This is a genomic window from Nocardia niwae NBRC 108934 = DSM 45340 (genome assembly GCF_001613465.1).
Taxonomy (GTDB): Bacteria; Actinomycetota; Actinomycetes; order Mycobacteriales; family Mycobacteriaceae; genus Nocardia; species Nocardia niwae.
Window position 1 is genome coordinate 1 of sequence record NZ_BDCK01000028.1, and the last position, 57671, is coordinate 57671.

The 57671-nt window shown below is 68.2% G+C and carries 33 protein-coding genes and 3 tRNA genes (1 of these 36 running past the window's edge); 18 read left to right on the forward strand and 18 right to left on the reverse strand.

The window, feature by feature from the left end; all coding sequences use genetic code 11:
- The 6 genes from NNI01S_RS19965 to NNI01S_RS19985 form a co-directional block, all read right to left on the reverse strand.
- Window positions 1-2409, reverse strand: a 2409-nt coding sequence (locus NNI01S_RS19965; RefSeq protein ID WP_174554446.1) for an NAD-glutamate dehydrogenase domain-containing protein, incomplete at its 3' end; no start/stop codon positions are given.
- A gap of 190 nt (window positions 2410-2599) precedes the next feature.
- Entirely contained in the window at window positions 2600-2722 is a 123-nt protein-coding gene (locus NNI01S_RS36365; protein WP_281180662.1) for a hypothetical protein, read from the reverse strand.
- A 319-nt stretch (window positions 2723-3041) separates the two neighbouring features.
- Window positions 3042-4718 (reverse strand): energy-dependent translational throttle protein EttA, encoded by a 1677-nt coding sequence (ettA, locus tag NNI01S_RS19970; protein WP_063021641.1) that lies wholly within the window; start codon window positions 4716-4718, stop codon window positions 3042-3044.
- Between the two features lie 80 nt (window positions 4719-4798).
- The gene (locus tag NNI01S_RS19975) at window positions 4799-5296 is read right to left on the reverse strand and encodes a single-stranded DNA-binding protein (protein ID WP_084489043.1); all 498 of its coding nucleotides are present in this window, start codon (window positions 5294-5296) and stop codon (window positions 4799-4801) included.
- Window positions 5297-5457: 161 nt separating this feature from the next.
- Window positions 5458-6408 carry a serine/threonine dehydratase gene (locus NNI01S_RS19980; protein WP_063021701.1) on the reverse strand — a complete coding sequence of 317 codons (951 nt, stop codon included), beginning with the start codon at window positions 6406-6408 and terminating at the stop codon, window positions 5458-5460.
- A 14-nt stretch (window positions 6409-6422) separates the two neighbouring features.
- Window positions 6423-8456 (reverse strand): bifunctional copper resistance protein CopD/cytochrome c oxidase assembly protein, encoded by a 2034-nt coding sequence (locus NNI01S_RS19985; RefSeq protein WP_063021642.1) that lies wholly within the window; start codon window positions 8454-8456, stop codon window positions 6423-6425.
- A 201-nt stretch (window positions 8457-8657) separates the two neighbouring features.
- Here NNI01S_RS19985 and NNI01S_RS19990 point away from each other — a divergent pair.
- Window positions 8658-8731 (forward strand) — tRNA-Arg (locus NNI01S_RS19990).
- 352 nt (window positions 8732-9083) lie between these two features.
- On the opposite strand, the gene NNI01S_RS19995 is transcribed toward NNI01S_RS19990, so the two are convergent.
- The 4 genes from NNI01S_RS19995 to ectB form a co-directional block, all read right to left on the reverse strand.
- Complete coding sequence (locus NNI01S_RS19995; protein WP_157114874.1) at window positions 9084-29975, reverse strand: helix-turn-helix domain-containing protein; 20892 nt, start codon at window positions 29973-29975, stop codon at window positions 9084-9086.
- A 9-nt stretch (window positions 29976-29984) separates the two neighbouring features.
- Window positions 29985-30635: a hypothetical protein gene (locus tag NNI01S_RS20000; RefSeq protein WP_063021644.1), complete on the reverse strand. Its 651-nt coding sequence runs from the start codon at window positions 30633-30635 to the stop codon at window positions 29985-29987.
- A gap of 959 nt (window positions 30636-31594) precedes the next feature.
- Window positions 31595-33004: a hypothetical protein gene (locus NNI01S_RS20005; RefSeq protein ID WP_157114875.1), complete on the reverse strand. Its 1410-nt coding sequence runs from the start codon at window positions 33002-33004 to the stop codon at window positions 31595-31597.
- A 429-nt stretch (window positions 33005-33433) separates the two neighbouring features.
- On the reverse strand, window positions 33434-34690 hold the full coding sequence (ectB, locus tag NNI01S_RS20010; protein ID WP_063021645.1) for a diaminobutyrate--2-oxoglutarate transaminase: 1257 nt from the start codon (window positions 34688-34690) through the stop codon (window positions 33434-33436).
- 144 nt (window positions 34691-34834) lie between these two features.
- On the opposite strand from ectB, the gene NNI01S_RS20015 reads away from it, so the two are divergent.
- Genes NNI01S_RS20015 through NNI01S_RS20025 form a run of 3 tightly spaced genes read left to right on the forward strand, consistent with a single transcriptional unit; the run spans window position 34835 to window position 37501 of the window.
- A complete protein-coding gene (locus NNI01S_RS20015) occupies window positions 34835-35689 on the forward strand; it encodes an ABC transporter permease (protein WP_063021646.1) in 855 nt (284 codons plus the stop codon).
- A complete protein-coding gene (locus NNI01S_RS20020; RefSeq protein WP_063021647.1) occupies window positions 35682-36509 on the forward strand; it encodes an ABC transporter permease in 828 nt (275 codons plus the stop codon). The genes NNI01S_RS20015 and NNI01S_RS20020 overlap by 8 nt, the downstream gene beginning before the upstream one ends.
- Window positions 36506-37501, forward strand: a complete 996-nt coding sequence (locus NNI01S_RS20025) for an ABC transporter ATP-binding protein (RefSeq protein ID WP_063021648.1) — start codon at window positions 36506-36508, stop codon at window positions 37499-37501. Before NNI01S_RS20020 ends, NNI01S_RS20025 begins: the two co-directional genes overlap by 4 nt.
- A 32-nt stretch (window positions 37502-37533) precedes the next feature.
- On the opposite strand, the gene NNI01S_RS20030 is transcribed toward NNI01S_RS20025, so the two are convergent.
- Window positions 37534-38211 (reverse strand): DUF4389 domain-containing protein, encoded by a 678-nt coding sequence (locus tag NNI01S_RS20030; protein ID WP_063021649.1) that lies wholly within the window; start codon window positions 38209-38211, stop codon window positions 37534-37536.
- A gap of 226 nt (window positions 38212-38437) precedes the next feature.
- Here NNI01S_RS20030 and lpqS point away from each other — a divergent pair, with 226 nt between their 5' ends.
- The 3 genes from lpqS (at window position 38438) to NNI01S_RS20045 (ending at window position 41366) form a co-directional block, all read left to right on the forward strand.
- Window positions 38438-38854 carry a putative copper homeostasis (lipo)protein LpqS gene (gene lpqS / locus NNI01S_RS20035; protein WP_157114876.1) on the forward strand — a complete coding sequence of 139 codons (417 nt, stop codon included), beginning with the start codon at window positions 38438-38440 and terminating at the stop codon, window positions 38852-38854.
- A gap of 233 nt (window positions 38855-39087) precedes the next feature.
- Window positions 39088-40131: a PLP-dependent cysteine synthase family protein gene (locus NNI01S_RS20040; RefSeq protein ID WP_245676292.1), complete on the forward strand. Its 1044-nt coding sequence runs from the start codon at window positions 39088-39090 to the stop codon at window positions 40129-40131.
- The gene (locus NNI01S_RS20045) at window positions 40128-41366 is read left to right on the forward strand and encodes an MFS transporter (RefSeq protein ID WP_063021652.1); all 1239 of its coding nucleotides are present in this window, start codon (window positions 40128-40130) and stop codon (window positions 41364-41366) included. Before NNI01S_RS20040 ends, NNI01S_RS20045 begins: the two co-directional genes overlap by 4 nt.
- Before the next feature lie 43 nt (window positions 41367-41409).
- On the opposite strand, the gene NNI01S_RS20050 is transcribed toward NNI01S_RS20045, so the two are convergent.
- Complete coding sequence (locus tag NNI01S_RS20050; RefSeq protein ID WP_063021703.1) at window positions 41410-41730, reverse strand: hypothetical protein; 321 nt, start codon at window positions 41728-41730, stop codon at window positions 41410-41412.
- A gap of 370 nt (window positions 41731-42100) precedes the next feature.
- Between NNI01S_RS20050 and NNI01S_RS20055 the strand changes: the two genes are divergently transcribed.
- A complete protein-coding gene (locus NNI01S_RS20055; protein ID WP_245676286.1) occupies window positions 42101-42649 on the forward strand; it encodes a DUF4254 domain-containing protein in 549 nt (182 codons plus the stop codon).
- On the opposite strand, the gene NNI01S_RS20060 is transcribed toward NNI01S_RS20055, so the two are convergent.
- The 3 genes from NNI01S_RS20060 to NNI01S_RS20070 are packed head-to-tail and all read right to left on the reverse strand — an operon-like array spanning window position 42650 to window position 45255.
- Window positions 42650-42925 (reverse strand): hypothetical protein, encoded by a 276-nt coding sequence (locus NNI01S_RS20060; protein WP_245676287.1) that lies wholly within the window; start codon window positions 42923-42925, stop codon window positions 42650-42652.
- Between the two features lie 42 nt (window positions 42926-42967).
- On the reverse strand, window positions 42968-44116 hold the full coding sequence (locus NNI01S_RS20065) for a fatty acid desaturase family protein (protein WP_063021655.1): 1149 nt from the start codon (window positions 44114-44116) through the stop codon (window positions 42968-42970).
- 20 nt (window positions 44117-44136) lie between these two features.
- Window positions 44137-45255, reverse strand: coding sequence for a ferredoxin reductase (locus tag NNI01S_RS20070; RefSeq protein WP_063021656.1), 1119 nt, complete (start codon window positions 45253-45255; stop codon window positions 44137-44139).
- 171 nt (window positions 45256-45426) lie between these two features.
- On the opposite strand from NNI01S_RS20070, the gene NNI01S_RS20075 reads away from it, so the two are divergent.
- A complete protein-coding gene (locus NNI01S_RS20075) occupies window positions 45427-46047 on the forward strand; it encodes a TetR family transcriptional regulator (RefSeq protein ID WP_245676288.1) in 621 nt (206 codons plus the stop codon).
- Between the two features lie 19 nt (window positions 46048-46066).
- Here NNI01S_RS20075 and NNI01S_RS20080 read toward each other — a convergent pair whose 3' ends face one another.
- Window positions 46067-47425: an MFS transporter gene (locus tag NNI01S_RS20080; RefSeq protein ID WP_063021704.1), complete on the reverse strand. Its 1359-nt coding sequence runs from the start codon at window positions 47423-47425 to the stop codon at window positions 46067-46069.
- A gap of 124 nt (window positions 47426-47549) precedes the next feature.
- On the opposite strand from NNI01S_RS20080, the gene NNI01S_RS20085 reads away from it, so the two are divergent.
- From NNI01S_RS20085 to cmrA, 3 genes are all read left to right on the forward strand, one after another.
- Window positions 47550-48107 carry a PadR family transcriptional regulator gene (locus NNI01S_RS20085; protein ID WP_063021658.1) on the forward strand — a complete coding sequence of 186 codons (558 nt, stop codon included), beginning with the start codon at window positions 47550-47552 and terminating at the stop codon, window positions 48105-48107.
- A gap of 21 nt (window positions 48108-48128) precedes the next feature.
- Window positions 48129-50159 carry an NADPH-dependent 2,4-dienoyl-CoA reductase gene (locus NNI01S_RS20090; RefSeq protein WP_063021659.1) on the forward strand — a complete coding sequence of 677 codons (2031 nt, stop codon included), beginning with the start codon at window positions 48129-48131 and terminating at the stop codon, window positions 50157-50159.
- 106 nt (window positions 50160-50265) lie between these two features.
- Window positions 50266-51069 (forward strand): mycolate reductase, encoded by an 804-nt coding sequence (gene cmrA, locus NNI01S_RS20095; RefSeq protein WP_063021660.1) that lies wholly within the window; start codon window positions 50266-50268, stop codon window positions 51067-51069.
- A gap of 129 nt (window positions 51070-51198) precedes the next feature.
- Here the strand turns inward: cmrA and NNI01S_RS20100 are convergent, their stop codons facing one another.
- On the reverse strand, window positions 51199-52890 hold the full coding sequence (locus NNI01S_RS20100) for a helicase HerA-like domain-containing protein (protein WP_063021661.1): 1692 nt from the start codon (window positions 52888-52890) through the stop codon (window positions 51199-51201).
- A gap of 201 nt (window positions 52891-53091) precedes the next feature.
- Here NNI01S_RS20100 and orn point away from each other — a divergent pair, with 201 nt between their 5' ends.
- From orn to NNI01S_RS20115, 3 genes are all read left to right on the forward strand, one after another.
- Window positions 53092-53730 carry an oligoribonuclease gene (gene orn / locus NNI01S_RS20105; RefSeq protein WP_439956138.1) on the forward strand — a complete coding sequence of 213 codons (639 nt, stop codon included), beginning with the start codon at window positions 53092-53094 and terminating at the stop codon, window positions 53728-53730.
- A gap of 54 nt (window positions 53731-53784) precedes the next feature.
- A tRNA-His gene (locus NNI01S_RS20110) sits at window positions 53785-53860 on the forward strand.
- A gap of 194 nt (window positions 53861-54054) precedes the next feature.
- Complete coding sequence (locus tag NNI01S_RS20115) at window positions 54055-54306, forward strand: hypothetical protein (RefSeq protein WP_063021663.1); 252 nt, start codon at window positions 54055-54057, stop codon at window positions 54304-54306.
- Window positions 54307-54372: 66 nt separating this feature from the next.
- On the opposite strand, the gene NNI01S_RS20120 is transcribed toward NNI01S_RS20115, so the two are convergent.
- A complete protein-coding gene (locus tag NNI01S_RS20120; protein ID WP_084489045.1) occupies window positions 54373-55560 on the reverse strand; it encodes a L,D-transpeptidase in 1188 nt (395 codons plus the stop codon).
- Window positions 55561-55886: 326 nt separating this feature from the next.
- Between NNI01S_RS20120 and NNI01S_RS20125 the strand changes: the two genes are divergently transcribed.
- The 3 genes from NNI01S_RS20125 to NNI01S_RS20135 form a co-directional block, all read left to right on the forward strand.
- Window positions 55887-55962, forward strand: a tRNA-Lys gene (locus tag NNI01S_RS20125).
- Between the two features lie 704 nt (window positions 55963-56666).
- On the forward strand, window positions 56667-57299 hold the full coding sequence (locus NNI01S_RS20130; RefSeq protein WP_063021665.1) for a transglycosylase SLT domain-containing protein: 633 nt from the start codon (window positions 56667-56669) through the stop codon (window positions 57297-57299).
- Between the two features lie 101 nt (window positions 57300-57400).
- Window positions 57401-57671, forward strand: partial view of a hypothetical protein gene (locus tag NNI01S_RS20135; RefSeq protein ID WP_063021666.1) — the 5' portion only. It continues 71 nt past the right edge of the window; 271 of the gene's 342 nt are visible here — the first part of the coding sequence; its start codon is at window positions 57401-57403; its stop codon lies off the right edge, out of view.

Here is a 57671-nt window from a genome sequence, read left to right on the forward strand (position 1 = left end):
TTCCCGCGGTTCGACCTTCACCGAGACGAAATCGCGCGGTTTTCCTTCCACGTCGGTCACGTAGTAGTTGGTGCGCAGCGTCGCCTTGATCAGGCCGAGGATCGCACGCAGGATGCGGTCCGCGTCCAGGCTGACCACCTCGTCGATCCGCCCGCGCACCCGGATCTCCAGTTCCTCCGCGTGCTCGGGGGAGACGGTGTCGGGATCGAAACGCGCCGCGAACAAATCGACGAACAGGCGCGCGATATCCGGATAGGTGAGCAGCACCCGGCAGATATTGGCTTGGCTGTACGGAAAACCGGCCTGCTGCAGATACTTCGCGTAGGTGCGCAGAATCGAGACGGCACGCCACGGCAGCCGACCACGCAGCACGAGCTCGTTGAGACCGTCCGCCTCCGCGCGGCCGTACCACATGGCCTCGAAGGCTTCCACGAACCGCTCGCGCAGCCCGCGCACCTCTGCCTCGAGCACGTCGGCGCGCTTGGAGGACTCGAGCAGTTCCGCGTCCAGATCCCGATCGAGCGAACTGCGCAGCAGCTCCGGACGGGCCAGCAGGCCGAAGTCGTAGATCCACCGCTCACCGCCGGTACCGCCGTCGGCGGCGGTCTCCAGCTCGAGCTGGTACGGCCGCTCGTCGACCACCTCGACGCCGAGGCTCTGCAACAGCGGAAGCACCTGACTCAATGAGATACCGCTACCACCGACATAGAGCGTGAAGCGCCAGGAACCCGGTGCCGAATCCGGCTTCCGATACAGATATTGGTCGATCCGTCCGTCACGCAGCCGCTCCAGCCGCACGATGTCCGCGAGCGCGCGGGCCGCGGCGAAATCCTGTTTGTAGCCCTCGGGGAAGGCTTCCGCGTACCGCTGAACCACTGCGGGATCGAGCACCGTCGAGGTGCTCACCTCGTCGTTCAGGCGGTCGTCCCAGGTGCGGCTGGCCTCGGCGAGCAGGTTCTGCAGACGCAGCCGGTTGGGCTCGGAGGTGTCGGCGGCCGGGGTCGTCCGACGGGAAACCCCGTGTTCGGCCTCCGGCATGCGCACCGTGAAATACACCCGCGCCAAGTCGCTTTCGCCCACCCGCGCGGAATAGTCGATGGACACCCCGCCCAGTTCGCGGACCAGGATCTCCTGCATCTCCAACCGCGAGCTGGTGGTGTACCGGTCGCGCGGCAGGTAGACCAGGCAGGCGACATAACGGCCGTAGGTGTCCGCGCGCAGGAACAGGCGCACCTGGCGGCGCAGGCTCACGCCGAGCACGGCGGTGGCGGTACGGCGCAGCGTCTCCCCGTCGGCGGAGAACAGCTCGGTGCGCGGGAAGGACTGGATGACCTCGAGCATCGCCTGGCCGGAGAACGAATCCAGGTCGAATCCGCTCTCCTCGATCGCCGAGCGGACCCGGCGCTCGATCACCGGGATGTCCAGAACGTTCTCGTGCACGGCGGTGACGGTGAAGACACCGATGAACAGATGTTCACCGACGACCGTTCCGTCGGCCTCGAAGTCGGCGACGCTGACGAAGTACGGATACACCGCACGGTGCACGGTGGCGGGGACCAGCCCCTGGGTCAGCGTCAGCAGCGGCCGGTCACCGCCGTTGACCGGCACGTGGAAGTCGGTGCCCACGTCCGGCCGCAGCACGCCGAGGCAGGTGGCGGGCAGAACGGTGGACGTCTCCCGGCCCTGGTCGGAGTCGGTGTTCAGCCGGTAGCGCGCGTAGCCGAGGAGCGTGAAGTTGCCCCCGGCCAGCCAGCGCAGCAGGTTCGCCGTGTCGGTCAGTTCGGCCGGCTGGAACGGCGCGGACCCGGATTGCGCGGCCAGGTCCAGGTCGTCGGCCAGCTTGCTCTGCACGTCCTCGATTGCTTCGGTGTCACCGATCACCTGACGCACGTCGTCCACCACGTCCGGCACCGCGGACTCGACCTTGGCCAGCAGCGCCGCACTGGTCGACGGATGCAATTGCACGTGCATCCAGGATTCGCGCAGGCCAGCCGCGCCGGTACCGTCCACCTCGTGCGCGGCGGCGTGCGTGAGCTGTCCCTGCCCGTCCCGCTCGACCTCGAATATCGGGTGGATGATCTCGCTGACGCTCACGCCGATCCGGCTCAGCGACGAACTGATCGACTCGACCAGCAGCGGCATGTCGTCGGTGACGATCTGTACCGCCGCACCGATTCCGGAGCCGTCATCCGGGTGATACACCCGCACCAGCGCGCGACCGGGGCGGCGCATCATCGCCAGCTCCAGGTGCCTGCGGAAGATCTGGGTGATGCCGGTGATCGCACAGTCCACATCGCCCGCGTCGACGTGGCGGAAGTACGCCTCCTCGAGCGTCGCGAGTTCGCCGCGCAGCGACTGCGGCAAACCCGCGGCCCACGCCGCGCTGGACAATTCGGACGAGACGGTCATTTTTCGCCAACTCCCTCGGATATCGGTTCCGTAACAAAGTGACGCCGGTCCGAGGGTAACTGCGCGCCGATGACGCGTGGGTGAAATCCCTTTCGACATCCAGGTGTTCACCACGACCGCAAAATTCGCCGCTCGTGTGCCGGGGTCGCACGCGGCGACCTCGGGCACAGCACAGAATCGGACGCTAACGTCAGGTGAGCGCTACAGGTCGTATCCGTGGCGGCAGCGGCGCCGCACCGGTACCTCGGGTCAGCTCGGCCACCGCGCCGGCGGTCGAAGCCACCGATTGCTCGAACTGCGCCTGCGCATTCACGTCTCCCACCCTAGCGAGCTACGCACGGGTAGGTGTCACTCCTGTTCCGCGTTCGCGACAAAGACTTTTCGCGCCGTCCCACCGAGAGGGTTCGGCCCCCACGTCCGGCTCCGTTCTCCAGCCTCGCCGCCTCCCACGGCGCATGAGCAAACACCAGGCAGCAGCCGCCCCGACACACGCCCGCAGGGGCAGCGGCTTACGCACGGCGAAATCGACTCGCCGACATCCGGTCCGCCCGCCACGCACATCGAACGGTGACGGTGCGCGGCGAGTTGCAGGGCGGGATGGGTGCGGCCGGTGCACCCACCCCGCGCCGAACTCAGCCGCGGGTCAGCTTGCGGTGCGTCACCCGGTGCGGGCGGGCCGCTTCCGGGCCGAGCCGCTCCACCTTGTTGGCTTCGTAGGCTTCGAAGTTGCCCTCGAACCAGAACCATTTGGCCTCGTTGTCGGAGTCGCCCTCCCACGCGAGGATGTGGGTGCAGGTGCGGTCGAGGAACCAGCGGTCGTGCGAGATGACCACGGCGCAGCCGGGGAACTTCTCCAGCGCGTTCTCCAGCGAGCCCAGGGTCTCCACATCGAGGTCGTTGGTCGGCTCGTCGAGCAGAATCAGGTTGCCGCCCTGCTTGAGGGTCATCGCCAGGTTCAGCCGGTTGCGCTCACCACCCGACAGCACGCCCGCGGGCTTCTGCTGGTCGGGGCCCTTGAATCCGAACGCGCTCACGTAGGCCCGCGAAGGCATCTCCTGCTGGCCGACCTCGATGTAGTCCAGGCCGTCGGAGACCACCTGCCAGACCGTCTTCTTCGGGTCGATGCCCGCGCGGTTCTGGTCGACGTAACTCAGCTTGACCGTCTCGCCGACCTTCACTTCGCCGCTGTCCGGCTGCTCGAGCCCGACGATGGTCTTGAACAGCGTGGTCTTACCGACGCCGTTGGGCCCGATCACGCCGACGATGCCATTGCGCGGCAGGGTGAACGACAGGTCCTTGATCAGCTGGCGGTCGCCGAAGCCCTTGTCCAGGTGCTCGACCTCCACCACCACGTTGCCCAAGCGCGGGCCCGCGGGGATCTGGATCTCCTCGAAGTCCAGCTTCCGCATCTTCTCGGCCTCTGCCGCCATCTCCTCGTACCGGCCGAGACGGGCCTTGTTCTTGGCCTGCCTGGCCTTCGCGCCGGAACGCACCCAGGCGAGTTCTTCCTTGAGCCGCTTCTGCAGCTTCTGGTCCTTCTTGCCCTGCACTTCGAGCCGCTCGGCCTTCTTCTCCAGGTAGGTGGAGTAGTTGCCCTCGTACGGGTAGGCGCGGCCACGATCCAGCTCGAGGATCCACTGGGCGACGTTGTCCAGGAAGTACCGGTCGTGGGTGACCGCCAGCACGGCGCCCTGGTACTGCGCCAGGTGCTGTTCGAGCCAGTTCACGCTCTCGGCGTCCAGGTGGTTGGTCGGCTCGTCGAGCAGCAGCAGGTCGGGCTTGCTCAGCAGCAGCTTGCACAGCGCCACCCGGCGGCGCTCACCACCGGAGAGGTTGGTGACCGGCTCGTCCGGCGGCGGGCAGCGCAGCGCGTCCATCGCCTGCTCGAGCTGGGAGTCCAGATCCCACGCGTCGGCGTGATCCAGATCCTCCTGCAGCTTGCCCATCTCCTCCATGAGCTCGTCGGAGTAATCGGTGGCCATCAGCTCGGCGATCTCGTTGAAGCGATCCAGCTTCACCTTGATCTCGCCCATGCCCTCCTCGACGTTGCCGCGGACGGTCTTCTCCTCGTTGAGCGGAGGTTCCTGCTGCAGGATGCCGACGGAGGCGCCTGCGGCGAGGAACGCGTCACCGTTGTTCGGCTGGTCCAGCCCGGCCATGATCTTCAGCACGCTGGATTTACCCGCGCCGTTCGGGCCGACGACGCCGATCTTGGCGCCGGGAAGGAAGTTCAAGGTGACATCGTCGAGCACGACTTTGTCGCCGTGCGCCTTGCGAACCTTCTTCATCTGGTAAATGAACTCAGCCATAAGTGTGAAGCCTATCGGTGCGGGAGATGAGGGGACGAAGCAGAGCTACCGTGCCGCCAGGACGAAATCCGGTCGAGCGATCAAGCGTCGACTGGCTCGGGCGCGCTGCCGCGAGTCGGTGCCGAATCGACGGTAGCGCCATTCTCCCCCGGCGCGTCACCGACCGGCACCCGACCTTCAGCGCTCGGAGGCTCGGAAGTATTCCGTGCGGGCAGCTCGGACAACCGCGTCAGCTGGGCGGTGCACCGGGACAGGTCCGGTCCGACCACGGTGGCGCGCATCTCCAGATCCCGGCGTTCCACGCCGTCTTTGCTGCGGTACTCGTGCGAGCGCAACTGGCCGTAGGCGATGACCGGATCACCGCGCCGCAGGGACGCGTCGACACCCGCCACCAGCCGCCGCCAGCAGCTGACTGTGAGATACAACGTGCCGTTGTCAACCCATTGCCCCGACGCGTGATCGAGCCGACGGGAATTGCTCGCCAGCCGGAAGGTGACCACCTGCTCGCCGTTGGTGAGATCACGCTTGACCGGATGGGTCGCGATCGTTCCGATCACCGTCGCGTTCGCCTCGTACATGATTACGCCCCTTCGCATTCGGATCCGGGCCTGCCCGGAATTTCCTCCCCCTCCAGGAGGGCAATTCCAGGGTGCGCCGATTCCGCGAGCGCCGATCGACCCGTTCCCGGAATGTGCACAACTCCCGAGGATGTGAAGTCCGAGCTTTTCCGCTTGCGCGGTCAGAACACCGCCACGTCGGTATTGGCTCCGCACAGGACGATCACCGGTCGCTCGTCGGGCGCGGGAACGTAGGCGCCGCTGTGCACGGCCGCCAGCGCCGCGGCGCCGGCCACTTCGACCAGGATGCGGAATTCGCGCCACAGGTACTCGCGCGCCGCGGTGATCGCGTCGTCGCTCACCAGCACCGACCGCACGTCGTGCCTGCGGGCGACGTCCAGGGCGATGTCACCGATCCGGGTCGGCCCCAGAGTGTCGGCGGTGAGCCCGGACCCGACGATGTCGACGGGACGGTCCTCCGCCAGGGCGGCGCGCAGGACAGCCGCGCCCTCGGGCTCGACCCCGATCACCTGCTGACGGCGCCCGACCGCGGCCGCGATCCCGGCGACCAGTCCGCCGCCGCCCACCGCGGCCAGCACCGGCGGCCGCCCGCGCACCTGCTCTTCGAGTTCCAGCCCGACCACACCGATGCCCGCCACCACCGCGGGCAGGTCGTAGCCGTGCAGCAGCAGCGCGCCGCGTTCGGCGGCCAGCTCGGTCGCGTACGCCAAGGCCTCGGCATAGGTGGTGCCGTGCCAGAGCACTTCCGCGCCGTGCGACCACATGGCGGCGACCTTCGTATGCGGCGCCGTCTCCGGGACGACGACCGTGCACGTCTTGTCCAGCCGGGCCGCGGCGAGCGCGGCGGCGATACCCGCGTTGCCCGCGGAGGCGATCACCACCTGATCGACCCCGTCACCCGACTCCAGCAGTGCGTTGAGACTGCCGCGCACCTTGAACGTCCCACCGTGCTGGAGATGCTCGAGTTTCATCGTCACCGGCACCGGGCCCGATGGGCTCGCCACGGACGTGTGGAACACCGGCGTCTTGCGGATCCGGCCCGCCAGCCGCCTGCGCGCGGATCGCACGTGCGACCGTTCCACCCGCCCGGCCGGTCTGTGTGGGGAGACCATGGTGGCGCGTTCACTCACTTACGCACTTCTCCATCTCGCTTGGCCAGTTCGGCGAACATCGCGTTGTGTGCGGCGAGTGCGGCGTCGTTGTCGCGTTCGGCGGCTCGATCGGTGCGCTGCGCGAGCCGATGGTCGCTGCGCGACCATTGGATCAGCAAAGCCAGCATCACCACCACCAGGGGCACCTCTCCGCTGGCCCAGGCGAGGCTGCCACCGGTGCGCTGGTCGCCGAGCAGATCGCCGTTCCAACCGAGACCGAGACCGCGATAGAACCAGCCGCCGAGCACCGTGGTCATGCTCATCAGCGCGATGCCGAAGAACGCGTGGAACGGCAGGGAGCCGAACACCATCGCGAGCTTGGTCAGCGGCTCCACCTGCCGCGGCTTGGGATCGATGCCGATCACCACCCAGTAGAACAGGTAGCCGCTGAGCAGGAAGTGCACGTTCATCAGCAGGTGGGCGGCGTGCGAGTCGGCGTAGGCATCGAAGATGCCGCCCAGGTAAAGCGCGTAGAACCCGCCGACGAAGATCGCCGAGGCCACGATCGGGTGGGTCAGGAACCGCGACACCGGATTGTGCACGGCGGCGAGCAGCCATTCCCGCGGACCCGGCACGCCGCCGCGGCCCGCCGGGGGCAGCGCGCGCAACGCCAGCGTCACGGCGCCTCCGAGTGCGAACAGGATCGGCGCCAGCATCGACAACGCCATGTGCGCCCCCATATGGACGCTGAACATCGCGGGCGAGTACCGGCCGACTCCCGACGAGGTCGCGACGAGCAGCACAGCGCAGCCGGACAGCCAGGCGAGCGTCCGGCCGGCCGGCCATGCGTCGCCCCGTGCGCGCAGGCGCCGCACGCCGAGCAGGTACAGCACCGCGAGCACAACCGAAAGGGTCCCGAAGATCAGATCGAACCGCCAGTCGAACACCAGGCGGGCGAAATCGGGCGGCCCGGCCAGGTCGTAGCCCAGTTCGACTTCCACGGGAGTCGGGACGGAATCCGGCGGTGGCGGCGGCGTGCGGCCGAGCCCCACCGCGAGGCCGATGGTCGCGGCGAAGATCAGCACCTCGACGCCCGCGTAGCGGATCAGGGCCCTGCGATCGCCGGGATCGGCCGCGAGAGCGGGTAGCGCGGCGCGGCGCTGCAGGTAGCCGAACACACCGAGGATCGCCAGCGCGACGGCCTTGGCCAGCACCAACCTGCCGTAGGTGCTGGTGAACAGCTCGTCCAGCGGCACCCGGACCCAGGAGTTGATCACGCCGCTGACCGCGATCACGGCGAACGCTCCCGTGGCGGCCAGCGAGAAGCGCCGCGCCGCCACGTCGGTGTACGCGCCCCCGCGCACGGCGTGTGCCAGCACCGCGAACAGGCCGCCGGCCCAGACGGCGGAGGAGATCAGGTGCAGGATCAGGCTGTTGGTCGCGACGTCGTGCGACCCGCCCGAGGAGGAATGCCCGGTCAGCGCCAACGGCATCACGGTGGCGATCGCGGCGCCGAGCAGGACCGGAGTCCAGCCCCAGCGCAGCGCGAGGCGGCAACCGATCGCGACGATCAGGGCGAAGACTACGGTCGTCCGCCAGGCTCCGGCCAGCTCGATCTGACCGATTGCCCGCCAGAGGCCGTCCGGCCGCAGCACCTCCCCCACCGGCCGGCCCGTGGTGTCCGAGACCGTCAGCGGTACCAGGAGCGCCGCACAGCACGCCCACAGCACCGCGAAGTTCGATGCCCTGCGCACCGCCCGATACCCGCCCACGTCCAGCAACCCATTGCGCTGGGGTGGCACGAGGAAGGCCGCGAACAGCAGCGAACCGACCGTCAGCGCCGCCGCCAGATCGGCGAGCGCCCGGATCGCGGGCAGTCCGTAGGTGGTCGGCGCGCCCGGGTCGGGGATGCCGAGCAGACTCAGCGCCTGGGCCGCCGACAGCCCCACCACCAGCGCCGCGACCACGGCCGCGATGGCGCCGGCCAGCGCGGTGACCGTCGCGAACCTCGCCCCGGACCGGGCGGCCTCGGCTCGGGGAGCGGCGGACGAGGTGGGGACGGACGACATACGACTGAGCGTAGTTCGGCGAGTATTCCGTGGCCCGGTCGGGTTTGTACCGATATCCTGGCCGCGGATCACCACCGGCGCGTCACCTACTGTCTCGGGATGGCTGAAACGTTGCTAACGCTGAGAATCCGCCCACCTGGACGGTCGCTATAATCGACCCGCTGGACAGCACGGCCAATGTCGGCCATCGTGGAACCCGCTGCCTCCGTAGCTCAGTTGGATAGAGCAAGGGCCTTCTAATCCCTAGGTCGCAGGTTCGATTCCTGCCGGGGGCGCAGCAGCCCCTGTGACCTGCCTACACCGGGTCGCAGGGGTATTACCCACCGAGCCCGATGCTCAAACACCATGGAACTCAGCCCGTGGACCTTCCGCATGGGGCCGAGTCGGCCGAAGACTTCGCGAGCGAGTTGCGGCAGCCCGACAGGGCGCCGGGAACGATCACCACCCGCTGTCGCAAAGTTCTGCCGGGCTTGCGCTCAGGTCGGCCGGACAGCGAGCGCGATCGAGCGACCGTCATCCCATCGGTCCGACTCCGGACCCGTCGTCGCCCCGAGGACCCGGACCGCGGCACCCCGGTGGATCTTCCGCTGGTTCGTGTCGATGCTTGCGGAGGCCGCGGTATGCCGATCAAACACCGGGACGGTCTCGCTGATATGTGTCGACGTGTACCGGCCTTATCTCCGGCGGTCGGAGTTTCGTGACGTACTCGTGGATGACCCATTGCGGCGTACCGACGGAAATGCCGTTGATCTCCGCGTCGGCAAATCCGACCGCGATGGCCTCGCGTGGATGAATTCTGGTCTTGGTCGAATCTTCGAAGGCGTACGAGGGCAGGTGGCTGCGCCATTCCCCATAGCTCTCGGTCAACCCGTACCTCATCAACTTTCCGTGGGCCTCCCTCAGTACAGCGGCGAGATCATCGCTGAGCGCATAGTGGGTGGCATGGTCGATCGCGTGGGCGAATTCGTGGCAGACATCGTCCGCATAGGTTTGCGCACTGCTCGGATGCAGTCCATACAGGCGACGACGGGCGCTGTCGGCCAGAGCGCTCTCCCTATCGGACGCGTACTGCAAACTGAATGTCAATACGGTTCGGGCGGGGGAAAGCGCGCCGGTCTCGACGTTCTTCGTCCATAGACCGCGGGCAGAGGCGCGCGCGCCCACCAAGAAATCGATCTTCAAGACGCGAATGTTGGTCATGAGCTTGCGGAAACCGGGAGCGTACCGATACTTGCCCAGCAGGTCATCCAATTTCCCCAGGATTTCCCGGACCACATTCTCCGGGATGTGGGGACTGATGAGCCCGGACAGCTCGATATAGGGGTGATCGAGCTCGAATTTCGCGACCAATCTGGTCCTGGCCTGCGCTTTGTCGTCCAGCCCTGCCATCCACAGCGGATGCTCAGGGGCGTGCTGCGCCACCTCACGCAACGCGGACATAGCCGCCATCTGCGTGTCGAGCACTGTCCTCGAGATCGACCCGGGAAACGCCAGTTGCGCCAGCCACTCCCCAGCGGACTTCACCAGCCGTCCGATTTCGACGATGTCCTGCCGATGGAGGTGGTGGTCCTGCCACACGCTGCGGCCGTTGACGTGGCGGACGAAGGCGGCGGCGAAAGGGCTGGTTTTGCCGGTGATCGCCGCGAAGAGGCCCAACATGTCGACCGCGCGGGGGTTGTCGAGCGCTCCCTCGGCCACGTAATCCCGGTAGAGGACATGGTAAACAGGTGGCTCCAGTCGCACCTCGGCGATCGGCGCGCCCATCACTTTGCCGATTATCGCTTTCGTCCACTCCGACATGGCCTGGTCGACATCGTCGTAGACCTCCCGGAGGACATGTGTGTCGTCCTCGAAGGTCAGCAACTCGATCGTGACTCCCGGACGGCCCTGCATGGCCTGGATCTGCTTCACATCGGGTGCCTCCGCGACCTTGTCGGGCCCTCTCGTGTTTTCGCCCGCCCACTCGAGCGACGTCGTCTGTTCCGGAGACGGGCTGTCGGTCGGCCGGGACCACCGAGTGGTATCCGACGGCTCGGGGCGATGGGTGGAATCAGCCGGGTCGGACGCTCCGGTCCGAGTGCTCGAGCGTGACCACGGCGTCGACTCTCTCGCTTTATCCGGTCCGGCATCATCTGGCCGCTCCGGTGAGCGGTTCCCGATGGGCCCGGATGGGCGATCGCCTTCCTCTGGCCCCGAATCGTCTGTCTGTACCGCGTCGGCGGCCTCGGGCGGCCGACCGCCGATGAACCCGCCGGGCCGGTCCGGGCCGGGCGGCGTAATGGTTTTCTCGAACAGCATGGGGGGTTCGTAAGCGACACCCTCAAGGGGAACGGTCCCCATCATTCGCACCCGGAGTCGCCCACCGTGCACCTCGACCGCCAGCGCACCGGTGTACTTCAGGCCACCCCAGCGTCGTGATGCCCGCCCGACCGCCGCGGATACCGCAGAGTTCACCTGATCCACACCGAAAAGCGTTGCCAGCCCCGCCAACTGCGCGGAGTCCACGTGGACGATGCTATTTCGAGTTACCCACAGGTGAACCGACCAGGAATCCGTTTCGCCCGTCCGACCTCGCCACTCGAACGTGCCGAACCCCTTGCCCAGCAACTCCGACTCCAGAGCTCGACGGGCGCGGACCACGGTCGATCCGGACAGCATTCCGGAGACCGCGAAGCCGTTGTCGTCGTCTCTGCTCGCCAGAGAAACTTCGACGCTGTCGCCACCCGCGGCTGCCAGACCATAGTTCACCAGCGACGCAGCGACCTCGAGCAGTCGGGCGGGGACCGAGGTGGTGGCCGCTCCGAGAGAAGTCAGCGCCTCCGCCAGAGAATCTCGTACCTGCGACGCAGGTGTATCGGGTGCGAACACCGCGGATGAACGGCCGGGCGAACCGTCCGAATCGGCTGGGGAGTCCGATGGGCGGCTGCCGATGTTGCCGTCGGGGCGGTTGTGCGCGCTGCCCGGACCATCTTGTGGCTGAACGAATGTGGCGACCACTTCCTCGGTGTCGGGGTGGAACATGACACCGCTGGACTCGGAGACCCACCTCGTCATCCGCTCGTGGAAGGCCTGGAACACCGGTGAAACCTGTTCGGGTTCGGCACCCGGGTCGGCGTCGCCGTACCGCACGATGATGTGCTCGCCCGCACGATGAACGACTACGTCGACGTGTCCGGGCGCTCGGCGCAATGGCCCGAGTGTCAGTGGCACCCGCACCTCGTCGGGGCTTTGGGTGATCTTTTCGCTATCGGTCCGCACCCAGAAACGGTCGGCGTACGCGCCGAAGGTCGCCTCGATGCTGTTCAGCAGGCCCCACTTGCGCATAGTGAACAGATCCGGCAGCGAGGGCAATTCGCCCTGCCACAGCCGACCGAGGGATTCGTTGTTGAAATTGGTGTCGGTGAGGTCGAATCCTGCCCGTATCAGCACATCGCGCAATTGGGTTGTGCACATCGGGTCGGACAGGCCGCCCAACGCATAGGGATGCAGTTGCCCGACCGGGCGGCCGTCCTCGTCGGTGAAGACCACACCCCAGCCGGCCGCCTCGTCCCCCATGGCAGCCAGCACGTGCATGATGTGGGCGTGCTCGTTCTCACCCACCATCCGGCCCCACCGGTCCATGACAAAGGAAATCCCTTCTGTCCCGGTCCGTAGCGGTTCGAATGACGTACCTTGCAGCGTGCGGAACTGTCCGTCGTGCACACCGAGCACCCGAGGATGGAAATTGGAGCCGATGGCTTCCCGATAGTCGTCGTCGGTGAACGGTTCCTCGGACGTCACCCGATGCGAGGCATAGACGGGCCGAATAGGTCTCGGCCCTTCCGAACCGTGACGGGCCAGAACCTCGAGGTCGTCGACGAGCCGGGTCACCATCCGCGGCAGGAGTGGATTCTTCTCGAGCCCGAGAAGAGTGCTGGCCCGCATCGCGGATGCCACGGCGTCGGCCGCGTAGGCAATGGCTTCGTGAATATCGATGCGCAGCTGAAGTAGCGACAAGCCCGCGTCGGCGGCGGGCCGGGACGATCCGAGACGGTCCACCGCCGCCGCGACCGCGTGGTCCACGTCGCGCAGCCGATCCACCGCCTGCTCGACATCTCGGGTTCGGGTCAGGGAATACAGTGCCGCGCGGTAGGCATCCGGAATGTACTGCGCGGCCGCCGCGCCGAAGGCGCGATCGGAGCCGGTGAGCGCGTGCGCGAACTGTTCTGCCTTCGCCGGCAGCGATCGCAGCGACCGGATCAGTTCCGAATCCCAATCGCCGCCTCGGTGTTCGGTCAGGAAAGCATCGGCGCGGCGCGCCCAGTCCCCTGCGTCGGCCCCGGTTGCCTGGTCCACCCCGGCGGTCATCAGCAGCCGCTCCGGGAATCGAGCCAGCAGGTCGAGCAAACCGCCGGGATCATCGGTGAACGCCGATGGCGGCGTCGCTGCCATCGGGAGCGCTCCAACGATGTGGAAGACGGCGGTCGCGGCGTCGGCTGCGGCCCGGGCGTCGGCGATGGACGGTCGGGTACTGCCGTCGGTGAACCGCCGCCATTGCTCGGCCGTCAAGGCGATCTGTGCTCGCGCCGTCCCGATGGCCACGTCGACCGCGGGTGGTCGGCCGCGATGCACGGCTGCCATATGAGCAGACGATTCAGCTCGCTTTTCGGCGAGAAAACGCTGTACTTCACCATCCGGCAGCTGAGCGGCCCAATCAGTGAGTTCCTGGTGCGTGGCATGCACCGGATCCGGCATCGCGGGCTCGTCCCGGACCGCTGGATCTTCCTCGATGGGCTGCCGACCGTCCGGCTCCGGTGTGGAACTCGATGGACGGCTAGCGATAGAGCCTTCGTTCGGGGTCGGCCCGGTCGGTGGCTCCGCATCGGAGGAGTCCTCCGGCCTGCTGCCGATATAGCCGCTCGGTCCGGCATCGGGGCTGGTGGGTGAGCCGACGACTCGGCCGTTCAACTGCCCTCGGATGAGGCTCAGCAAACGGCGGCGGCTGCCCGCATCCAGCTGCGCACACCACTGCGTGAGCACATCGCCCGGGTACTCGGGGGCGTAGGGCTGCGTGAGCAGACGCCACCGGCCCGATGGGTCCTTACCGACCGTGACACGCGCTGACATGACACCGAGGTCGAGCACTTCGCTGGAGCGCTCGGTCAGCGGCGCCGGTTGTTCCGATGTCGGTGCGGGGCGGACGACATCGTCGGGGACTTCGAGGACGATTCGGCGCAGCGCCGCCAGGGCGCCGTGCGGATCGCCGGGGTGATCGGCCCGGGGTGGCCTGCACGCTTCCTCGACCGCCCGGTCGGTCAGTAGGTGGCCGAGGGACGTCATCGTGTAGGAGGTGTCACCGGGACCTTTGAACACGCTTCGCGGGAGCGCCGCTGTCCACTGCTCGAAGCTCGGTCGTTTCGGTGCTTTCCCGGGTTTGGCGCCCGGCTTGTCGAGCGCTCCCACGCTGCACAGCCGCAGGTACTCGTGCAGCAGTCGGCCCGGGATCAGTTTCCGGCTCGGATCGGCGTCGTCGGGCTGGAGATGCTCGCTGCGGACCTCGCCGTCGGACCGCAGCCGCACGCCGGTGTGGGAGATCCGCAGGCGGCCACCGTCGCGCGGGATCGTGTCCAGCAAGTCCGGGCGTTCGGTGAACAACTTGCGCAGGACACGGCCGTGCCTGCCCATGCTCGCGACGATCAGGCCGGTCGGCTTGCCGTCCCGGTCCACCCGCACCGCCACCTGCGGGTGTCCGTCGATCGGCAACACGGTGGACGACCGCAGCGCCTCCTCGATCCGCGTGCCCGACACGCCGGCGTCGACCAGCTCGGCCAGTCGCGTCGGCGCACCCGCGGCATCCTCGGCTCGCTCCCACTCGTCGAACGTGGCGGTCAATCGCTGTGCGTCGGGCCGTCCCCGCACCCATTCGGCCAAGCCCGGGAACTCACGGCGCCAATTCTTCTTGTTGAACGGCCGGAAGGCCCGCGATTCCCGGCTCGATGGCACGCGCAGCTCCCCGCCGATCACCGGTGGCTGCGTCCACGGGCCGGGTCCGAACTCGACACGTACCGTGCGCGACCAGTTCGCCAGCATGGTGCTACTGAGGTCCGCGATTGTCGTGAGTTCGACGCCGCTCAATTTGGTCGCGCCGCGGCGCGGCTGAGACACCAGCCAGGAGCAATCGGCGGCGAACGAAAGCACGGAGGCGGAGTCGGCCCGGTCATCGGAGTTGCCGTCTGCCACCGCGATATGCATCAGCCGCTCCGGTCCGCCCGCCTCACCAGCACCGAACCACATCACCACGTCACCGCGCTGTGGGCGTGGCCCGGTGGCACGGTCGGCGAGGAGTTGCCGTCCGGACGGAACGAGGAGGTCGGGCAGTTCGTGCACCCAGCGCTGGGCGAAGTCCTCAGGGTCGTCCCAGTGGTAGATCGCCGGGACCTGAGCGCGGCCGAGCGCACCGGCGGCGACGGCGGCGGCCACCACCATGTCGATACAGCTGCGCGGCACGTCGTCGGGAAGCTGTTCGTCACTCGACCAGCCCCAGTCGGCGAAGAGGCTGTCCGGATTCAGCTGACACCAGTAGAACGTGTCTCTCCGAGTGACGTACCCGAGCAAGAACTCCACGACACTGGTCGACGCGGATACCGCAGGATGCTCCACCGCCTCGGCCCCGACCGTCGCAGCCGCTTCTCCCTCGCCGCCGACGCCTTCGTGGGCATCACCACTGTTCGAGAGCCGCGCCCACGGCGTCGGCCTGCCTGCGGACTCCCCCGGTTCGGGCGGTCTGCTCCCGATGAATCCGCCCGGCCCGGTTCCGCCCTCGCCTTGCCCGGAATCGCCGCGCGACACCGGTGGAATCGGTGGCTGATCCGGCTGTGCCCTCGCGGTAGTCCACGGTGTCGGCCGGTTCTGTTCTTTTGCGGTGCGGACAGTCGGTTCACGACGGGCGAACGCACGGCGCAAGCGGGCGACCGTCTCGGCGCGCAGGTCTGCCGCGATATCGACCGGCAGCCCCAGCAGCTGAGTGGTGCGAGTAAAGGAAACGCCCTCGACCAGATGAAGCATGACCAGCCGCTCCGCCGTGGCGGCATCGTCCATGTCGGCCAGTGCGGCGCGGACCTTCCGCACGAAGCCTGTCGTGGAGGACCGTGCAGGCGCCGGATCGGCTACGACCGAGTGTCCCGACCTGTCGCTGCCGCCGATGGGAGCGTCCAGCCGCAGAATGCGGTCGTCGAGATCGGGCACTCGGAGCGCGAGACGGTACCGTAGTACCGCTCCGCGGCAGCTGGCCCACGCGTGCGCGGCGAACGACGCAGACGGAACGTGATTACGGATCGCGAGCAGCATCCCGATCCAAGCAACCTGTTCCACCTCGTCCCGAATAGCCGGATCTTCGCGACGCGCGACCGCCTTCGGGATCCACGCGAACCTCTCGCGGATCTCGTCCTGGACCTCCCTTTCCGCGGACGAACCCACCCGAGTCACGACGTACCGTCCGAACAGTTCCTCTTCGTCTCGATAGCCGGATCGCTCGAATCGATCCGCATAGAATCGCTCGACGATCTCCAGCAGCAATTCGCCACCGACGCTCTGTGCTTGACACAGGTGCCGCAATTTACTCAGCCGCGGCAGATAGCGGTTGTTCTCGATATCCGAAAGAGACCTGCGAGGCAGCCCTATCCGCCGCGCGAGCTCGGTCGTCGTCATTCCTTCGTCGTGACGCAGCGCCGCAATCCAACTCCCCAGCGATGCGTGTGCAGCGGGATCGATATCGGCGGTGATGTCCGAGTAGAAGTCCCGCACCGCCTGGATCAGCAGGCTGCCCGAGACTCCCAGCCCCCGGCAGATTCGCCGGAACGTGCCGAACTGCGGCCGTCGATGCTCGGTCTCGACCTGTGCCAGGTACTTCGTGGACAGACCGGTCACACGGGCGAGTTCGACGCGCGTCATGTCCCGGTCGTTACGCAGCGCGGTAATCCAACCGCCGAGGTCGTGTGCCGCCGGCTCGAGGTCGAGATCGATGTGCGGATAGAACTGCCTGGTTGCCATCCGCAGCAACTCGTCGTCGATGCCCAATACCTCGCAGATACGCCGGAAAACCGCGAACCTCGGCACATACTCTCCGGTCTCGATTTTGCCGAGATGACCCCAGCCGGGCCCGATCGCTTTCGCGAGCTCCAGCCTGGTCATATCCCGGTCGTGACGCACAGCCACGATCCAGCCGCCCGGTGACGCGGGGTTGTGCGCGCGCGGGGCGAGATCGAGTTCGAGTTCCGGATAGAAGTGGTGCGTGGCCGTGCCGAGGAGCTTCGGCGCGACTTCCAGTGCCCGGCAGATCCGCCGGAAGATGATCGAGCTCGGAGTGTATTCCCCGCCCTCGATTCCGTCGATGTAACCCGCCGACGTGCCCGCAGTCCGCGCCAGTTCGGCCTGGGTCATGTTCCGGCTGTGCCGCAGCGCCATGATCCACGTACCGGTTGACGCCGGATCGTGCGCCGCCGGATCGAGATCGAGCACGAGTTCCGGATAGAAGCTACGCGCAGCCGCCGCCAGCGCCTGCTGTCCCACGCCCAATGCTCGTGCAATCCGGAAGAAGAGGTTCGGGGGCGGGCGATCCCCGTTCTCGACCTCCCAGATCCGCGTCAGCGTCACTCCGACCGCGCGTGCGAGGTCCGCCTTCTTCATGCCGCGGATATTGCGATACGCGCCAACCCAGCCACCCAGCGAATCATGCGCGGCGACATCGGTTTCGAAATCGACATCCGGATAGAAACGCCGAGCGGCCTCGATCAGCGCCTCGCCCTCGAATCCCAGCGCGCGGCAGACCTGCTGAAAAGTGCCGAGCGTCGTCCGTCGCCCCTTCTCGATATTGGACAGTGCGGAATTGGTCAGACCCGCGGCCTGCGCAACGTCCTTCTGCTTCATCCCTTGTTCGAGCCGCAACGCCTTCAGCCACGCGCCCCGCGAGGCGTCCAACGGATCGGGCTGCTCCCCGGGACGGCTGCCGATGAATCCGGGCGGACGGTCTCCTTCGCCCGTCACCCTCCGCGGGTCCGCGCGACCCGCGGCGTCCGATTCACCAACCCGCTCTCGCGGTCTGCTGCCGATGTAGTCGTCCGACCGGTCCGGTCCGGCGGGCTGGTGCCCGGGAGCGCCACTGTCGGCGGCCATGTTCCCGGCGAGGTCCGGGAGGAGAGATCCGACCGCGGCCGTCACCACCGGCGCGAATCCGGGCAGTGCAGCGATCCGCTCGGACTCGCCCGCGGTGGACCGTCGGCTTCCGGTCCTGGTCCGGCCGGAAAGGATCCGATCGGTGACGACTCCCGCGACGGCGGAGGCGAGGAGCCGGGCGGTACGGGCGTCACCCTCGTCGACCACATCGACGAAGTGCGCGGCCAGCATGGCCCGGTGCCGGTCGTGCAGCCGGTGTGCTACGGGGCCGGGTGCGAGCAGGTCCAAGTGCAGCACGCGGGCCTCGTCCGGATGCTCCGCGAGGGCGGTGAGGTAGGCGTGGACGGCGGCGCGCAGCCGTGCCGGCGGGTCGTCGGTCACGGTGTCCGGTATGGCGGTCCGGGCGGCGATCCGCACCCGTTCGACGGCTGCCGCGCAGGCGGCCTCGAAGCCGTTTCGCTTGTCGGAGAACAGCTCCCGATAGGTCTGGGGCGACACCCCGGCGCGCCGCTGGACCGTCTCCAGAGACATCTCGAGGTAACCCTGTTCGGCCGTGACCGCGACCAGCTGTGTGAGGATCCGCTCCCGCTCGTCGGGGTTCGCCTCCGGCGCCGAGCGGCTGCGCTGTTCTCGAGACGACTGCAGAACGTCGGCCGGGTGGTCGTCCGCCGAGCCCACCGCCGGGGTCGTGCCGTTCCCGAGCAAATCGACGAGTCCTCGGCGGAGGGCAGGCACGGCGGTGGCGTCGCCGGTCGCGGCCCAGTCGGCGAGCATGCCGTGGACCGCTGCCGCTAGGGCGCGGCGCTCCGGGGCCGACGTCGATTCCTCGAACACGGTCGCGAGCGTGGCGGCGATCTCGTCGGTCATGCCGACGCCGAGTTCGGCGCGTGTTCCCGGATCTGCGGCGAATCCCTCGACCAGCAGCAGGCGCGCCGTGGCCGGGCGTGCGGCCAGGGCACTCACATACGTGTCCACCGCGGTGGTGAGACGAGCGGCGCGGTTGGACGCCGGCACAGCGGCCACTTCGTCGACTACCAGTTGGTTCAAGTTGCTCAGGGCCTCCCGGTGTGCGTCGGCCAGAACGCTATCGGTGGTCAGGAAGCGGTCGAGGAAGGCCTTCCGAGAGATCCGCGCGCGCCGGCAGACGTCATCGATGGTGGTCGCGCCGAATCCCTTCGCCGACACCGTCGCCACGAACGCCCGCAGGATGCTCGCGCGCGAACCATGGCGCCACGTAGCCGTTGTCGCGGACGGATCGAACAGCCACTCGTCCACGCGCGCCGCCGCGAGCCGGATAGGCAGCGGGTCCCGCGACGGCGCGAACTTCACGACCGTGTACCCCATGACGGCCCGCCGCACCGCGGGATCGGTTTCCATCGCGTCGGCCACGTCGAGTATCAGCTCGTACTCGGTTCCCTCGCCGCGCACCACCACATCGCCGTCTTCGAGCGTCACCCGGGCGCGAGAGGGCCGGATGTCCCGGCGCGGGTGCGGGTCGGTGTTCAGCGCGGCATTCACGAGCATCTTCGCGCTGCGTCTGCGAGTGAACGGCTGCAGCAATTGCTGCAACCGACCGGCGGCAGCCCACGCGGTAGGCACATCGTCGAGTACGGATCCGAGTGCGGCGGCCCAGGTCTCGATCTCCGGCGCCGCACCGAGCTGCTGCTCGACGATGTTGAACTGTTGCGCCTGCTCGCGGTACTCGCCCAACTCGGTGAGGAACTTGCCCACTCCGCTGGACGAAGGTACTACGACCGGCACACCCTGCTCGATCGCCTCGGCGGCGGCCAAGCCGAAACCCTCGGCACGCGACGGCATCACCACGACCGTCGCGGTCCGGATATCCTCCTGCAGCACCGCACGATCCGAAGTCCGCGGCGCCACCTCGACCGCGTGCGGGGCGCCGACCAGCCTGACCAGTTCCGCGCGGACCGACTCGATGCCACGGCTCGGATAACCGCGCACGATCAGTCGCGCGTCCCGCCCACCGGCCCGCAGCCGCCGCACCACCCGGGCGATCTCCGCGACGCCCTTCAACGGGTCGTCCGCACGGCCGAACAGCAGGATTCGCGCCGGGCTGCCCGGCGCGGGAACCGGCGGTTGCTCGGCCATCACCAGACCCGGCTGAAGGTCGTGCACCGAGCCGTGCCCCGCCATGACCGCCGACGACAGCGCGTCGGCGGCGAGCACCGGTCCCAGCCCCGCCACCAGACGTGCACGCCGCGCCAGAAAGACATCGGCCGCGAGCTTGGCCCGGCCACGTTCCGGGTTGTTGTGCAGGGTGTGAAACAGCATCGGCGTCAGATGGTTGACGCGAACGAGTTTCGCTGTGGGATATCGCTGCTCGGCAGCCAGCGCAGCGGCGAGACCGTCGCCGGCATCGTGCACGATCACCAAATCCATCGATTCCGGCAGTTCGTCCCAGTTGGACAGCATCCGCTCACGCGGGACAGCGGAGGGCTCGCTGTCACGGTCGCCGATCACCTGCACACCACGGATCCGGGGAGCGCGCTCCACCTCTCCTGCCCGAACCGTCACCGCGTGCCCGGCCTCCGCCAGCGCCTGGCACAGCGCCACGGTCAACGTAGCCATGCCGCTTTCGCCCAACCCCCACAGGGCGCAGCACACCAGAATCCGCTGTCTGGTGAAGTCGAGCCGGAGACGATGCCAGACTTCGCCCGTAGGCAGCGGAGCGGCCGACTCGAGGTCGATGCGGCAGTCCACGTCGGACAGCTCGCGGCGCAGTTCCTCCGACGTCATACCGGGGTCGGGATCGGTGGCATCCGGTCGGGTGTAGTCGAGTTGAGCGACCAATCGCGGTCGGCCGTCGGTGTCCTGCGAGGAGGTCACGACGAGCACGGGCGCATCGCCGATCCGGGCGCGGACGATCTCCGCGATCCGCGGTATCGCCTCGATGACGGCCTCGGACATTCCGGACGGTTCCGCCTCGGGCAGCCGAGCCGCGCCGGTGGCCGCGAGGCGGAGGGAGTCCGCTGCGTGAGCGCCGGGCCGGACGACCACTTGCCATCGGAAACCGCTGTATTTCTCCCGCATCTCGGCCGCGTGCGAGCGAGCGTCGCGATAGGCGTCCAGTGGCGTATAGACCGGGTCGCTCGCCAACCGGTCGGCCATCTCCCGGAGCTTCGCGGCGTGGTCGCGGCGCATGTCCCGGTTGGCAGGCAACCACTCGTCCGGCGGCTGGTACCCGCTGTCGGGATGCGTGAACCGGGCATTCTCGCGCAGGCGGTCGATGAAAGCCTGACGCACGGTGACATGGCCACCTTCCGGCGTCAGGCGCCCGTACCGGTCGACGAGCCGCAGCGCCTCCTCGACGTCGTTGACCCGAGCGCCCCGTTCGGACAGGACTCGCCCGAAAACACGCGCCGGATCGAAGCGGCGCGACATGAGGTCCTCGAGTGCCAATTCGATGCTCTGCACGACCGCGTCGGGTTCGGACAACGTTTGCAGATCAGCGGCGGCGACCCACCGGGCAACTCGCTTCGCCGTGTGAAATTCGCCCTCGGTCATCTCCCCCCACCGCTGCCGCAGCTCCTCGACAGCCGCGGGTGAGGAGATCATCTGGAATCCGGTCCGCTCGTCGAACCCGGTGCCGTTCACGGCGAACCCCAGCATCCGGGCGGTGCTCGCGTCACAGCCGTGCGACAGGGCACGGTCATGGAGCAATTGCGCCGAGCGCAACTCGTCGTAGCCCTCTGGGTTGTCGGCGCGCCGCCCGCCGCCGTAGACGAGATCGCTCCATGCGTCGGCGACTATCGCCGAGACGATCTCGCGCAGGTCGGCGCTCTGGAGGACGCCGTTGTCCACGATGTGGCGCAGGTCCTCGGCCACGCCCATACCGTTGTGATAGAAGGCGGCCACCCCGAACTCAGGCAGTTCGAAGGCGTCGTTGTGCAGATGATTGGCACGACCGATGTCGGGATGACCGTACAGCGTCCGGTTGGCGAAAAGTCCCTCTGCTGCCAGCCGTATCCCGCGCCGGATCTCCGGATCGGCCAGTTGTTCCCGCGGCACCCGCGCCCGCAGCAGCTCGGTCACCTCGTCGATCTCGCGCGCGATGACCTCGGCGGGCAGCGGCGGACACGCCGGATTCAGCAGGTGATCCTTGATCCGGTCGGCTGCCGCCCGATCCTGCGTCTCCTGCGTCCAGGCATAGACATCGGCCGGCAGAGCGACTTTCGGCCCACCCCCGGCAGGCTGCCACGACCGGCCTGCGAGGTTTTCGTGTGAGACCACGTCGGTCCCGACGCCGGGCCAACCGACCGACACCCGGAACCGGCCACGCGCCAACACCGACCGCTGTTCGTCGTCCTGGGTCCAGTCTTCCACCGCACACCGCTGGTAGAGCCATTCCGGAACCGACAGTTCGACGACATCCGGGTCACCCGGCATGTCGGAACCCAATACCCGCGCCGCCGCACGTCCCACCACGACACCGTGCTCGGTCAGTAACCAACCGAGCTCACCGGCATCGAGCAGGCCGTCCGATCCCGGCGTACCGGCCTCCGCCGTTCGCCGTTCGGCGCCACCTTCCGGATCGAACGATGCCCGGCTGCCGATGAGACCGTCCGGCCCGCGCGGACGGGCGCGCTGTTCGGCGTCGCCATCACTCGACTGCCCCGCCGCCGCAGGAAGCCGCTCCCCGGCCGCCCCCGAGGAGAACACAACCGACGAACCCGGCTGATCGGTCGGCCCCTCCGAATCACGTTGCGGGCTGCCCTGTTTCCATGGCGTGCTTGCGCTCTGCGGTTTCTCCGCGCCACTGCCCAGCGGGTGCCGATCGGTGACAATCAGCCGTTCGATGGCGAGATCTGATGTCGAGTGGTGGCCCCGCCGCGTTGTGCCGTGCAGATCGAGGGTCTCGAGCTGTCGCCCGTGCTCGGTGGACAAGGGGAGGACGAGTCGATCCGTGTACTTCCCGTCCTCGGCCATCCGCCGCTTGATCTCGTCCTGGGCCTGCCGGATCAACCTTTGGGTACGGTCGTACGCCCCGTGGAGGGTGCGAGTGTCGGGGTCCGCTGCGATGCGTTCTGGTAGCTCGATGACGTGCCGTTCGATCCACGCCTCGTCGTATCCCGCGCGGCGGAAGGCGTCGCGGATCGGCTCGGCAACTGGTCGCGAGCTTCGTTCCCCGGTGTCGGGATCGATGATCAGACGCTGCTCCCGAGAGACCTGAAGGTCGCTGTAGCAGGGAATGATGTAGGCGTCGTCGAGAGGGTAGGCGTATCTGGGACTCCCGTTCGATGGACGGAACGTGGCGTCGCTGGCCAGATGAGCCTCGTCCGGTGCGGTCGTCTTGGCTTCGTTGCGTAACGGCGTTGTCTCTGTGATCGCGCCCAGGGGCATGACGACGATCGCGCCGAGCGGGTCAGGCAATACAGTGCCACTGAGTGTGCGGCGGAGTCCGGCGTATCCGACGTACATGTTGAAGTTTTCCGTGCCCTGCCAGTTCCCCGGCTTGATGAAATGCACCCCGGCGGAGTGGGCTGCCGTGGTGTTGACCACCTCCTCGTGTGCCCCGGACCGGATCATGCCCGCTGTGGCGATGGCGCGAATATTCGGGGTGAAGTGCAGGTACAGTGTGTCGGCCGGATCCACGAAGGCATCGAAATCGGATCGGCGCTCTGCCGACCTGTCCACTACTCGGGTGTACAGATCGGGGGTGCTCTCGGGAATGTGCACGATCGTGCGCACGCGGGCTATAGCGTCTTCCAAAGCCCTGACGTTCCTCGCGTCGTGATCCCGGAACACGAATCCCCGCATCGACGATTCGGCGAATATGTTGACCGCGGACTGTTCGACAGTCCTCAGCGCGTCATCGACGATCACGGCGATGTGCCGGGGCGCGGCAAGGGCTACTGCTTCGACTACGTTCTCTCTGCTACGCAGACCTCGGGTGATCTCCGACAGCAACGGTGCCAGTCGGTTTTCCGGGATATCCTGCCATCCAACGCTGATATCCCGACGCGCCGCCGATAATTCGGACCGCATCGAATCGATGCCGTCGAGCAAACCCCGGACTGTCCTGCGCGAACCGCGGTCATAGAACATCTTTGCCGCGCGGTCGAGTCTCCCCTGGATTCCGCGCTGTAAACTTCGTATCGCGTCATCGACTCGGAAGACTTCCGCCCGATGCGAATCCAGTTCCGCGAGCCGAACCCGAGCCGCCGTGAGCAACTCCTGGGCATAACGATCTTTCATCCCGGGAAGCGACGTGGCGAGTTTACTGCGCTTGACCGGGATCATCTCGGCGAGCACCCGAATGTCTCTCTCGTCGAGCCGCGGGTGCGCAGTGACGTCACGCAGGGTCGCGATCATCTGATCACGCTGTCCCTCCGCGGTTTCGGCGTATGTGGCCAACCGTTGATCCAGGAATGTATTCAGCTCATCGCGGATACCCGCCAGCGACACCACGTCTACCGTTCCCGATGCACCGGCCAGTGGCGCGAGCGCGTGCTCCAATTCGCGCACCCGATCGGTGATCCGGTGGACTGCCTGATCGCGTTCGGTCAGTGCATCCGCCAGTGCGACGGCATTCTCCTGGGTGAGCAGAAGCTGCTCGGGAACGAGACCAGGCCCCGTCATCCGCTCAGCGGTGAGATCCCCCGCATGAAGGAACTCCGGCTCGTGGTGCGGCCTCGCCGGGCCGGAGCCGAGGTTCGACGGTGCCGTGTGCGTATCGGCCGGAACGGAGCTTCCGGGTGACGAGCCGTCGCCGCCGGGCGGGCGATGACCGGCGAGTGCGAGTTCGTTCCGCCGCAGTGGTGGGGCACGGCTCGACCAGAGCGATGGTGGAGGGGGTCCTGGGTCCTGGGCGGCGACAGCAGAACGCTGTGTCGCGGAAAGGCGGGCGAGGGGTTCGCCGTTGGTGTCGAACTCGATGGCGAAAACGCGGCGATCGGCCTCCGTCAGTCGGTCGATGAACGCTTGCTGTTCACGCCGCCACTGCTGGAACGGGACTGCCTTCTTCAGCAGCGCGGGCCGGGCCGCCAGATCCGCCGAGGTGATCGGAGCCTCTCCGGGGGCGGCCGCAATGTCCAGGACGACCAGGTTCGGGGCCTCCGCCCGGTCACTGTCGTTGACCAGCAGCACCAGGTGGCTTTCCACTTCCCCCTTGTTCATCCACTTGTAGACCAGCGCCTGGCTACCCCCGGGCCGATCTCTCAACGATTCGGCGGCCTCGTCCAGCGACCCGAATGCCCGGAAGGCACCACCGAAGGCCCGCTCCGTGTCATCGGCGTCGTGGCCGCGCAATGGCATGTCGTCCGGCAGGTGATAGGCGTGCTCGTTGTCCGGGTACAGCACCCGCATCATCGTCACGCCGTTGTTGACGCAACTCTTCGGGCTGCGCCGGTGAATGGCGACGGCGAGGTCGAGCAGGGCGGTGACGGCCAGGTAGGTGGAGGCGGCGAGAACGAGGCGTTCGATGGCCGGCCCTTCGGCGATCTCGGTGGGGGCGAGCAGGCGGGCGACCGCGTCGGCGAGCACGTCGCGGGCGGTAGCGGCGTTCACCTCTGTGGCGGGAACGTCCAGCAGGGCCGCCAGCTCTGCGCGGGCCGGGTCGACGGCGGCTCCGACCTGGCGCACGCCCTCCGCGCCGGCGACCTGGGCGGCTTCCCAGCCGAGTTCGGCGGCCAACCGGTTGCGCCGCGGCGTCAGGTGATTCAGTGCTTGCTCGTCGGTGAGGGCGTCCGCGTGCAGCACCGCCGCGGGCGGGGCGTGGTCGAGGTGCTGGTTCAGCACTTCCACGGCCGCGGAGGAGACGCCTGCTCGTTCCAGCAGTCGGCTCAACGGGTCGTCGGTATCGTCGGTGTCGAACACAGCGGCGGCCGCCTGGACCGATGCCGGGATCCCGAGCCACCCGGCCAGCCGCGCGAACCGGTCCCCCCGCAGGTGCGGTTGGACGGCGTCAGGCCCGGCGTGCACAGCCTCCATCGCGGCACGGTCGACATCCGCTCCGGCGTGGCCGGTATCCGACCTGCTCCGGCCGGCATCCGCCGAAACATGGACAGTGCCCGGCTCGGCATTCATAGCGCCCGGAGCGATGGTGGTCTGGGACGAGGTCGGTGAGGGAGCTTCCGCGGTCGGGGGTGCGTGGGCCTGATTGGCGCGGCGCATGGCACGCTCCATATACATGCGGTCGGCCGCGTCGTTCTGCAGGGTGGACGTCAGGCTGCGCATCTCCCGCTCGGCTGCGGCGACATCGGCCGCGGTGGCCGCGACCTTCGTCCGCGCCGCCTGCACGGCCTCACTTGGTCGGGCCGCATCCGTCTCGCCCAGCTGACGGACGGCTTCGGTGTATTTCGCGGTGGCTTCGGCGTGCTCGGCCAGTGCCGTCCGATAGTGGGTGACCGCGACGCGCGCACCGTGCTGCCGCGCCTCGCTGTAGAGGCGGTCGGACGCGGCGACGTTGAAACAGAAGCTGCCGTTACGGCCGTTGCGCCCAGCCCGCGCCGACCACTGATGATCCTCGTCCGGGTTCGTCGGCGAACGCCCCAGCATGTGCGCGTGCACCCCACCCAACTGGTCGACCTCGTCGCTGATCGAAACGTCGAAGCCCCGGCCGAGCATTCCCGTGCCGACGGTCACCGCACCCCGGACACCCGCGGTGTCCTTGACCGCCAGCAAGTGTTCCTCGGCGGCATTGTTGTCGCGGTGCTCGGCGAACCACCGGGCGTCGATCGCGTTGTGCTCCACGTCCGCTTTGGTCAGCATCAGCGAGAATTTCCGAGCCAGATCGTTGAACGGGCAGATCACCAGCACCGGCCTGCCCTCGGCCTGCAACTGCTGCACCCGGCTCACCGCGTCCCGCAATTTGTCCGGCTCGGTGAGGAAAATCCGATCCTCCTCCCCCGCCAGCTTCGACCGGCCGAAGTCCTCCACCTTCGCCAAACCACCCTCGACCGGGAAATTCTCTTTGATCTCCGCCGCGGTCCGCTCCAGCGTGCCCGACATCAGATGCAGATGTTCGTAACCGGCGAGGACGTCCTCCACGGTGACCTGTTTCGATCCCGTTCCATCGGAATACACCGGGGCGCCGAACATCGCCTCCACCATCTTGTGGCGGCCTCCGAACCACCGGCTCTCGGTGCCGATCTTCGGATCGCTTCGCGGCTTCCCGTACTCGTCCAGAATCTGCACTTTCTTCTCGGCATCATGTCCGAAGATCTGGAAATCCCGATTCAGTTTCAACCGGCCCGCCTTGACGTCCAGGAAGGCACGGGCCATCTCGGTTTCCTCGGCGGTGAATTCCCGCCCCGCATAGCTTTCCCACAATCGGCTCGCCGTGTCGAGGCACTGCTCGGGCTGCTCGCGCAGCGAACGCGCCGTCAGCGTCCGCGCCGCCCCGACCTCGTCCGGCGACAACGCCCGTACCGCCCCGGCCTCCTCCGCTGTCAACGGCCCATCGTGCAGTGCCTGTTCGAGCTGCACCGACAGGTCCTTCGCCGCCGTGATCCTGCTGCGCAAGAGGGCTTTCATGAAGTCACGTACCCGGTGCACCCCGGCGGCCTCCACGTCCGAGGCGATCTCCCGCTGCCCCTCGGACTGGTAATGCACCGTCTGGTTGTGCACCAGCACCGCGTCCGCCTCGTCGATGGTCGCGGTCTTCCCCGGTGGCGGCCGGTCGAACAGCTCGGCGGTCGCGCGCTCGTCGTAGGTCATGTAGTACACGGTCGGGCGGTCCGGCTCGCCCGGCGGATCGTGCGGATCCCAGCGCGCGACCTCGTACCCGAGACTTCGCAGCATCGGCGCGAATTCCCGGACCCCCTCGTTGGCCAGCACCTCGGTCGTGGTGATCACATGATGCACCCGCACCGACTCACCGCTCGCCGACTCCACCGGCTCCCCGCGCGACAACTGCCACAACGTATCCAGCGCACCCACCATGGACTTGCCCTGCCCAGTGCCCATCTGACGCATGAACCCGTGCTCACCGAGCAGGAACGCCTCGAGCTGATTCCACCGCGGCGTCTTCCCGGTCCCCTCGCGCATCGCGTCGATGTACCGCAGCAGCGACTCGGCCCGATCACCATGCTCCATCGCGTGCCTGCGCTGCTCCCACGACTCACCGGCCAGCTCCTGCTGCCGCAGCCGATACAACGCCAGCGCCTTCTTCGCCGCAGCTTTGAACCGCGTCTGCTGCTCGGCGGTCAGGTCCTGCTTCGTCGCCGGATCCGCCGAAGGCAACCCCGCCAGCTCCTGTACCAGTTCCCCTGCCGGGCGGTCGGGTCCGTCGTGCGCGGACGGGCGAACGTCGGCGGGCACCGCGTCTTCGGACTGCTCCACAGCCGGTGGCTCGTGCACCGGCGGTACGTCGGCGTACTTCGGCGCCGTAATCCGGGCGGGGCCTTCAGGACCCGCACCATGGCGACCGGACGCAGTGCCAACCTGCACCGGCGGATCGAGCTTCCCCGGCCGCACAACCGCCGGCTCGTGCCCGGCCACACTGTCGCCGCCCGGAGCCCGGGCGCTCCGGGCGCCGCCGACCGCACGCGCGTGGTCCCCGCCATGAGCTGCCGATTGCCGCGGTTCCGAGCCGGAGTGGCCGCCATCCGCGCTGGACAACACCGCACCGGAAGCCGTACCCCCAGCACCACCACCGGCCCGCCCATCGCCGGATTGCACACCGCCACCACCACCGGTGTGCCCGCTGTCCCCGGTTTGCGCATTGCCGGCGTCACCGGCCTGCGCACCGCCGCCATCGTGCCCATCACCGCCGAACGCACCACCACTGCCGCGCGCACCATCACTGCCGTGCGCACGAGCACCGTCCCGCACATCATCATCGGCCTGGGCGAGATCACCGGTCGGCGCAGCGCCACTACCGCCCGGCACATCCGCACCGGTCCGCGTGCCGCCACCGGAGGTCTCATCGCCACCGGCGGGAACGTCTACACCGGGCTCTCGATCGCCGGCCTGGTCTGCCGCTGGCCGGTCGCTCTGCCGCGCAAGCGAATGGGGCTCATCCGGTTGCCCATCCGCATCCGCCCCGCCGTCCGTGCGGTCATCCGGGGCCTGAGCCTGCTCACCCGATCCCGAATCGGCGAGGCGCCGCGCCAGGTCTCCGGCCTCATCCGACTGATGCTGCCCATCGCCCGTCGCTCCCGGTGGTCCGGACGAAACCAGGTTCGGTCCAGGCTGCGATGCTCCGGCATCCGTAGCGTGGCCGGGCACGGCCGAGGTCGCGACCTGCGGGGTGGTGCCGCCGGTGCTGTCCACCGGAGCGGGCGTCAGTGATTTCGCACCCTGAGGAGCCCCCGCCAGCCGCAGCACGGCATCCTTACTGAGACTCACCGTGGAAGGATCCGGGGGAACGTAGGCGCCGCCGCCGTCGACCACCTCCGCGAAGGGGGAACCGAGATCCGGGTGGGCACCACGGTGAACATCCACGACCCCGGCGAATCCACCGCTGAGCAGCGACGCCAGAACGTCTTCGAAGTGTTCCGGCCAGCCCGTGACCAATGCCGCCGCACCCAGACCGGACACCGCGCCCACGACCCCCTGCACCAGTCCGAGCGCCGAGCGGTTGGTCTCCAGCCTGGGCAGGAGCTTGGGCGCGAGCTTGCCCGCGGCTATGCCGCCCACTGCGCCTCCGGCACCCGACACTGCTGCGGCTTCGACCGACTTCAGATCGATACCCCTCGGGTTCTCCCCGTTCGGGCCCCTGACGGTCGGAGTCCGGTCGCCGGACTCGACCTGCGCGATCTGTACCCCGAAATCCACACCCGCGGGCAGCGCGGCGGCCGTGCCGACCGCGAGAACGAACCGGTGCGGCCCCAACGCCGATACTCGGGCCGCTGTCTTCGCCGCGCCCGCCTTGTAGGCCTGTTCCAGGCCGGCGCGCATCAGCGCGATCCTGCCTCGGCCCTCGATCAGCATCGACTCCACCACGGGAGCCGCCGCGACCTCTCCGGCCGGACCGGCCGCGGCGGCTGCCGCCAACGTGCTGATGATGCGCCAGGCCAACTCGACGCCGAACGCGAACATCACGCACAGCGTCTTCTCCGCATCGTTGGCGGCCCCATGAGCTTGATCGGCCAGGGCCAGCGCTTCCTCCCGCAGCCTGGCCGCGCCCTCGTGGTGCAGATGCAATATCTCGCGCACTCGGTCAGCCAGTGCGCCGAGCGAATCCTCCTGCTCGAGTATCTTTTTCGCGTCCTCCGCGTGCTCGTTCATGGCGGCGGCCTCGGCCCGCAGCTCCGCGGCCATCCACCGCATCCTGGACACGTCGGCGCGCGGCAGGTCTCCCCCGAAGACCACCAGCTCGATCGGGCGCCGCACCGCGCTGGGCAAACTCTCGAACAACCTGCGCAGCTCCACGACCGGGTTCAGCGAGAACGAACCGTCCACCGGCACCGCCTACCCCCGCCGCGACGTCGCGCCGACCAGCACCGCGTGCAGTGCTCGCGCCTGGCGGCTCGCCTCGTCGCCGCGCACCACGACATCGGCGAACGCGGCGCCGAGTGCCCGGCTCACGTCGAACCCGCCCGCGTCCGCAGCGCCCCCGGTCAACACGGCACGCCAGCGCCGGTAACCGCGAACCACCTCGGCGAGTGTGCTGTCGCGTCCCGCCTCGAGACGCAGATACTCGGCGATCAGGACGCGCTGCGCCTGCCTGCGAGCGAGACCACCACCGGCGCAGTCGAGTGCCCGGCCGAATTCGCGAAGTGTCGCCAGGTAGATTTCCGGTTCCGCCGAGTCGGTCTCCGACTCCGGGATTCCGGTCGCTCGCCTCGACTCCAGCGCGGTCCGCTGGTCCAGGGTGATGGACCGACCTGCGCTCGTACCCCGCGTATCGGCCGGGTCGGGACTCCACCGCACCGGCCCTGACCCGGCATCGAGCTCTGCCACCACGACGACATCGAGAGCGATCACCGGGTAGTCGGTGAGCACCCGATCGACGGCGGCCACGAATTCGCGCACGACCGGCACTTGCAACCCTGGGGTATCGAATCCGGCCACCCGTACGTCGTGGTGCTCGGCCAGCGTCCGCGCCAGCCAGCCGACCACCGGATCGGTAGTCGGCCCCGCACCGGAGCGACGCCGATCGCGCCCACCCGGCGATTCGTCGGTGGGGTTCTGCCTCCGCGGCGGCGAACCGAACCGAGGGCCTGGGGGTCTCGACTCGGCACCGGCGGGTGGTCCGGCCGTTCTGGGCGGCTGCCCGGACCACGGGGTGTCCCGCCGTCCCCCACCGCCCGGTGAGCCTGCCCCCGCCTGTCGCCCGGCCGGTGCAGGGGGGGTATCCCGCCTGACGGCCGGGGGAAACACCGCGGAGGCCGGAGAACGGCGACCGGAGTCCGCGGCTGAAGCACGTGCGGCGGCCGGAGGACGACCGGAGTCCGCGCCGGGCTTGCCGGAGTTACCGCTGCCCGGGCCGCCCACTCCCCGATTCCCCGCTCGGCTCGCTGCCCCATCCCATGGACCTCGCTGCGGACCGCCCTCCGGCGTGGAGCGTCCCACGGACGCATCCGGTGTCCGTGCCCCGCCGGGGATGGATGGCTCGGTGTGGTCGGCCGGGTTCGTGGAATACGCCGGGTTGACCGCCGGAAAGGTCGCCGCGGGATCGGCCGGCGCGGGTCCCTGCGGGTCCTCGTGCGAGGACGCGCCCGCGCTGCCCTCCCGCCAGGACAGCGTCGGCTCGCCGATCGGGGCCATGTTCTCGGCAGTAGCGCCGACCCGGCTGGCGCCGAACCTGTCCTGCGCTTGGAATTGGCCCGCGGCGTCCACTATTCCGGCGGCCGTGCCGCGCAGACTCTCCTCCATAGCCCGTAGACCGGCCAGCAAATTGTCGGCCTGCGGCTTGAACTCACGGGCGAAGGCGGCACCCAGATCGTCGTCGCCCCAACTGCCTTCAGCCTGCACCAAGGAATTGCGCAGTCGCGCATTGGTTTGCCCCACGCGGTCCCCGAGTTCAGCCAGCCGCGCTCCCCGATTTCGCAGGCTGTCCGGATCCAACCGGACTTGGTTCACGTCGTGACCCCCTCCGGCATGTTTCGCCCGTTCCCGCGCAGCCGCAACCGTCGCTCGAAACCGGCGACGAACGCCGCCAACGGCACCGACGTGGTCGAGCGCTCCACGACACCATCGTCGGCGACATAGAAGACCGCGCGGTCCAGAGCCATTCCGCCGTCCGGCACCGGCGAACGCACCAACCAGCCCACGCTGATGCGATCGGCTCGCAACGTCGACAGGGGGTATCCCGTCGTGTCATAACCCTGTCGCCGGATGTGATCCCGGACGAGGTCGAGCGCATCCGCTTCGCCGATCCCCTCGGCGTGGTTCGCGTCCAGATCCGCGAGCACGAACTGGAACATCGCACCGTCGATGTCGGTGCCGTCACCGAAAACCCGCACGATGGCCTCGCGGGTCACCGCACCGGCCTGAGCAGCCGACACCAACAACTCGGCCGCGTCCGAAGCACCACTCGACCTGTCGTCCAGCAAGTTGCCGACGACACCCGCCACGGTGCCGACCGTCCACACCGCGGGCAGCGCCGGCACGCACTCGGGTATCGGCGGGGACTCACCCCGATACCACCGACCGGCCTCCCACCAGTAGCAGAACGACAGCAAACCGGTTGTCACCCGCGGATTGAGTACCGGATCGGCCACCCACGCCGGCGCTCCCGCGAAGAAATCCGGCATGGCAGCACCCGCGTTGTACGCGGCGTCCAGGACGGGCGCATCCCACACGCCACCCGACAGCACGGCCCGGTCACCGGGCAGTAGCGTCAACGTCGAACCGCTGCGTCCCGCGCCTTCGAAGATGCCCACCGACGGACCGATCCGCGGTCCCTGCTTCGCCCCGACCGCCACGAAGGCTGCCGCCAGCACCGCCCACCGTGCCCACAACACGGCCAGCTCCGGCAGTTCGTTGTCCACGGCCACCGCCCGCGAACCCGCACGCTGGTCCGCACGCATCGCATCGGCGGCAGCGCGCGGCGACCGTGTTCGACGTTCGCCGCGACCGAGATAGGCCGCCAGCCAAACCGGCAGCCGATCCCGCGGATAGTGTTGCAAGTCGGCGAGATACGCCTCCGGTGCGAACAATTGCTCGCCGGGGAACGGCACCGCACCGTGATCGGCGACGGCCTCGACACCGCCCGCATCGATGCGCACCAGCAACCGCCACCACGGCCCGCCGTCGGCCCCCGCCGACACCTGCCGATGCCGGCGCACCGCATTCCACACCGCATCCGGCACCGGACACCGGAACGACCGGAAACCATCGTCGACCACCAGCAGCGCCGATTCGGCGACCACGGTCATCGCGAACCACGCCTCCAGCAGCCGCCACCCGGACGGGGCCGCCGCACGCAGCTCATCCGCGATCCGCTCGGTGAACCCGGCGAGATCCTCGTCCCCGGCCCGCGTCACGGCGCTCTCCGCGTATCGGGAACGACAAACGCGCCGCAGCCCCCGGAGGCGCCGACGCGCGGCATCGACCGCGAGCAGTTCACGAGCAGTTCCCACATTCGCCTGGATTGGTTCTCGTCAGGATCCGAATAACCTTTGAAGATTTCGCACTTCGTATCCCGGCGCAATGCGCGTATTTACCAGCTATGGCAAGCCGACACGATGCCGACACCTGCCCCTCGACCAGGTGGCCACTGACACCACTGGCAGGCCCGCGTCGAGCGCCGGCTGCTGCCCCCGCGCCGGACTCGACACCGCACGGCCCCATCCCGCCCCCGAATCGTTCGGCCGGTGCGCGCAGCCCCTAAGCCTTCGCGGGGGAGAAAGCGATGTCGTCGGCAGGCGGGGCGACGGCGGCCAGGATCGTCCCGCAACATGCCCGCGGGGCGTTCACGCGCAGATTGTCTCCATTGCTCCGGCCAGCAGCCGGATGGCGTGGTCGATCTCGTCCTCGGCGATCGTCAGGGGCGGCATCAGTTTGACCACCTCGTCCGCCGATCCGGAGGTCTCCACCAGCAGACCGCGGTCGAAGGCGGCCTGACCGACCTTCTCCGCCAGGGACGCGTCCTCGAAGACGAGGCCGTGCACCAGGCCGCGTCCACGAGCCGAGACACCCGGGAACGCCGCGGCCAACTCGCTCAGGGCCCGCGCGATCCGCTCGCCCTTGGCAGTGGTCGCGGCCTCCAGTGCGGAATCCGACCAATAGTGTTCCAGCGCTACCCGTCCGGTGACGAAAGCCGCGTTGTTGCCCCGGAAGGTGCCGTTGTGCTCGCCGGGGGCCCACTGATCGAGTTCCGGCTTGAACAGCACCAGTGCCATCGGCAGCCCGTAGCCGCCGATCGACTTCGACAAGGTCACGATGTCGGGCACGATTCCCGCGACCTCGAAGGAGAAGAACGGACCGGTACGGCCGCAGCCCATCTGGACGTCGTCGACGATCAACAGGATGCCCCGGGACGAGCACAAGTCCGCCAGCCCGCGCAGCCATTCCGCGCGGGCGACGTTGATGCCTCCTTCGCCCTGCACCGTCTCCACGATCACCGCGGCCGGTTTGTCCAACCCCGAGGACGGGTCGTCCAGCGCCTTGCGCATCCAGAGCAGGTCGTCGGCGATGCCGAGGTATCCGTCGTAGGGCATCGGCATGGCATGCCCGAGCGGCACCCCGGCCCCGGCCCGCTTGGCGGCGTTCCCGGTGACCGCCAGCGCGCCGAGCGACATCCCGTGGAAGGCGTTGGTGAAGCTCAGCACGGTCTGCCGCCCGGTCACCTTGCGGGCGAGCTTCAACGCGGCCTCCACCGCGTTCGCTCCGGTCGGCCCCGGGAACTGGACCTTGTAGTCCAGGCTGCGGGGGACGAAGACGGTGTCGCGCAGCGCTTCCAGCAGCTGCCGTTTCGCGACGGTGGACATATCGAGCCCGTGGGTGATGCCGTCCCCGGCGATGTAGGCGAGCAGGGCGCGCTTGAGTACGGGATTGTTGTGGCCGTAGTTGAGCGAGCCGGCGCCCGCGAAGAAATCCAGGTACTCCTTGCCCCTCTCGTCGCGCAACCACGCTCCGCTGGCGGTGTCGAAGACAGCGGGCCAGCAGCGACAGTACCCGCGCACGTTCGATTCGAGTGCCTCGAAAACAGTCATCTCGGCGACGGTCATGGCGATCCTTACTCGTCGTGCGCGAGCGCTCCACAATCTGAAGTGACAGTGTTTCTAACACTGATGCCCACTTGGTGTGGTCTTTTCCGGAAACAGCGCCGAAGCCTTTCCCGCTCCGAGCACGGCCGGTAGAGTCGATGGCTTGTGCGCGGCAGACCGGAGGGGGGCGGACAGCGTGCCGTCGGGGAACGATTCAGCAGCGCCGTCGCCCTCTACGCATCGCTGGTGGGCGCCGGATTCCGCAGGCAGTGGCAGTACAAAGCGGCCATGTTCGCGGGACTGTTCACCAATTGCGTGTTCGGGTTCGTCCGGGCGGCCGTCCTGGCGGCGGCGGTGAACGCCGCCGGTGACTTCGGCGGGTACGACCGGGGCAGTATCGGCGCCTACGTATGGCTCTCGCAGGGGCTGCTCGGCGCGTTGCAATTCATGGGATCGCTGGGACCGCTGGACGATCGGGTGAAGAACGGCGACATCGCGATCGATTTCCTGCGCCCGGTCGATATCCAATCCGGTTATCTCGCCGACGATCTCGGGCGAGCGGCGTGCACCTTCCTGCCGCGCGGCATCCCGAGCGTGCTGGTGGGCACACTCACCTTCGGGCTGGCGATGCCGGTGACGGCCGGCCCCTATCTGCTCGGCGTGATGAGTGTGCTGCTGGCTGTGGTGCTTTCGTTTCTGTGCCGGTTCCTGATCGTGCTGATCGGATTCTGGGTGGTGGAAACCCGCGGCATCCGGGTGTTGTACTACACCTGCGGCACGTTCCTGGCCGGGCTGTTCGTACCGGTGCACATGTTCCCCGCATGGCTGGGCGCGCTCGCTGCCGCCACGCCTTTCCCCTCGATCCTGCAGTCTCCGATCGACGTGCTCTCGGGCCGGATCACCGGTGCCGAAGCGTTCTCGGTCGTCGGCGTGCAGATGTTCTGGGTAGTGGTGACCGCGATCGCCGGGCGCGTGCTGCTGGCCGCAGGCCGGCGCAGGCTCGAGGTGCAGGGTGGTTGATGTCGCCCCCGCGCGCGCCGGGTCATGGTCGACGCCCTACGTGGCCGTCTTGCGTTCCAGGATCCGAGCGCAGCGCAGTTACCGGTTGTCCTTCGCCACCGAACTCTCGAGCGCCTTCCTGGTAGGCCTGGTCGAGTTGGCCGAAGTGTGGCTGATCTTCCGCACCGCGCGCGTCCTCGGCGGGCTCGATCTGGACGGCGCACTGCTGCTGTTCGGGCTGAGCAACACGAGTTTCGCGCTGTCCCAAGTACTTTTCGGCCATCTCGACACGCTGCCGGTCCTGATCCGGATGGGCCAGCTCGACGCCTATCATCTGCGTCCGCAACCACTGCTGCTGCAATTGATCACCAGTGATGTCTCGCTGCGCAGATTCGCGCGCGCGGCGGTCTCGATCGTCGCGCTGGCGGTCGGCCTGACACGCAACGACATCGCCTGGAACGCCACCACCGCAATCCTGCTCACCCTGACGCTCCTCGGCGGTATCGCACTGTTCGGCGGGGTGTTCGTCTGCGCCGCGGGGTTGCAGTTCTATCTGATCGACGGCTCCGAACTCACCAACAGCTTCACCTACGGCGGGTCGTTCGCGGCGACGCAGCCCGCGTCGGTGTTCCCCACACCCATGCGACTGCTGTTCGGGTTCGCGATCCCGGTCGCGTTCACGGCCTATCTGCCCACCCTCGCGCTGTTGCGCCTGCCGGGCCCGCCGCTGCTGCCCACCTGGCTGGCCTGGCTGACTCCGGTAGCGGCGCTGTGGGTCTGGCTGCTGGCGCTGACGCTGTGGCGCTCGGGCACTCGGCACTACCAGGGAGGCGGCGGATGAGCACGGGCCGCTCCGGCAGGCCGGAGGCGATCATCGATATGGATGACCTCACCAGGCAGTTCGTCCTGTATCGCAAAGACGGCCGCCGCTGGCGCAGGCGCCGGGAGACACTCACCGCGGTCGACGGGATGACCATCCGCATCGAGCGGGGCGCTGCCGTCGGCTACATCGGCGCCAACGGTGCGGGCAAGTCCACCACGATCAAGATGCTCACCGGCATCCTGGTGCCGACCTCCGGCACGGTACGGACCTGCGGGCTGGACCCGGTGCGGCAGCGACGGGAACTGGCCGGGCGCATCGGGGTGGTGTTCGGCCAGCGCTCCCAGCTGTGGTGGGATCTGCCGCTGCGCGAATCGTTCTCGATCCTCGCCGCGATCCATCGTCTGGAGCCGGGCGCGGCGCGCCGGCGCGCGGACGAGCTCATCGAGCAGCTGGAGATGGCCGACACGCTCGACACCCCGGTGCGCCAGCTCTCGCTGGGCCAGCGTATGCGCGCGGAACTCGCCGCGGCGCTGCTGCATTCGCCCGAGCTGGTGATTCTGGACGAACCCACGATCGGCCTCGATGTGCTGTCCAAACAACGGTTGCGCGAATTCCTCCGGACCGAGCGCGCCGAGCGTGGCACCACCCTGCTGCTCACCACCCACGACATGGGCGACATCGAACGACTCTGCCAACGCGTACTCGTCGTCGACCACGGCCGCTTGGTGTACGACGGGTCGCTCACCGGATTGGCGGCCACCGTCGGCGCGCGCCGGGTCCTGGTGGTGGACCTGGCCGAACCGGCGCCGGACCTCGACGATCTGCCCTCGGCCCAGTTGCTCGGCACCGAAGCCGACGGCATGCGGCAACGGCTGGCCTTCGATCCGCAACAGATCACGGCCGCGCAGTTGCTGGCCGCGGTATCGGAGCGCGCCGAAGTGCGGGATCTGTCGATCGAGGAGCCCGAGATCGAGGACGTGGTCCGGCGGATCTACGGATCCGCCCGCTGACCGAGCGGGCGGATCCGGTCGCGATCCCGGGTTCAGTCGGCCTCGCGAGCGCCCTGGTCGAGCCGGAAGGGCGGGTACTCGTCCCGCATCAAACCGGCGTAGGCCTGCACGCGGATGATCCAGCGATTGACGCCCATCACGAAGTCGTAGAGGCCCTGCGGGTAACGCGCCGTGAACAGCAAGGCGACCAGCGCGACGATCAGCAGGATGCCCAGCAGCGAGATCGAGGAGCCGCCCCAATCGTCGCCCCCGCCGCCCGCGAACGCGACGCCGCCGCTCACCACCGCGCCGACGATCAGGTAGTGCGGAACGGCCAGCAGCCACCACTTCACCAGTACCAGACCGCGGTGCAACGTCTCCGGGTAATCGATCTCCAGGTCGGCCGGGTAGTCCGCGTTCGCTCGCAGGCTGAACGGCGGATACTTGTCGGTGCCGAGCACCGACAAGGAGTAGAAGGTCACCCGCCAGCCCCAGCGCATGACGCCGACATTGAAGTCGAACAGCGCCCGCGGGTACTTGCCGGTGATCAGGATCGCGAAGAAGGCGACGACGGTGAGCACCGCGTAGGCGATGTGCAGGAAGAACAGCACGATGTAGTGCGGTATCGCCAATAGCCACTTGACCAACCACAACCACCGCGACAGCGCGGGATCCAGATCGCCGCGCACGCGAATCGGGTCGGACGGGACGGCGGGCTTCTCGAGTTCCATGAGCGACGCTCCTTACGGTTGCTGTGATCCAAGCCACAACCAGTAGGTGTCCTGATTGTCCCGTATCCAGCCGTGCGGGAACGGCACCATCCGATACCGACACGCCAACGAATAGGGTGCGGCGAGGGCGGTTGGCACCCGGCCGGGCTTGAGCCGCAACCGAATAGATCGAACCCGCCACGAACGCCGGCGGATCGCGCCGTGGCCGGACTTGTACCATCGGGACGTGACGTTCGGCGCGCTGCGGCTACCGGTGACCCGGGTGCTCGTGGCTCTCGCGTACACCGCCTGGGTGGTCGCCATCGCGGTGCCCCAATGTCACGTCTTCACCCACGCCGTCGCGCCACACGCGCATATCGAAGCGTCCGGCCCGGTCATGGCTTCCTCCGTCACCCAGGCGGTCCTCCTCGACCGCCATCAGCACGCCGCCGAGCCGGACCGGCACGTTCCCGCCGACGCGGTGCTCGCCGCCCTGCCGCGCGCCGTCTCGCTGCTGGTTCTGCTGCTGGTCGCCTCGGTGGCGGTGCTCCTGACGGCGCCCGCGGCCGCGCTCGGCGGCGGCGTGCGCGCGCCTCCGGTCGCGGCCCTCCCGGTGTGGCCGGGCAGAGACAAACTCACCCGATTCGGCATCGATCGCAACTGATCGGTCAGCGTCAGGCCGGAGCCTGCCGGGGCCCGGCCGGTGTTCGTGCGATATCCGCACTCACACCTTCGCTGTACACAGCGACCGCACAGAATCGATGAATTCCCATGACTTCTGCGCTGCAGAACCCGGCTGTGCCCGAACCCGCTCGCCGCGAACCGGCCGCCTCGTCCCCGCTCGCGAGCCCGGCGAGTCTCCTGACGGCGGCCCAGCGCTGCCCGCGTCCGGACACCATGGTGGGCAATACGCCGGTCCTCTGGATCACCGAACCACTCGACAGCACAACGCAACCGGACGGCCGCGGCTTCTGGGCCAAGCTCGAGGGCGCCAACCCCGGCGGGATGAAGGACCGGCCCGCGCTGCACATGGTCGAGTGCGCCGAGGCCCGCGGCGAACTCGCACCGGGTGCACCGATCATCGAGTCCACCAGCGGGACGCTCGGGTTGGGTCTGGCGCTGGCGGGCATGGTGCATCACCATCCGGTCACGCTGGTCACCGACCCGGGCCTGGAGCCACTCATGCGCCGCATGCTCGCGGCCTACGGCGCGCGGGTGGAGCTGGTCACCGAGCCGCACCCTACCGGCGGCTGGCAGCAGGCGCGCCGTGACCGCGTCGCCGAACTGCTGGCGCGGGACCCGCGGGCGTGGTGCCCCGACCAGTACCGCAACCCCGACAACCGCGACGCCTACGAGACCCTGGCGCTCGAGCTGGTCGCCCAGCTGGGACGGATCGACGTCCTGGTCTGCTCGGTCGGCACGGGCGGCCATTCCGCGGGGATCAGCCGCACGTTGCGCCGGTATTTCCCGCATCTGCGCTTGGTGGGGGTCGACACTGTGGCGTCCTCGATCTTCGGGCAGCCCGCGGGCGGGCGTCTGATGCGCGGGCTGGGGTCGAGTATCCATCCGGATAACGTCGACTATCCGGCGTTCGACGAGGTCCACTGGGTCGCGCCCGCGGAGGCGGTGTGGGTCTGCCGCAGGCTCGCCGCGACCCACCACGCCGCAGGCGGCTGGAGCGTCGGCGCGGTCGCCCTGGTCGCGGGCTGGCTGGCGCGTACCAGCGACCCGGCCACGCGCATCGCCGCGGTCTTTCCCGACGGTCCGCTGCGTTACTTCGACACCGTGTACAACGACGACTATTGCCGTGCGCACGGCTTGCTCGGCGTCGCCCCGCCCGCCGCGCCGCGACGCATCGCGCATCCGGGCGACGCCGTCGCGGAGTCCTGGACCCGGTGCACCACGGTCGTCGACCCCCGTGGCGAGGAGCGGACGCGATGACCGACCTGATCGCCACTTTCCGCGGGTTCGATCGCCCCAGCCGCGTGCTGATGGTCAATCAGTTCGCCATCAACATCGGGTTCTACATGCTGATGCCCTACCTGGCCGGGTACCTGGCCGGACCGCTCGGGCTGGCCGCGTGGGCGGTGGGGCTGGTGCTCGGCATCCGCAACTTCGCCCAGCAGGGCATGTTCCTGCTCGGCGGCACGCTGGCCGATCGGCTCGGCTACAAGCCGCTCATCGTCACCGGATGCCTGCTGCGCACGGGCGGGTTCGCATTGCTCGCGGTCGCGGATACGCTACCGGCGCTGCTGGTCGCGTCGGCGGCGACGGGTTTCGCGGGCGCGCTGTTCAACCCCGCGGTCCGCGCGTATCTGGCGGTGGACTCCGGCTCGCGACGGGTGGAGGCGTTCGCCGTCTTCAACGTCTTCTACCAGGCGGGCATCCTGGTCGGCCCGATCGTCGGGCTCGCGCTGATGGCCGTCGACTTCCGCGCGACCGCCACCGGCGCGGCGATAGTGTTCGGCGTGCTGACGCTGGCCCAGTTACGCGCACTGCCGCAGCACTCGGGCGAGCCGAAAACCACCTCGGTGCTGGAAGATTGGCGGGTCGTGCTGGCCAACCGCCCGTTCCTGCTGTTCGCGGCGGCGATGATCAGCTCCTCGGTGCTCGCCTTCCAGGTGTACCTGGCGTTGCCCGTGCATGCCGCGCGGATCGCGGGCGACTCCGCGACCGCGCTGATGACGGCGGTGTTCGTGCTGTCCGGAGTGATCGCGATCGCCGGGCAACTGCGCATCACCCGCTGGTTCGGGCAGCGGTGGGGTCGCGCGCACAGCTTGGTAGCCGGCCTGGCGATCCTCGCGTCCGCGTTCGTGCCGCTGGTGGCGATCGCGGATACCCGCTTCGGCGTGTGGCCTGCGATCGGCGCGCTGCTGCTCACCGCCGCCGCGCTGGGAATCGGTGCGGCAGCGGTCTTTCCGTTCGAGATGGACACGGTGGTCGCGTTGTCGGGCAACCGCTTGGTGGCGACGCACTACGGCCTCTACAACACCATCGTCGGCGTCGGCATCCTGCTCGGAAACCTGGGCATCGGAGTGCTGCTGGACGCCACGCGTGAAGCCGGGATGAGCGCGCTGGCGTGGGCGGTGCTCGTCGCCGTCGGCGCGGCCGCCGCGGCGGGGCTGTTCGCGCTCACCCGTTCCGGACGGCTCGACGCGCCGGTCCCGATCGGCTGATCGGTGCGGCCGTCCCGGATGCGCGTCGTCCGGGACGGCCCGGTCAGGCAGGCCCGCTCGACTGCGCCGAATACAGGCTGACCTCGCCGTCTTCACTGAGGAAGGCGTTGACCAGCATGGTGCGGGTGGCCCGCAACTCCTCGTGATCCGGCACGGTGGTGGTGATCGAGATCTGCGGGATGACCGCCCAGTTGACCACGTAGCGCTCCGGGGGGCCGTCGTCGTCGGACAGCCGGGCCAGACGGAAGACCGAGACGGTCTTGCGGACGATCAGGTTGCGCACGACCTCTGCGATTCGCTCGGGATCTTCCAGCGCGAACATGAAGCCGAATGTCAACTCGGGCGATGACACATAGGCGGGCACGAACACCGAGGCTAGCGGATCGGGCGGCAGCGCGCAGCGGTCGCGGCGAATCGGTTGCTGTTCATGCGCTCGATGAATCGGCGCACGCCAGGCGACGAACCGGACCGGTTGACCGATCCGTAACGGTACATAACGATTTCCCGGCAGGTCCCGGATTCGCAGACCAGAGTATTGCGCGGATTCGGCTACCGCGCTTTCCTGAAAGTGTCCCTATTTCTCGGACGTCTTCTCTCGCATCGTCGCGGATTTCCCGGTTTCTCTGCCGTGCCGGTGGACCGTGGGACGACATCCGGTTGCGGGACTGCGCCGGAGCCGAGGGGCCGCCCCTCCCCGAAATCCCCCTCGGCCCTGGCGTATCCAAGGATTCGTCATGTCGCAGAGGTACGCCATGCCCACCGAATACGCTCAGCGCAGTTTCGGAACCGAAGAGCTACCGCCGCCCGCCGCACTGCTGCGCGCGATCCGCGAGCCCGGCGAGAACCAGCATCGCCACAGCGTGCTGCACGCCGCGCGGAAACTCGTCGACTGCCACGAGCGACGGCAGCGCGCGCTCACGCGAGCGCACGTGCCGGGGGCGTCCAGCACCCGTGTCGCGGCGTGCAGCCAGCAGGTGGACGACATCGACGGCTGCCGTGCCGAATGGATCGGACGGATCGACGCCTGGGTCGCGGCCAACGTGCAGCACCGGGAGGGCGCTTCCCTGCATACCGAGACCCTCGGCGCGGTCATCGATCGAATCGCCGCGAAATGGGTTGCGGCTCGTCACACTTTGGGCGAGGAGGTCACGACCGGGACGCGGCCCGCACAGGTGGGCGATGCGGCCCACCTGCAGTGGACCAGGCTCGCCGAGCTGATCGACGGCTATCAGGATCTGATCACCGACGTCATCGCGCACCGGCGCAGGCTGCCGGTATGGTGATCAGCGCGGCTCGTCGACCTCGGGTTCGACGACCTCGGCGTCGAGGAAATTCTCCGCCCCCTCTGCCTGCGGCTTCGTAACCGTGACCTCGGCCTCGTCGCCGAGGTCACGGTCGAGGTCCTGCTGTGCCGCCGCGTCCCGGCGCGCCGCGGCCGCCGCCTCGTTCATCTCGATCGCATCGGTGATCCACTCACCGATCTCCCGGGTGACTTCGGCGACGGTGCCCGTGATGATGTTGGCGATATTGCCGACATGCCGGGCGCCGGAAGACGTCAATTCCTGAATGAGATCTTTGTTGCTTTCGAATTTCCCGATCATTCACACGCCCGCTTCGCTCGCCTTCCGCTGTCGCATCACGATAACACCGGGAGACGGCTCGCTCTCGACCCAGCGCGGCGGCAGTGCCAGCTTGAAAATCTTCTTCCACACAGAGCCGATCTGCTTGCCGAGCGGGCCGGTGTTGTACGGCAAACCGTACTTCTCACACAATGCGCGCACGGTCGGGGCCATCTCCGGATAACGGCTCGCGGGCAGGTCCGGAAACAGGTGATGTTCGATCTGATGCGACAAATTCCCGGACATGATGTGGAACAGCTTGCTGCCGGTGATGTTGGCCGAGCCGAGCATCTGCCGGATGTACCACTCACCCCGGGTCTCGTTCTCGGTCTCCTCCTCGGTGAACGTCTGTACGCCGGCCGGGAAGTGACCGCAGAAGATGATGGCGAAGGCCCACACGTTGCGCACCAGGTTGGCGGTGACGTTCCCCGCCAGCGTGTGGAAGAACAGCGGACCGGCGAGCGCGGGGAAGACCAGGTAGTCCTTGAGTACCTGTTTGCCCGCCTTGCGCCACTGCCCCAACAGCAGTTTCTTGACCTCCGGCCACTTCTTCTTGCCCGCCAGGATGTTCTCGACCTCGAGGTCGTGGCCCATCACACCCCACTCGAACAGCATCATCAGCACGAAGGCGTACAGCGGCTGCCCGAGCCGCAGGACGTTCCACTCCTGGCCCTCGTCCATGCGCAGGATGGAGTAGCCGATGTCGCGGTCCTTGTTGTGGATGTTGGTGTAGGTGTGGTGCAGGTAGTTGTGCGAGTGCTTCCACTGATCGGCCGGGCAGACCGTGTCCCACTCGAACACCCGGGAATTCAGGCCGGGCTCGCGCATCCAGTCGTACTGGCCGTGCATCACGTTGTGGCCGATCTCCATGTTGTCCAGGATCTTCGACACACTCAGCGCGGCCACCGCGGCCAGCCAGAACGGCGGAAGGAAGCCGAGATACATCAGGCCGCGCCCGGCGATCTCGAAGCCGCGCTGCGCCTTGATGATCGAGTACAGGTATTCCCGGTCGCGCTCGCCCAGATCGGCGACGATCGCGGCGCGCAGTTCGTCGAGTTCGCGGCCGAGTTCCTCGATCTGGTCCGGGCTCAGGACCAGCGGTCCGTGCTCGGTCTCGGTCAGAATGGTCATGATTCGCTCCCCTTCGTGATTCAGATGTCGATCTCGACGTCGCCGACCGGCGCGCTGATGCACAGCTGGATCGGCTGGTCGGGGTCGCTGTCGGTCTCGCCGGTGCGCAGATTGCGCGTGCAGCCGGAACGACGCACCGCTGTGCAGGAGAAGCAGATCCCCATGCGGCAGCCGTACTCCGGACTGAGCCCGGCGGATTCGGCCTGTTCGAGCAGCGTGGCGCCGTTGTTCCGCGCGCTCACGCCGCTGGCCGAGAAGTCGACGGTGCCCTGCGCGTCCGCGGCGTCGGCCGGGACGAGCGACAGCGTGAACTCCTCGGTGTGCAGCCGGTCCTCCAGCTGCTCGGCCTGATAGATCGTGCGCACCGCGTCCATCAGCGACTGCGGACCGCAGACGTAGGTCTGCGCGTCGGCGAACCACGGCGCCACGCGCTCCAGTTCGTCGTAGTCGAAATATCCGCTGCCCTTCGGTTGGTTGAGGTCCACCCACGGCGCGTCGGGATCGACTCGCGTCACGTCCCGTACGCGGTGCGGATACCGCAGTTCGATGCGAAAGTTCGGGTGCCGCTGCGCGATCGCGTCCAGTTCGTCCCGGTGCGGGAGCACCGCGGGCGACTTCGCGTAGTGCAGGAACACGACCTCGCCCGGATGATCCTCCGCGGCGAGTGTGCGCAGCATGGACAGCACCGGCGTTATGCCGCTGCCGCCGCTGATCAGCAGCAGGCGCTGGGGCCGCGGCTCGGGCAGCCGGAACACGCCGTCGGCGGGCGTCAGATCGACCACCATGCCGGGAGTGGCGTGGCGATACAGGTACTGCGACACCAGGCCGTCCGGCTGCGCTTTCACGGTCAGCTGGATGTGGCGATCCCGCCCGCCTTCCGGGTTGACCGGCGAATAGCACCGCGCGTGCCGCACACCGTCGATCACCACGCCGATCTGGACGTATTGTCCGGCGGCGTGGCCCTTCCACTGCCGGGTCGGCCGCAGCGTGAGCGTGACCGAACCCGGCGCCGAACGGCGCACGTGAGTGATTTCGGCCCGCATGTCCCGCACCGTGAGGGTGGGGCGGACCAGCTCCAGATACCGGTCCAGCGGGTGTGGCGAGGTCAGGGTCTGCACCAGGTTGATGAGATCCACCATTAGTTCTCCGTGCCTCTTGTCGGGCTGACGACGTGCGACCTGATTTCAGTGCACGTCTGTACACTCAACTAGTGTGACTGATGACGGGGGCTAGGTGTCAACCGGCGAAACATGTGACTCGAACTACATCTAGAGATAGGGCGAATGGTGAACGGATGTATGCTCACCGGGATGAATGAGCAGGCAGCTACCCGAGGCGAGCGCAAGGAACGGACCAGGCAGGCACTCCTGGACGGCACCCTCGCGCTGGCCGCCGAGCGCGGATTCGCCGCGCTCAGCCTGCGCGAGATCGCACGGTCGGCCGGCATCGTGCCGACGGCGTTCTACCGGCACTTCGCGTCGCTGGAGGACCTCGGCGCCACTCTGGTCGACGACGGCGTCACCGCGCTGCGGCTGGCGCTGCGCGAGGTCCGCCGCAACGCGGAGGCGAGCCTGTCGGACACGGTGCGATTCGTGTTCGCCCAGGTGGGCCCCAAACGCGAGCTGTTCGGCTTCCTCACCAGGGAGCGCCACGGCGGGTCCGCGGCGTTGCGCGCGGCGATCGCCAGGGAGATCCAGCTGATCGTGCGCGAACTGGTCGCCGATCTGTCCCGGATCCGGGCCCTGGACTCCTGGACGCCGCGTGACCTGGAGATCGCCGCCGATCTCATGGTCACCACGGTGACCGACGGAATCGCCGCCTACGTGTCGGCCGCGCCCCGCGAACAGCAAGCGATCATCGACCGCACCGTGCAGCAGATGCGGTTGATCGCGCTCGGTATGGGCGGCTGGCGGCCGCCCGGGCGGCGCTGACCCGGGCCACGCACGCATCTCAGTCCGCGGACCGGGGCTCCTCGGCGTCGTCGCGGGCGGCCGGGTCCGGCGACCGCACCGGCAGCAGCACCGCGAGTCCCACCGCGAGCACGACCAGCAGGCCCGCGATGCCCGCGCGGTCGGCATCGAACAGCCAGACGAAGACGCCGAACAGGCTCGGCGCGAGGAAGGACACCGCGCGCCCGGTGGTCGTGTACAGGCCGAACAGCTGGCCCTCGCGGCCCGGCGGGGCGAGGCGGACGAGGAACGAGCGCGCCGCCGCCTGTGCGGGTCCGACGAAAACGGTGAGCAGCAAGCCGAAGATCCAGAACATCGCCGGCCCGGATACCACGAGCAGCGCCAGCCCGCACACCAGCATCGCGGCCAGCGACACCACGATGACGACCTTCGGCCCGGCCCGGTCGTCGAAACGCCCCGCGACGATCGCGCCCAGCGCCGCCACGACATTGGCCGCTATCCCGAACAGCAGGACATCGGAGTCGGCGATGCCGTAGACCCGCACGGCGAGCACGGCGCCGAAGGTGAACACTCCGGCCAAACCGTCCCGGAACACGGCGCTGGCGACGAGAAAGCCGACCGTGCGCCGGTCGGCGTGCCACAGCTCGCGCAGGTCGCGCCACAGCACCCGGTACGAACCGAGAAACCCGGCGCTCGCCGCGCCCGGATCGGCGCTGGTGCGCGGCAACTCCGGGACCGCGAACAGCACCGGCAGCGCGAAGGCGGCGAACCAGACGGCGGCCAGCACGGCGACCAAGCGGATGTTGAGTCCCTGATCGGTGGGCACGCCGAGCAGCCCGCGATTGTCGCCCTCCCCCGCGATGAAGCCGAAGTAGCAGATGAGCAGCAGGAAGATGCCGCCGAAATAGCCCATGGCCCAGCCGAAGCCGGAGACCCGGCCGACCGTCCCCGGTGTCGAGACCTGCCGCAGCATCGCGTTGTAGGGCACGTTGGCCAACTCGAAGCAGGCCGACGCGAACGCCAGCAGCACCAGACCGAGCCACAGGTCGCGATAGTCGTCGTGCACGAAGAACATCAGCGTCATCGCCGCGATGGTGAGCGCGGTCAGCGCGCCCAGGGAGCGTTTGCGCTTGGCGGACGCGTCGAAGCGCTGCCCGCTGACCGGCGCCGTCAACGCGACGATCAAGCCCGCCAGGCCCAAGGCCCACCCCAGCCAAGCACTGGCGGAGACCCCGCCGGGTAGGTCGTCGCCGACCTTGTCGGTGAGGTACACGGAGAACACGAAGGTGAGGATCACGGCGTTGAATGCCGAAGAGCCCCAGTCCCACAACCCCCATGCCACCACTTGCCCGCGCCCGGCGGCCTGCCCGACTGTCGCCCGGGCGTTCACCTCGGTCATGCCGCGCAGCTTAATGCGCGCGGCGGCCGCTGGGGCGGCGGATTTCGCGTCCGGCCGAGGGTGGTACGACGACCGGATATGCACCTAGTTGCATAGTACCGATTGTCACGGCTATCCTCACCGCATGGCACTCGAGCATGCGTTGCTGGTATCGCTGACCGAGCGCGCCGGCTCGGGATACGAGCTGGCGCGCCGCTTCGACAAGTCCATCGGCTACTTCTGGAGCGCGACCCACCAGCAGATCTATCGCGTCCTCAAACGCATGGAGGAGTCCGGCTGGGTGGACGGCGAGTCGGTGGTGCAGGAGGGCAGGCCGGACAAGAAGGTGTACTCGGTGAGCGAGGCAGGCCGCGCCGAACTCGCGCGCTGGATCGCCGCACCGAGCGACTCGGGCACCCCGCGCAACGAACTCGCCGTGAAGATCCGCGCCGCCGCCTACGGAGACATCACCGCCCTGCGCGCCGAAGTGGCCCGCCATCGCGACCAGCACGCCCAGCGGCTCGAGCTGTACCGGCACATCGAGAAACGTGACTTCCCCGCCCCCGACCGGCTCGGCGGGACGACCCTGCACCAATACCTCGTCCTGCGCGCGGGCATCCGCGTGGAGTCGGGGTTCGTCGAATGGTGCGACGAAGTTCTGCAAGCACTGCATCCGCGCGCCTCAGCCCCGCGCGCGGATTGACGGAGAAAGGCGACCTCACCCATGAGCTCCTTCCCCCATTTGTTCGAGCCGCTCGATCTCGGCTCCACGACCTTGCGCAATCGAGTGGTGATGGGGTCGATGCACACCGGGCTGGAGGACCGCGCCTGGGACACCAACAAACTGGCCGCCTACTTCGCCGAGCGCGCACGCGGCGGCGCGGGCCTGATCATCACCGGCGGCTACGCACCCAACCGCGCGGGCTGGCTGCTTCCGTTCGGGGCCAAGCTGACCAACAAGACCGAGGCGTACCGGCATCGCACGATCACCAGAGCGGTGCACGCCCACGGCGGCAAGATCGCCATCCAGATCCTGCACGCCGGTCGCTACTCCTACATGCCGGGCAGTGTGTCGGCGTCGTCGATCAAGGCGCCGATCAATCCGTTCCGGCCGCGCGCGCTGTCGGCCAAAGGCATCGAGCGCACGATCGATGATTACGCCCGCTGCGCGAAACTCGCCCAGTTCGCCGGATACGACGGCTGCGAGATCATGGGCGGGGAAGGCTATTTCATCAACCAGTTCCTCGCGCCGCGCACCAACAAGCGCACCGACGCATGGGGCGGCTCACCGGAGAACCGGCGCCGGATCGCGGTGGAGATCGTGCGCCGCACTCGCGCCGCGGTCGGCCCGGACTTCATCATCGTGTTCCGGCTGTCCATGGCCGAACTGGTCGAGAAGGGGCAGACCTTCGACGAGATCGTCGCGCTGGCACAGGAACTCGAAGCCGCCGGAGTGGACATCCTGAATACCGACATCGGCTGGCACGAGGCCCGGGTGCCCACCATCGTGACCTCGGTGCCCCGCGCCGCCTTCGTCGAGTTCACCGCGAAGATCACCGCGCGGGTGGGCATCCCGGTCTGCGCGTCCAACCGGATCAACATGCCCGAGGTGGCCGAGGAGATCCTGACTCGCGGTGACGCTCAGCTCGTTTCGCTGGCCCGCCCGTTCCTGTCCGACCCCGAGTGGGTGAACAAGGCCGCGCAGGATCGCGCCGACGAGATCAACACCTGCATCGCCTGCAACCAGGCGTGCCTCGACCACGCCTTCCAGCACAAGACCGTGTCGTGCCTGCTCAACCCGCGCGCCGGACACGAGACCGAACTGAAGCTGCTTCCGACGCGCCGCGGCAAGCGCATCGCGGTCGTCGGCGCCGGACCGGCCGGGCTGTCGGCGGCGGTGAACCTCGCAGAACGCGGACACCGGGTCGACCTGTACGAGGCCGACGACAAGATCGGCGGCCAGTTCGACATCGCTCGCCGCATCCCGGGCAAGGAGGAATTCAGCGAGTCGATTCGCTACTACAACCGGATGCTCGAGCGCACCGGCGTCACCGTGCACCTGAACAAGCGGGTCGGCGCCGACGAACTCATCGCGGGAGGCTACGACGAGGTGGTGCTGGCCACCGGTGTGCAGCCACGCATCCCCGACATCCCCGGTATCGACCACCCCATGGTGCTGTCCTACGCCGAGCTGGTCCGGGAGGAGAAGCCGGTCGGCAAGCGCGTCGCGGTGATCGGCGCGGGCGGCATCGGCTACGACGTCAGCGAATTCCTCACTGTGGAAGGCCATCCGGCGCTCAAGCTGGACGAGTGGAAGGAAGAGTGGGGCGTCACCTCCGACGACGAGCAGGTCCGCGGGCAGCTCACCGCGCCGCGCCCCGCACCCGCGGCGCGTGAAGTCGTTCTGCTGCAACGCAAGACGACTCCGTTCGGCAAGGATCTGGGCAAGACCTCCGGCTGGGTGCACCGCGCCGCGCTGAAAGCCAAGGGCGTCGAGCAGCTCGGCGGCGTCAACTACGAGCGCATCGACGACAACGGCTTGCACATCAGCTTCGGCGAGAAGCGGCAACGGCCCCAGCTGATCCCGGTCGACAACATCGTCGTCTGCGCAGGCCAGGAATCCGTGCGCGACCTGGAGGCCCCGCTGCGCGCCGCGGGAGTCAGCCTGCATCTCATCGGCGGCGCCGAACTCGCCGCCGAACTGGACGCCAAAAGGGCCATCGACCAGGGCACCCGGCTCGCCGCACGGCTGTGATCGGGCAGCGGCCGGGTTCCACGCCCGGCCGCCGTTGCCGCGACGCGAGGACCTCGCCGGGGATCGTGCGGCGGACCACCGCCCGGGATCGCCTAGGCTGCACCGGGTGAGCCTGCCCTCCCCCACCTCCGAGAACCGCGCGGTCGTCACCGGGGCCTCCTCCGGCATCGGCACCGCGCTCGCCGCCGAACTCGCCGCCCGCGGCTACTCGCTGATCCTGGTCGCCCGCCGCGAGGAGCTGCTCACCGAGCTCGCGCAGCGGTTGACCCTGGCCCACGGCATCACCGCCGAGGTGCGGCCGGTCGACCTGGCCGACCGCGAGCAGCGCGGTGTGCTGGTGGACGAACTGGCGAGCCGCGACATCGCCCTGCTGTGCAACAACGCGGGCATCGCGACCTTCGGCGCGGTCGCGGAACTCGACCCGGCCTACGAACGCGCGCAGATGGAACTCAATGCCGTCGCCGTGCACGATCTGACCCTGGCCGTGCTGCCCGGCATGCTCGCCCGGCGCGGCGGAGGCATCCTGATCAGCGGGTCGGCCGCGGGCAACATGCCGATCCCGAACAACGCCACCTACGCCGCGAGCAAGGCGTTCGCCAACACCTTCTCCGAATCGCTGCGCGGCGAGCTGAAGGGCTCCGGCGTGCACGTCACGCTGTTGGCGCCCGGGCCGGTCCGCACCGAGATCCCGGATCCCGCCGAAGCCTCGATCGTCGACCGGATGGTGCCCGACTTCATGTGGGTGTCCTCGGAATACACCGCCAAGGTGTCCATCGACGCGCTCGCCCGCAACAAGATGCGCGTGGTCCCCGGCCTGATCAGCAAGGGAATGAGCGTGGCGGGGCAATACGGCCCGCGCGCGGTCACCGCTCCCATCGCGGGTGCGTTCTACAAGAAGCTCGGCAACTGAGCGTCAGCGACCCGTCGAGAGAGATCACGCTGCTGCCGGCTCTCGCCACGAAGCCGCAGAGCTGGTCCGCCGGGAGACGACCGCCGACCTGCTCGCCCGCGAAGGTCGGCTGACCGCGCGCGCCGCCGCTCAGCGACGCCTGGTGCCGAACAGGCTGCGGGTGATCTGCCGACCGGCCGCGGTGGCGGCCGAACGCAGGAAGCTGCGCACCGCCGGATTGTTCATGATCCGCTCGGCCGCGGACTCCTCTTCCACCTGGGTGGCGGCACGGCCCGGTACGGGTGCGGGCTCCTGCGGCGCCGCCGCGGCCATCTTCGCGGCGAGCAGTTCGTAGGCCGACTCCCGGTCGATGGTCCGGGCGTACTTCGAGGCCAGCGAGCTGGACAGGGCCCGCGAGCGGATCGCGTCCGCGCCGATGTCGTCCATCAGCGACCGGGGCGGCCGCAGCCTGGTCCAGGCCACCGGCGTCGGCGCGCCCTGCTCGGAGAGCACGGTCACGATCGCCTCGCCGGTGCCGAGCGAGGTCAGCGCCTGCTCCAAGTCGTACACGCCGGTCCTGGGATAGGTGCGAACGGTCTTGGCCAACGCCTTCTGGTCGTCCGGGGTGAACGCGCGCAGTGCGTGCTGGATGCGCGCGCCGAGCTGGGAGAGCACCGGATTCGGGATGTCGGTGGGCAACTGGGTGCAGAAGAACACGCCCACCCCCTTGGACCGGATCAGTTTGACGGTCTGCTCCACCTGATCCAGGAACGCCTTCGAAGCGTCGGAGAACAGCAGGTGGGCTTCATCGAAGAGGAAGACAAGCACGGGCTCGTCTGCGTCGCCGACCTCCGGCAACGTCTGGAACAGCTCGGCCAGCACCCACATCAGGAAGGTCGAGAACATCACCGGCCGCGCCGCCCGAGCGCCCAGCTCGAAGAGCGTGATCACCCCTTTCCCGTCCACGACCCGCACCAAGTCGGCCGGGTCGAGTTCGGGCTCGCCGAAGAACGTGTCGCCGCCGTCGGCCTCCAGATTCACCAGCGCGCGCAGGATCACCCCGGCGGTGGCCGCGGAGACGCCGCCGATGCCCTTCAGGTCGTCCTTGCCCTCGGGACTGGTCAGATGCGTGATCACGGCGCGCAGGTCCTTCAGGTCCAGCAGCGCGAGCCCGTTGCGGTCGGCCCAGTGGAAGATCAAGCCGAGGGTGGACTCCTGCGTCTCGTTCAGCTCCAGCACCTTGCTCAGCAGCACCGGGCCGAAGGAGCTGATCGTCGCGCGGATCGGAAGCCCCGTCCCGGTGGTGCCCAGCGAGACGAACTCGGTCGGGAACCCGGTCGGGGCCCAGTCCGATGCACCGGTCTCCGCGATGCGCGCGGCGAGTGTCTCGTCCGACCGCCCCGGCTCGGCCAGACCCGACAGGTCACCTTTGATGTCGGCCAGCACCACCGGGACCCCGGCGCCGGACAGCTGCTCCGCGATGCCCTGGAGGGTTTTCGTCTTCCCCGTGCCGGTTGCCCCGGCGATCAGACCGTGCCGGTTCATCATCCGCAGGGGAATGCGCACGCGCGCACCAGGGTCCACCGTCCCATCGACCACGACGGTGCCCAGTTCCAGGGCAGCGCCCTCGAAGGCGTACCCCCTGGCGATCTGCTGAGCGGCGGACGCCCCTTCCGCCTCGACGGACGGGGCGGCTCGTCCCGCCGAACCGGCTCCGGTCGCGGTCTGCTCGGCCAGCTCGCGTTCCGCGGCCTCCGCGGCCGCGGCCGCTTCCGCCGCGATCCGCGCCGCCTCGTCGGCCGCCTTGCGCGCCGCGGCCGCCTTCTCCTGCGGGGTGGTCATCGCGCGTCCTCCGTCCTGACCCTGCCGGAACTGTGTTACGCGGCGTTTGCTGCTGCACCGAAAACGCCGGGTGCCGCTCAGGAAGAACTGTATCCGCGCCGGTCGACTTCGGGGACAGATCAGCTGCTACACGGTTGCCGCGCCGTACCGCATGCCCCGGGCCCGCGCCCGGCTAATGTTGCACGGGTGTCCGACAAATACATGGTGTGGATGGATTGCGAGATGACCGGCTTGCGCTTGGACAGCGACAAGCTGATCGAGGTGGCCGCACTCGTGACCGACAGCGATCTCAACATCCTCGGCGAGGGCGTGGACATCGTCATCCACGCCGATGACGATGCGCTGGCCGCGATGCCCGCGGTGGTCGCCGAGATGCACGCGCGCTCCGGGCTGACCGACGAGGTCCGCCGCTCCACCGTCACCCTCGAAGAGGCCGAGCAGCGCGTGCTCGACTACATCCGCCAGTACATCCCCACCCCGCGCACCGTGCCCCTGGCCGGTAACTCGATCGCCACCGACCGCGGTTTCATCGCCAGGGACATGCCCCTGCTCGATGCCCACCTGCACTACCGGATGGTCGACGTGAGTTCGATCAAGGAACTGTGCCGCCGCTGGTACCCGCGCATCTACTTCGGCCAGCCGGAGAAAGGCCTGAGCCATCGCGCGCTCGCCGACATCCAGGAGTCCATCCGGGAACTGGAGTACTACCGGCGGACCGCGTTCGTCGCGCCGCCGGGCCCCTCCACCACCGAAATCGCCGCGGTCGCCGCCGAGATCTCCGAGGGGGCCGCGGAGCGCACCGAATCGGCGCAGGTCAACGGCTCGCCTGACGCCGATTAGGGCGTGGGCGGGTTGACACGCTAATATCTAGCCCGCCGGTTCTTACCGGCAATGGTGAGCGTAGTTCAGTTGGTAGAGCACCAGGTTGTGATCCTGGCTGTCGCGGGTTCGAGTCCCGTCGCTCACCCCAAGGGCCCGGGTGGCTCCGAGAGATCGGAGTCACCCGGGCTTTTTCATTGCGCCTCAATCTCTTTGCCGATTTCGCGTCACCGAAATGTGAAACGAATACCCTCCAGAATCCGCCCCACCTCCGTAGACTGCGGTGCACAGGGGACGGCGTCGCTGGGGCGCTCTCCCGGTTCGACCAGAAAGACACACCTCGTGATGCGTTCCGCGGTTATCGCAGCCTTCGTCGGCGCCACCCTGCTCACCGGATCCAGCGGAACCGCCGTCGCGGGCATCGGACTTCCCCCGCTGCCCGAATCCGGTTCGGCGTCGAGCGGCTCCGCGGGCGGCCTGGCCACCACCGGATCCGCCGGCACCGGTTCGGCGGGCAGCAAGCTGTTGTGCGCCGCCACGGGCAGCGCGATCGCGATCCTGGGTGACGCCCAGTTGGGCTGCAACATGCTGCCCTGACGCCCCCGAAACGCCGAACGGGCCACCGGATGCGATCCGGTGGCCCGTTCGGCGTTCGGCTTCGGCTCAGCGATTGTCGTCCGCGTTGCCCGCCTTCCAGACCGGCCACGGGATGTTCCAGTCACCCAAGCCGTCCACGCCGGAGAGGGTGCCGCCCACGGTGTTCTTCACGATCGTGATGTCACCGCGCTTGGCGTTCTGGAAGACCCACTGCGCGTTCGCCGGGCTGAGGTTCAGGCAGCCGTGACTGGTGTTGCTGTAGCCCTGCGCACCGACCGACCACGGCGCCGAGTGGAAGAAGATGCCGCTGTAGGACAGTCGCGTCGCGAAATCCACCGGCGTCTTGTAGCCGTCCGGCGAGCTGACCGCCACGCCGTAGGTCGAGGAATCCATGATGATCTTCTCGTGCCGGTCGGCGACGATGTAGATGCCGTTGTCGGTGGGCGTGCTGTCCTTGCCCATCGAGGTCGGCATGGTGCGGATGACCTGACCGTTCTGCTCGACGGTCACCTGCTTGGTGTTGTCGTCGGCGGTGAAGATCACCGCGTCGCCGATGGTGAAGAACGAGTGGATGTTGTCCTGCCCGTACAGACCGTTACCGAGATCACGCCCATAGACGTTCACGTCGATGGTGACCTTCGTCCCCGGCGCCCAGAAATGCTCCGGACGCCACCGCACCTCGCGATTGTTCACCCAGTAGAACGCGCCCTCCACCGGCGGTTCGGTGGTGATCTTGATCGCCGACTGCGCGGCCTTTCGATCGGGGATGTTCTCGTCGAACTGGACGGCCACCGGCTGGCCGATACCGACCACCTCCGCCTCGCCCGGGACCAGGTAGGGCTTGGTCTGGTTACCGGGCGAACTCGTGGTGAAGCTCAGGGTGGCGGAGTTCGCACCACCGAGCCCGATCGCATCGGCCTTCAACCGGTAGGTCTTCCCGTACCCGAGCACCTCGGTGGTCTCCCACGAGCGCCCGTCGGCGGCGAGCTTGCCCTCCACCGCCTTGCCCTGCGGGCTGACCAGGGTCACGTTGGTGAACCTGCCGTCCTCCACCTTGAACGCCAGTGGGACGCCAGGCGAGACGCCCACCTCACCGTCCTTCACCGGAGACATCAGCTTGGGCTTGATCAATTCCGTGATGGGGTTGCGATCGATGGCCACCTGCGCCGCATCCTTGGCGTCGGATGCCGAACATCCCGTCAATGCCATCGCGGCCACCGCGACGAGGATCACCGGTCCCGCGATAGTGCGCATCGACCAGCGTGTGGCCGGCTTGCGCTTGTGCCGACCTAGACCAACGCTCATTTCAACCCCGTTTCAAAGTCTCCCGACCGCCACGCCGCTCACCCCGCCGTGTACGCGGGGCGGTCGAAACCACAATCGGACATTCTGCCAGTGCGTCACGTCCAGGCCAATGTGAACACCATGTCCGTCACTGCAGCGTTACCACCTGTAGATCAACCGGGCGATCCCACGTGTTACCGGCGCGGAAGCGCATCACATCGTCGCCGGTCAGGGCACGATTTCACTTCTGCGGGCCCGGCCTGTTAAGGTTTGTCCCGCACCGGAACACGGAGCACGCGCCATTAGCTCAATTGGCAGAGCAGCTGACTCTTAATCAGCGGGTTCGGGGTTCGAGTCCCTGATGGCGCACCACACGAGAACCGTGCCCTTGCCACCATTCGTCGGCAAGGGCACGGTTTTCTCGTCTCAGCAGCGAGTCGGCCATCGTGACATCACCGTGACCTGGACGTTTTCCCAGATGCACCAGTAGTCTCAATTCGGACAGCGATACGCCTGCCGAGCCGCCGAAATCCAGCTATCCGGCCGAAAAGTTCTGTGATGTACAGCACAAGAGGTTTACCGGCAAACTCCCAGCTCGGATAACGATTCGGCTACCGCATCCTGGGCTTTCCAAGATCGTCAACACCTGCCATTCAGAATTCGTTCACCCTCTGTTAACCAAGCGTGACCATTCTGCAATCAGGTCACAAAGCGACCTGAAGTTTGGTCAGCCCGAGGAGTTGTAGACACCGATTCGGTAACGATCACCCGGCAGGCAGCTGCCCGCCCAGTGATCAGCGGAGCGGAATCCGGCAACGGACCCGCGAACCTACTTCCGCCCGTCTCTTCGCATCGAGATGCGAAGTCCCGCGCGACACCGCGGCCGAGCCCCGACGAGGGCGATCCGGCGCCGCACGAACCGCGTCGCGTTCCGGGGACCTGAGCGTCCCCCACAACAAAACCACACAACAGCACATGGCCGTTTTCGGCGCGCGTCCACGAGCGTACGCCGCAGGATCCGTGCTGCCCAACTGCGGCCGGATCGAGTAAGTCCCCGACCAAGGAACCGATTCGCAATGCCTGACAGACGCCTTTCCACCCTTCGCCGCCCCTCGTTCCGCGAAACCGTCACCGTCGCGGTCGCCGCCGCCGGTGTCGTTGCCGTGGCCGCCTGCTCCGCGGCGTCCGTTGCCGATGACAGCGTCCCGTCTCGCATCGCCATGGTGGCCGAGCAGCAGGCCGAGGCCGCGCCTGCTCCTGCTCCCGCCGCCGAGCAGACCGCCGCCCCGGTCGCGGAGGCGATCCCCGCGCCGATGCCCGCCCCGGCCCCGGCTCCCGCCCCAGAGCCGGCACCGGCCCCGATGCCTGCCCCGGCCCCGCCGGTCTACGCCGACAACCTGGACGGCTGGATCCGCCAGGCGCTCGACATCATGCAGGCCAACGGCATCCCGGGCACCTATGAAGGCATCCACCGCAACATCATGCGCGAGTCGACCGGCAACCCCCAGGCCATCAACCTGTGGGACTCCAATGCCGCCATGGGCATCCCGTCCAAGGGCCTGCTGCAGGTGATCGACCCGACCTTCGCCACCTACCACGTCGCGGGCACGCCCTTCGACATCTGGGATCCGGTGGCCAACATCGTCGCCGCTTGCAACTACGCGGCGCACCGCTACGGCTCGATGGACTACGTCAACAGCGCGTACTGAGCCACACCGCCACGCAGCCTCCCCATCCGCCGATGGGGAGGCTGTGGCGTTCTCCAGCGCAGGTCACCGACGGACCACTCCGACCGCGTCCGTTAGGGTCGATGCACCTGCGACCCCATGGACATGCCGTGACCGACTACGCACACAACGACGCGGCGGCCAAGAGCCGCGCCGAGAAAGCGCGACGGCTGGCGAGCTATCTCTGGCACCGCGGCATCACCGGTTCCGAGGTGCTCGCGATGCCCGCGTCCGTCCGGCGCAAACTGGCCAGGGCCGCCGCGACGAACCCGCCGAGCACCGACGAGACCTGGACGACGGTGGCCCGGCTACTGACGGAGAAGGAAGCCTGGGCCGCCCGCCATCCGGCACATC

Excerpts from the sequence above, each read along its gene's own strand:
- NNI01S_RS20070 (WP_063021656.1), bottom strand. The coding sequence starts at position 45,255 with ATGGTGGATCTCATCAACCTGGTGCAGACCCTGACCTCGCCACACCCG.
- NNI01S_RS20055 (WP_245676286.1), top strand. The coding sequence starts at position 42,101 with ATGTCGCAGAGGTACGCCATGCCCACCGAATACGCTCAGCGCAGTTTC.
- NNI01S_RS20130 (WP_063021665.1), top strand. The coding sequence starts at position 56,667 with ATGCCTGACAGACGCCTTTCCACCCTTCGCCGCCCCTCGTTCCGCGAA.
- ectB (WP_063021645.1), bottom strand. The coding sequence starts at position 34,690 with ATGACCGTCGCCGAGATGACTGTTTTCGAGGCACTCGAATCGAACGTG.
- ettA (WP_063021641.1), bottom strand. The coding sequence starts at position 4,718 with ATGGCTGAGTTCATTTACCAGATGAAGAAGGTTCGCAAGGCGCACGGC.
- NNI01S_RS19985 (WP_063021642.1), bottom strand. The coding sequence starts at position 8,456 with ATGTCGTCCGTCCCCACCTCGTCCGCCGCTCCCCGAGCCGAGGCCGCC.
- NNI01S_RS20025 (WP_063021648.1), top strand. The coding sequence starts at position 36,506 with ATGAGCACGGGCCGCTCCGGCAGGCCGGAGGCGATCATCGATATGGAT.
- orn (WP_439956138.1), top strand. The coding sequence starts at position 53,092 with ATGGTGTGGATGGATTGCGAGATGACCGGCTTGCGCTTGGACAGCGAC.
- NNI01S_RS20065 (WP_063021655.1), bottom strand. The coding sequence starts at position 44,116 with ATGACCATTCTGACCGAGACCGAGCACGGACCGCTGGTCCTGAGCCCG.
- NNI01S_RS20090 (WP_063021659.1), top strand. The coding sequence starts at position 48,129 with ATGAGCTCCTTCCCCCATTTGTTCGAGCCGCTCGATCTCGGCTCCACG.
- NNI01S_RS20045 (WP_063021652.1), top strand. The coding sequence starts at position 40,128 with ATGACCGACCTGATCGCCACTTTCCGCGGGTTCGATCGCCCCAGCCGC.
- NNI01S_RS19980 (WP_063021701.1), bottom strand. The coding sequence starts at position 6,408 with ATGGTCTCCCCACACAGACCGGCCGGGCGGGTGGAACGGTCGCACGTG.
- NNI01S_RS20040 (WP_245676292.1), top strand. The coding sequence starts at position 39,088 with ATGGTGGGCAATACGCCGGTCCTCTGGATCACCGAACCACTCGACAGC.
- NNI01S_RS19975 (WP_084489043.1), bottom strand. The coding sequence starts at position 5,296 with ATGTACGAGGCGAACGCGACGGTGATCGGAACGATCGCGACCCATCCG.
- NNI01S_RS20085 (WP_063021658.1), top strand. The coding sequence starts at position 47,550 with ATGGCACTCGAGCATGCGTTGCTGGTATCGCTGACCGAGCGCGCCGGC.
- NNI01S_RS20080 (WP_063021704.1), bottom strand. The coding sequence starts at position 47,425 with ATGACCGAGGTGAACGCCCGGGCGACAGTCGGGCAGGCCGCCGGGCGC.
- NNI01S_RS20120 (WP_084489045.1), bottom strand. The coding sequence starts at position 55,560 with ATGCGCACTATCGCGGGACCGGTGATCCTCGTCGCGGTGGCCGCGATG.
- NNI01S_RS20115 (WP_063021663.1), top strand. The coding sequence starts at position 54,055 with ATGCGTTCCGCGGTTATCGCAGCCTTCGTCGGCGCCACCCTGCTCACC.
- NNI01S_RS20075 (WP_245676288.1), top strand. The coding sequence starts at position 45,427 with ATGAATGAGCAGGCAGCTACCCGAGGCGAGCGCAAGGAACGGACCAGG.
- NNI01S_RS20100 (WP_063021661.1), bottom strand. The coding sequence starts at position 52,890 with ATGACCACCCCGCAGGAGAAGGCGGCCGCGGCGCGCAAGGCGGCCGAC.
- NNI01S_RS20030 (WP_063021649.1), bottom strand. The coding sequence starts at position 38,211 with ATGGAACTCGAGAAGCCCGCCGTCCCGTCCGACCCGATTCGCGTGCGC.